Genomic DNA, 40,557 nt, shown 5'->3' on the forward strand with positions numbered 1-40,557 from the left:
CGTCATCGGCGGCCTCGACCTCGAGGTTCTCCTCCCGATCCAGCGCGCCGCTCGCCTCCAGGTCGGCTGGCAGGGCGAGGCTGGTGGCGGTGACCAGGGGTTCGACCGGCGCGTCCGCCGTCGGCCTCGGGTCGGTCGACGGCAGCGGTCGGATGCCGCTCCGGTGCGCGAGCCGGATGTCGACCATGCCGCGCAGCGCAGCTGGGCCGCGCAGGTGCGCCCGGCCCAGCCTGGCGGCCTCGGCGAACGCGACGGAGTCCGCACCGGGCCCGATGCCGGTCAGCTCCACCGCCACCGCGGTGCCCGACTCGACCACGTTGATCATCTGCGCCGCGTCGAGGGACACCGTCTCGGGCAGGCGGTCCTCACCGAGGAAGAACCCGGCGAACGCGTGACCCTCGACGATCCAGACGAGGGGGTGCAGCCCGGCGGCTTCGAGGCATGCCGCGTAGGTGACCGACAGGTCGATGCAGTTGCCCAGCCTGTCCCGCAGTACCGCGGCCGTGGTGCGGATCTTCTGCCCGGTGTCCTCGAAGGACGCCGGGCTGGCGACGTAGTCGATCCGCAGCTCACGCAGCGCCTCGTAGATCGCGGCGCCGATCTCGGCCGTCCGTCGCGGACCGGCCTGGTACCCCTGCAGCGACCCGGACCCGGTCTGGCCGCGCAGCAGCGCCGACGCGGCCCGCAGCACCACGTTCACCGAATCGGTGTTCGGCTGCACGAACGCCGCGATCGAGTCGTAGAGCGCGGGGGAGTTCTGCCACTCGTTGTGCGCGAGCACCCGGGACGGCACGGTGAGACGAGCAGGCCTGGTGCCCGAGGCTGTCACCGTCACCTCGTAGGTGACCGGGAAGGCCTCGTCAGCGTGCACGAGGGTGGTGGCGGCCGGGCTGAAGTCGCCGAACTCGTCCCAGCCGATCTCCCCCTGCCCCGGTATGACGGGCACCTGCCGCCTCCACGGCCCGGCCAACGCCCCGTCCGGCCCGAAGAGTTCCATGCGGACGTCGACGTCCCGGAGGTCGTCGTCGCTCGCGTTCCGGACTCGAAGGTGATGGACGACCGGCACGTTGTTGTGCACGAGCGCGTAGAACATGGCCGGCGGATGAAGGAGTTCGATACGCAGTCGCTCGTCGTCGAACTCGGCCAGGCGGAATGCGGAAGTCGTCATCATGCTCTCAACGGTGTGGTATTCGCGGACCAGTGGTTCACCAGCCGAACCGTCGCCGCGGAGCCGCCCGGTGTTAACAACACCAAGTGGACGTCACCCATCAGGTAACGTGACGCGGTCTGCGATCGATGCGAAAAGGGACCAACCACAAGTCCGACACCGGATGGCTGGAGTCGTTCCTTTCCTCGATCCGCCGTCATTGCCCGGGATGACTTCATGACGGAGACAACATCGACGTCGAGCGAGCCGCGGTTGCAGGCGTGGCACCGGTGGAGTGACTGGCCGCTGACGGTCCTCGCCGGACTGTTTCTCGTTCTGTATGCGGTGCAGGTGCTCTATGTCAGCGCGTCTCAAGCAGTACAGGCACGGGTCGAGGCCGTGGTCTGGGTGATTTGGGCGCTGTTCGCGGTGGATTACCTGGCCAGGTTCTTACTGGTCCGGCAAAAGCTCCGTTTCGTTCTGCGTAACCCGTTCGACCTGCTCGTGGTCGTGTTGCCGATACTCCGACCGATGCGTGTTGTCACGGTCATCACGCTGCTCAACCGCCGTTTCGTCCATACGTTGGAGCAACGCGTCGCATTGTTCGCGTGCGGCGCGACCATGCTGATCGGTCTGAGCGCATCACTCGCTGTGCTCGACGCCGAGCGGGACGCACCAGACGCGACGATCACGACGTTCCCTGACGCCGTCTGGTGGGCGCTGACCACGATCACCACCGTGGGTTATGGCGACCGCTACCCAGTCACCCCCGAAGGCAGGCTGGTCGCCGCCGCGCTCATGGTGGGCGGAATCGCGCTACTTGGTGTGGTTACAGGACTCGTCGCGTCATGGTTCGTACGGATGCTCAAAGGCTCCGAGCAAGCTGCGGCGGAGCGAACCGAGGACGTCCTGCGCCAAGAGCTCACGCAGCTACGCCAGGAGATCCGCGCGCTGACCGATCAGAAGAACACCGGCCGAGGAGCACCCGAAACTCTCACAAAAGACGATCGAGACCCGAACTGAGACGGACGACCCTAAACGATCTTCATCGAAGGCCGTTATCGCTGGTCAAACGGGTGCCCCCGACGCGGCTCGTACAGCATCCACACGGGAACGCGACGAGCAGCGGGGGCAGCGGGGGTCCGGGGGTCGCTCCCCAGAAGATACGACGAGCGATCTGGTTCGCGCTTTCTGCGAACAGAGGTCACCCAGAGCGAGTGCCCCCGGCCAGCTCGTACAGCATCCGCACGAAACCGCATCCGTCGTGAGCTGCTGGTTTCCACCACGGTCGAGATTCCACGCCGCCGTCGTGGCCAGGGCGGTGAGGTCAGGTGACCGCGACGACCGAGTCAACCCGGCCGCTACACGCGAAGGTGACGGCTGAGGAGTGGGTGCGCCGGGCCTGCACACTGGTCGTGGCCGGCGTGGCCGCGTATGCCTCCTACCAGCACCAGCGCAGCTACGCACGGGAAGGCGGTTCCGATTCGGTCGGCGCGGTGTTGTGGCCGCTGTCGGTGGACGGCCTGCTGGTGCTGGCCACGGTCGGCGTGCTCACGTCCAGCCAGCAGACCAGCCGCCGGTATCGGATCGCGGTGCGGGTGTCGTTCTGGGCGGGCATCGCTATGTCGCTGACGGCGAACATCTCCGCCGCGCCCGAGTTGACCTTGCAGCCGATCCTGGTGGCTGGCTGGCCGCCGGTCGCCCTGCTGTTGGCTGTTGAGCTGCTGGCCCACAGTCCCCGCACTCGGCAGCACACCGAGACCGAGCTGGCCACGACCGAGACCGGGCGAGCCGCAGTCGAGACGGTGGAGGCTGGCCCTGAGACTGGGACGGCCACTCCGGTGGGGGTTCGAGTCAGTGAGACGGACACCGAGAGCGTCGACGAGAGTGACGGCGAGACCGCGCAAGTGATCACTCTCGCCGGGGTCTCGCCGCACGACGGGGCAGCGGGCGAACCGACCGCCCAAGAGATCATGTGGGCGCACTTCCAACGCGAGCAAGCGCGCGGGCGGACCCCGACCGGCGCCGAGCTGGACCGGGTAGCGGGCACGAACAACTACGGCCGCACGGTGCTGCGGCAGTGGCGCAACGAGGGTCGCATCCCACCCGCCGACCAGGACCAGCGCGTGCGAGGAGGTGTGGGATGACCGCCCAGCTCCCGCCGATCCCGCCCGGTCCGGCCGACACGACCCACCCGCGACGGGCTCTGGCCCGGCTGGCGCTCTCCACTGCCTACCGGGAGGCCGCCGACTTCGCCGCCGGTGGCGTCCCGACCGTCAGCGACGAGTACGGCGACGGCTACGACAATGTCGACCAGGCCGCCCGCCTGGTCTCGATGGCGCAGGATGTACTGGTTCGGGCGGTGATCTACGCCCGCGAGCGTGGTGGCCGGTGGGACGACATCGCCGAGGCCCTGAACGTCGCTGCCGGGCAGGCACGTGACCAATACACGGCCGCGATCGAGCAGTGGGAAGACGCGCTCAACCGGCCATGGGAACGTTCCGGCCGGTTCCTGGCCAGCCGGATGCCGGACGGCACCACCGAACCGGATGAGACGGCTGCCGACCTCGACCAGTGGTGCCTCCAGCATCTGAAGCAGAATCACGGAGCCCGACACAACGCCCACAACGACGGCCTCGAAGACCACATGGTCTCAGCCAACCTGTCCAAGCACACCCCCGTCACTGAGATCGCTAGCTTGACTCGCACCGCCATCTACCTCGCTCGACGCGGCACTGCGACATCGCCAGCCGAACTGGACGCCTATGAGACCCGAAAGAAGATCTTGCTCGCCAGCTTGGCGCAGGAGGTGACGTAGTCACGCAGTAATCAGTGCGCGTCAGTACCTGCTTGGACGCTGGTGCACAAGGACCTCATACGCGACATCGTTGTGCAGCTATCAGAGCCCTAGCACATGGCCTTCGATGTAGATCCGATTCCCTGCCGCACCTCGGCCAGCTGCAGGTGTGTATGTGTATGTCGCAATCCCTCAAGTCGCGCCTGCCCTGAGACACGCTACACAACATGATCCACTGCAGTCGCTCAACAGAGACCGGACACACTATGATCGAACCTATGTTCGCTTGTTCGCTTGTGGCGAGTCGGGGGGCCGAGCTTCGTTGCCGGCCGTCCTCGCGGGCTTGGCGTGTCTTGCTGGCAGCGACGGTGACCTACCGCGTACTTTGTCGATCATGAGCGGCCGGTATAGAGTTGTTGATCTTTTTGCTGGCTGCGGTGGGCTGTCGGTCGGTTTCCGTCAATCGGGCCTGTTCATGCCGGTCGGCGCTGTGGAGGCGGACGCGTACGCCGCCGCCACCTACGCCGAGAACTTCGGCGCCGATCACATCACGCAAGGTGACATCGCGGCTTGGGTGGATGGTGACCTGCCCGAGGCAGATGTCGTGGTAGGCGGCCCGCCTTGTCAGGGATTCTCCAATCTCGGTTCAAAGAGGGAAGATGACGACCGGAACCATCTGTGGGAGCACTACGTAACCGCATTGGTCAAGATCCAGCCGAAGGTCTTCCTCCTCGAGAACGTCGACGGATTCCTGCACTCTCGGCAGTTCGCGGCGTTACAACGACTGGTGCGATACGGTCGGCTGAGGTCGTACAAGCTGGACTTTGAGGTCGTTCGTGCCACGGACTTCGGGTCGGCGCAGCTGCGTAAGCGTGCGATCATCATCGGAACCCACAAGGACATCGATCAGATCGAAGTCCCTAGGAAGCGTCGGCCCGCCGAGGAGTGGCGCACGCTGAAGGAGGCCCTTGACGGCGTGCCGACGTCGATCCCTGAGGATCACATCGACCTGCCGGAACGAGACATCGTCGAACGCTACGGGCTGCAGATGGCGGGGCCGTACCGTTCAGACGAATTGCATGTGACCAGGTATTACTCGCAACTGTCGAAGGACCGGTTCGATGAGATCCCGTACGGCGGGAGTCGGATGGACCTCCCGGACCACCTCAAGGCCCCGTGCTGGCGCAAGCACACCACGGGATCGCGAGACGTGATGGGTCGGCTTCGGTGGGAACACCCTTCGGTGACCATCCGCTGCGAGTTCTACAAGCCGGAGAAGGGGCGGTACCTGCATCCGGACGAGGATCGTGCGCTGACGCCCTATGAGGCCGCGCTGATTCAGGGCTTCCCCGACGAGTTTCGTTGGTGGGGGCCAAAGTACGAGATTGCTCGGCAAATCGGCAACGCGGTACCCGTCGAACTGGCTGAGGCTCTTGCGCGGCGCATCGGGGAGGGCCTCACGCGGAGCTGAGGGCCAGCTGCCGCGCTCAGCGGCCTCGGTGCTCCCGGCTAAGGTCATGTGACATGGAGCACGAGTTCTTCGAGGTCTTCGCTGAGCACGCGACACGCCACGGGCTAGAGGTCGCGGTGCGGCGGTTCACCGGACGTGTCCCCGACGAGGAGCTGGCGGAGTACGAGCAGGAGTACCGGTCTCGGATAGAGAATGTCCGGGTCGGGTATCCGCCGAAGATCATCTCAGCTCCCGGGATGGCGCCGTGGTACTCGGGCCCGCTCGATCAAGATCGATACTGGCCGCCGTTTCCCGAGTACCTCAAGAGCAAGGCCGATTGGCCGAATGACCGGGTGGAGCAGTTGGACTCGGCCTCTTCCAAGATCATCGCCTACACGCAGAACCCGTCGCAGTCGACGTTCGTGACCAAGGGATTGATCGTCGGATACGTGCAGTCCGGCAAGACCACCAATTTCACGGCGGTCATCGCTAAGGCCGCCGACGTCGGGTATCGGCTGATCATCGTGCTGTCTGGCATCCACAACGGCTTGCGGCTGCAGACGCAAGCTCGCCTGCAGACCCAGTTGCTGGACCTTCGCGAAGACGCCTGGTTCACACTCACCACTTCGGAGCCCCGCGGAGATTTTCGTGCTCAGCCGGTGAATGCGCAGGCGTTCTTTCAACAGCACGGCAGTGGCACCGTGATCTGCGTCGTGAAGAAGAACCAGTTTGTCCTGCGAAAGCTCCGTAACTGGCTGGCGCCGGCGGCGCGGGCCGGCGCGTTCGCTTCGATTCCTGTCCTGGTTGTGGACGATGAGGCTGATCAAGCGAGTGTCGCCACGCCGAGGATCAATCCATCGATTCGTGATCTGCTGGGTTTGTTCCCGAAGCGGTCCTACATCGGCTATACGGCAACGCCTTTCGCGAATGTCCTGATCGACCCGGCGTCGGACGATCTGTACCCGGAGTCGTTCATCCTGAACCTGCCTAAACCGGAAGGCTATTTCGGAACGGAGAAGATATTCGGTCGTGAGGCGGTCGAGGGTGACGTAGAGGGCGCCGATCTCGACGGCTACGACATGGTTCGACATGTCCCGGATGACACAGTCGACCTACTGAGGCCGCGCGGGCGGGCGGCTGCTGCCGGGTTCACGCCTGAGATCACGACCGAGTTGCGCCAGTCCGTTCTGTACTTCTGGATGGCGACGGCCGCGCGTCAGTACCGGGGTGACGAAGGCCACTCCACAATGCTCATCCATACCAGCATGAAGACTGCGGTACACGAGTCGTACAAGACACCGCTCGAACGCCTCCGGGATGAGGTGTTGGCCCGCCTGGCGCGGAACGACGCCGAGCTTCTGGACGAGCTTCGGTCGCAGTGGGAAGACGAGACCGACCTGGTCAGGGCGGCCTGGTTCAACCTGCGTCACGTGCCGTTCGAAAAACTGAGGTTGCAGCTCGGCCCGATCGTCCGACGCACCCGAGTGATTCTCGACAACTTCCGCAGCCGTGATCGCCTGGACTACTCGGCAGAACCCGTGGTGGCGATCGCAGTCGGTGGCAACACTCTCTCTCGCGGGCTGACACTCGAAGGTCTTGTCGTCAGCTTCTTCGTCCGGGCAGCGACCACTTACGACACTCTGCTCCAGATGGGCCGCTGGTTCGGATTCCGGCCGGGATATGAAGATCTTCCTCGCATCTGGATGACCACGCAGCTCGAATCCTGGTTCCGTCACCTGGCGACTGTGGAACATGAGATCAGGCTCGACATCGAACGCTACGAAGAGCAGAACGTGAGCCCTCGTGAGGTCGGCGTACGTATCCGCACCCACCCGGTCCTGAACGTCACGGCCAAGATGGGAGCTGCGCGCATCGCCTACGCATCCTACGGCGGCCGACGTGTGCAGACGCGCTACTTCCGAGAGAGCGACCCGGACTGGCTGACGCGGAACCTGAACGCCGCAAAGGCCCTCGTGTCGGACACCGTCGCCGACGGTGCCACTCGCGAGGATAGAGGCGCAGGGCGCATCCTGCTCCGCCGCGTCGATGTCCGGCATGTGCTCGCGTTCTTGAGGACCTACGAGGTCCATGAGGACTCGCCCGATCTCGACCCGCGACTGGTCACCGAGTACATCGAGAGGGAGAACGTCAGGTCCCAATCGCTACTGAGCTGGACGGTGGCCGTCATGGGCGGCCCCATCGGAGGATCGGGCGATACCCACACGATCGAATTCGCTCCGGGACTCAAGATCGGCACGATCAACAGGTCCAAGCTGAAGACCACCGGCGATACGAAAGCCGACATCAAGACATTGATGAGCAAGGAAGACCGTGTCGTGGACCTCGACATCGACCCCGCCAGGGCGCGCAGGATGTCGGAAGGTGCACTGGTCGATCTCCGTAACGCTGATCCTCTCTACGGCGATCAGGGCTTGGTGCTTCTCTATCCGATCGACCGGCGATCGCAACCGGACCCGGCCAACCGGGAGACCCGCGTGCCGATGGACGCCGGCGCGCACGCGATCGGGATGGCCCTGGTCTTCCCCGGAAACGCGCAGGACACCGTGTTGAACCAATACGTTCAGGTCGACACCAGCAACAAGGAGATCGACGAGTCTGAGTACGAGGATGTCGACAAGGCGCTCACCGCCGATGACTCTGGCGACGACGAGGGGGACGCCTAACAGATGACAGAATCGCCGCAGGGCGACTGGCAGCGGGAACTACGGCACATCTGGCCCGTCCTTCGGCCGACGCATGGCGAGCCCTACGCGCTATATCCGTTGGATCTTCCACTCGACACCGGTCGTCCCATGCTGGCTATCGACCAGCGCAGTGATCACCATCTGCTGGTACCGATCCGGCCAGATCATGAGGTTAGTGAGGATCTCCGCTCCGCCCACGTCAGGCTGACAAGACGAGAACTCGTTGTCGACGGCCGGCTCAGACGCTATGTCGACGTCGTGTGTCACCGCCCCGACCTGAACGTGCTCTTCGACGACGTACTCGCGGCGATGCTTACCGCCTTGGGCACAACACCTGGCCCGCCAGCGACCGTCTGCGGCCGGGTGCTCGCCGAGTGGCGTGAGTTGCTGCGCGGAGGCGGTCATCCCCTGACCGAAGAGGCCGTTCGAGGACTTCTGGCGGAGCTGTTGACTTTGGAACGGATTCTCGCCGTCGACGATGGGATCCCGGTCCGGTCGACATGGACCGGACCGGACCGGATGCCACACGACTTCCACCTCGGCGGTCACGATGTCGAGGTGAAGGCACTGGGGCCGACCGCTACGGAGATCGAGATCCATGGGCTTGATCAGCTGGATGACCTCGGCCGCGGCCTGCATCTCATGCTCATCCGGTTGAAGCCGCATCCCGATGGGGTGGTGCTCCCGCACGTCGTCGAACGAGTTCGTTCGCGGTGTCGCGACGGCGCGGGTCTGAACGATCAGCTGTCGAAGGCCGGCTACAGCGAATCCGATGCCGACGGTTACCGGGTAACGGCATACCGCCTCGAGCAGATACTCGCATTAGACGTCGACGACTCGTTCCCGCGACTGACCCGTCGATCCCTGACGAACTCGCTGCCGGAGCCGATCACCCAGTTGCGCTACCGGCTCGACCTCGTCGAGCAACTACCGAATGCGCGAATGGGAGAAGCGTTGCGGTCCCTGTTTGAAAGGAGCGCGGTCCGGTGAATGCCCCCACCTGGTGGTCCCAGCCGTTCGCGCCGGAGGGATCGGCCGCTTCGGAGGGCATCAAGAAACAACTCGGTGTACCCCGCATGGACCCACTCGCCGTACTCGTCCGCGAATCGGCGCAGAACAGCTGGGACGCCCGACAGCCCCACAAGAGCGTCAGCTTCGGCATCGAGATCACTCGGCCTGGCCGCGCGATGCTTGACCGCTGGGCGGATCTGCTGCTGCCGGAGCCGTCACACCACGGTGCATTCGGTCTGGCTGAGGTCCTTTCCGATGACGACGCGACGATGTTGACGATCAGCGACCGAGGCACGACGGGGCTCGGCGGACCGCTGCGCGCCGATACAGCGGCAATCGAGACGCCCGACTTCGTCAATCTTGTTCGGAACATCGGCGAACCTCGTGACAAGACCTACGGCGGCGGAACGTACGGATTCGGCAAAGGAGTCCTCTTCACGGCGAGCGTCGTGGGTTCGGTGCTCATCAGAACACGGTGCCTCTGGCAGGGCAGACCGCAGACCCGACTCATCGGAGTCGCACTCGGACACAGCTTCGCGGAGGACGGACGCCGCCATACCGGTCGGCACTGGTGGGGTCGGATAGTCGACGACATCCCAGACCCCTTGCTTGACGGCGACGCGGACGACGTAGCCGGACAGCTCGGGTTGCCGTCGATGGCCGAAGGGGAGTTCGGTACAGACATCGTGGTGATCGGTGCTCGCCTGGGGGCAACGGCCGACGACGCAGACCTGGAAGACCAACGCCCTCGGACGGTTCAGGAGGCTGGCGAGTACGTCGCGTCGGCCATGCTCTGGCACCTCTGGCCGTTGCTGCTCCCACGCGACGGCCGGTTCGCCCTTCGTTGCTACGTCCGGGCCGACGGCCGCCAGATCCACGTTCCCGACCCCAGGCAGGTAGTCCGACTCAAGCCGTTCGTCGATGCGTACGTCGACCTCAGCGAGGGCCGAAGTCAAGCGGTGCGGCGCCAGCGGCCGGCAACCCAACTCGGCCTCTTTGCTGCGCGGGCTCACATGGCCCCAACCCGTCGTGCGCCCGAGGACGTGGCCGCCCCCTTCGACGGCAACGGACAGCACTGCGTACTGCTGCGTGAGCCTCGGTTGGTGGTTCGTTATGTCCCCGGTCCGCCTCTTCCTGACGAGATGCTCCACTATGGAGCCGTATTCCTGGCTGATCGAGAGCTGGACGCGATCTTCGCCGCGGCCGAACCGCCCACCCACGACGACTGGGTCCACGACTCGCTGCCGAACCGCGACAATGCCCTGCTGGTTCGATACACGCTGCGACGCGTCATAGAGTTGATCCAGGAGTTCACCGGATCAGCCGGTCCAGCTGACCTGTCCGGCGGCACTCAACCCCCTCTCGGAGCATTGTCGGGAAGACTGGGCGTCCTCCTGCCCACCGCGACCGGAACCGGCGCCGACGGCTCGGGAGGCCCCGGTCGTACGGGATCGGGACCCTCCGAACGGCGGCCGGTGAGGATCGTCGACGGGCCCCGGCTGGTGCGGGCCGGCGACGAGGCACGCATCCTCACGACTCTTGAGGTCGACCCCGTGCCGCATCGCATCGCCGTCCGCGTCAGGCCTCTCGTCGCGCTCGACCAGGGCAGCGAGTCCGATCCTCCGGCAGGCGCTGATGCGCCCGAGGTGATCGAACTGCGATCCGAGGACGGTAGCGTGGCCCGGCCCGGCGATCTGCTGACCGTCGAACCGGATGAGCCGCGTCGATGGCTGGCAGTGATCCGGCCGGTCGTCGACGCGGCGACCCGGGTGCGCCTCGAGATCGAGGAGGGAGGTGTTCGGTGAGTTCCGATGTCATGCCGTTCGTCCGCCCCGCCAGCCCACTGGCTGGCTTCGGCCCATGGCTGCTGGCCGACGAAGACGACTGGCGACCGCTGCCGGCCCATCTCCCCGATTGGGACTACCAAACCGACCTCGTGCTTCAACGGCAGATGCAGGTCGATGTCGACGGCTTGCTGCGCGAATCACAGCTGCCCAGTACGACACCCGTTGCGGTGGTCGTCGAATGGCGGGCCTCAGCGGCACAGCTCAACGGCTTGGCCCTTCGCCGTGTGATCGACTCATCTGTCGGGCCGCTTGAGGTGACGCTCCGAGGATCGGACCTGGCCGGGCGACTGAGTCTGATCACGCGTCTGGTAGTGGCGGAAGACACTTCCACACCGCAGCCGTTCGTGGCGAGTCGCGCTGGCGATGTCCTGGCCGAGGACCAGGCCGAGACCCAGCTTCAGGGGGAGGCGGCACGCTTTCCGATCTACGTGGTGGACTTCGCCGCACACGATCTGGACGCCGACGCCCGATGGCACCTCGATGTCACGTCCGACCCCGCTCACGCGGCTGCGGGCGGCGTCCGACTGTTCCTCAACGCGGATGACAAGGAGATCGTGAACGCGGCGGTTCGAGCCGCGAATCCGACGCCGGTTCAGAGACGGCTCCTGGAGTGGCTCCACACCGACGTGACACGACAACTGATCGATCGTGCCCTGACGCAAGACTGGATCGACGCACTACCGAACTGCATGGACGATCCAGACAGCCTCGGCGCCTCGTTGTCGGCCCTGGTGTCCAACCTCTTCGACGGCGAGCCACTCACCGTGGTCGCCAAACTTCGCGAAACCGATCCAGGCCGGTTCGCCACCCGGCTTCAAGGCGCTCTGATTCGGCTAGGCCGAGGTGTCGTGCAATGACGACGCTGTATCCCCGCCTTCCGGACCACGAAGGCAGGTTGCTCATCCGACAGTTCGATGGACTGCCCCTCGCCGACATCAAGGCTCGCGCACAGCTGAACCACCCGGGCAACACCTATGCGCCGACGGGTGGAGTTCCTGCGAGCACCGAGCACCTCAAGGAATGCGCGGCGGTCATCCGAGACTGCGCCGCGAACCACGGGTACCCATCCACCGCGCCAGGGCTGCGAGCAGGGACGAGTTTCGACCGCGCACTGGCGCCGCTGCTGCACCGGACCATGGATCTCGTGCCGGCCGAAGCGGCGGCTCCCGAGGTGTGGACGTACGTCGCATGTCAACTCGTGCCCGACGTCGTCATGTGGCGATGGAGCATGGGCAACCAAGAACGGTGGCTCGGCCGCGGCTTGGTCCGCCATGCCTTCGGGAGACTGTGGTGGCAGGCCCAGGTCCTCGTCGACGAGGCAGGCGGAGTCCGCGACTACCGACTGATCGGCCGGCTGTCAGAAGCCGACCTCAACCAGGTGTTCGAGAGGCGCACCATCGGTGGCGTCCCGCCATTGGCTCGGGCGCTCGCGCACGAACTGTCCACCCCTGCGGTGGACGCCGCAGACGTTCCACGCCGAGACGTTGTTCGGGACGTCACCAAGCGACTGCGAAGGCTGCTGCCGTACACCTCGTTCCTCGGCATCGACGAGTCCACTGTTCGGCGTAGAGTCGCCGAACTCGTCCACGAGTCCATCCAGCAACTCAGCGTGTCCCACAATGGGAGCCCATGATGGGCAGCACGAGACAATCACGCGGCACGTCGTGGGCATCGAGCGAAGGCGTGCGCCGAAGCATGCAATCGAACAAGGGCCGGGACACGCGTCCGGAACTTGCCCTGAGGCGTGCCGTGCATGCGCTCGGCCTGCGCTACCGCGTCTCCGTTCGACCAGTGCCAACAGTTCGTCGCACAGCCGACATCGTCTTCCCGCGCGCCCGGATAGCCGTATTCCTCGACGGATGCTTCTGGCATGGATGCCCAGATCATCACACGGTCGCTAAGACAAATGCCGACTATTGGGCAGACAAGGTCGAGCAGAACCGCCGGCGCGATCGCGAAACCGACGAGCTCCTGAAACAGGCAGGCTGGCACGTCATACGCGTATGGGAGCACGAGCCGTCGGAAGAATCGGCAATTCGCATCGCGGAAGCCTATCGAACTGCGGTGGCTGGCCACTCAGATAAGTAGGTTTAGCTGAAGTCTCTCCGAAATAGACTTGTCGTCGCCGGGGAGTATTTTCGGCGCCCATATGCGTCAAGATGGTCTTCTATCGACGCGAAAGCCTTTCATTTTCCTCCCGGCTACCCGACCCACTGCGAGCGGTCATGTATGCGGGCGGAGGAAACGTGCATGCCCATCGAGAACACGTCACTCCGGCGGCGTACCTGATCGAGCACGTGGTCGAGGAGGCCAGGCACGTTTCCTCCGCCGAGAACCAGCTGGCGGTCCAGGAGACGGTTGGCCGTCTCGCACGAGGTCTCGCTGACGAGCGCACATCCGTGGCATGCCGAGAGATTGAGCTGCGACGAGCCTTGGCGGTCGCTCTCGATACACACTGGATCATTCGAACAGACATCTGCATCGCCCAGAGCAGCCAACAGCAGCGGGACGATCTTGTCGGGAGCGCCTAGACGAACGAGTCCGCCAAGCGTTCCCTGCGCATCCCCGGCAGCCGTGTAGATCAAGATGCCCGCAGTGCGATCCGGTCGGTCCGAGTGAGCGTAGATGCGTTCCTGAAGAGACGCCGACGAGTAGCCGCTCGCAAACGCGAGCCGGCGGATGAGTAGATGAGCGATCGTGTGCAACGCAATGAAGCGTGGCTCGGGCACGTCCAGGCGGTGTGCCCAAGGACTGGAGTTTCGCAGGTTAACCAAAATGTCGGCCCGTGCGCGAACCTCCGGCAAGCGCTCCCAGTCCGACACCCGTTCCTCGTCGAAACGAAGGAAGATCCCTTCACCGAACATCTCGATGGCCGGGTAGACGGGCTTTCGTCTCCGATCGGGACCGAGGTCCGCTGTGATGAAGGCGGCGCCGGCGTTGTGACGTCGAAATCCGCGGAGCGCTCGAACCTCCCGTACACGTCGCACCTGGCCAACGCCGATCAGTCGATTCGTCAGCTCTGAAGGCCACTTCGAGTCGTCGGGCACTTTCCATCCATCGACGACGAAGTCGCCGCCACTGTGGTCCCTTCCGCCCTCGAGTTTTTTGAGGAAGGCTGCCCATTCGCCGTCTTTCAAGTCAAGCAAGGGAGCATCTGTGGAGTCGTCATCGCCGCTTGCGAGACCGAGGACGTCTTCCGCCGTTACTCCCAGTTCTTCTGCGATCCATCCAGCCACCATCTCGGCCTGCGGACCGCCGTTGTCGGATACCACCTTCTCGAAGTAGACATGGTTCCGGATCCGATCCACCGTCTCTGCCGACCGAGGGCGCTCTTCAGGAATGTCAAGCGCTGACAGGTGGTCGGCGATGTAGTTGCCAGTGGCGCCTCGCTGGACGGCGCTCAGCCGGTGATCGCAGACGTTCCCGGGCTTGGCCTCCTCCCAGGGCTGGGTACCGTCACATCGGATGCCGTCACGATGCAGCGACCCTTTGGTTACCAGTTCAGAGAGCGGGCGGGATCGCTTGCACCCGTTGCAGTGAATACGTAGTGATGCCAGCCCTTCACCGTGCTGAGACGAGCGTATGAACCTTAGTTCCTTGTACGCGCGGCAGAAACGCACGGTCTCGGTGATGCCCGCGTCGACGCCGCGATGCGCCCATTTGAACCAGGGCACGTCTTGAACATGGCTACCACCATCGCAGATGGCGACGTATCGCATCGGCACGAGTCTTCCACTGCACTCACATCTGTTGGACCAGCGGCCCTTGTTCCTGCCGGTGAGTTGGGAGAGTCTCGTGCATCGCTCGCAGAATCGCCAGGCGGGAAAGCGCCAGTAGAGCAGATGTGCGGTCTCCCTGGCTGCACGTCCCGAGTGCGCGGGCGCTTGACGGAGGACCCCGGCACCCAGCCGTGCAACGAGTCGTTCGCAGCTGATCTCGGGAGCGTACTTGCGGTCCCACCAAGAGGTATCGGCCGCGATCAGGGACTCCCCGAGTACATCGACGATGGCCCCGACGCCGAAGGGCGTGATCGTCTCGGACAGACGAAGGTCATGCAGGATTCGTTCCACGGTTGCCTTCTTCCAGCGGCTCACGTACCTGGACGGCGACGTTCGGCTCGACGGACCGCATCGAGTCGGCGACGAGCCATCCTTCGCCACTTTCGCCGAACCGTTTCAGCAGCGCGTCTTCATCCTTTTTATGGCGGTCGTACACCAACGTGGATCCGGCGTCGCGTGCGATCTTCGCGCGGTGGTCCCATTCGCGCAGGAGCCGCCACACCTCCTCCTCGGTCTCCGCGGCTTCGACGCGTTCCGCGCGGCTGACCAGACGGACGAACGTCACGATCAGCCCGTCGATCGCGCTTCGCATGCGGCTGTCGTCGAGATCGAGGCGCAATGCCGAGTCGTTCGTGGCCAGAGTCGGGAGCGAGTGCCGCAGCAACGCGACGAGGGCCCCCGCCAACGAGCGTGCGCGAGAGGATACCGACCACGGAGTGACACTTGTCGGCTCGACGTTGCGATAGAGCGCCTCATGGTACGCGCGAAAGCTTTCGAAGTGCGATCGATCGCGAGCCCGGTTGGACCGGAACAACGTGGTCACGATTCCGTTGTTACGACCGCGACCGACTCGGCTGGTGGCCTGGATGTACTCGGCGGTCGTCTTCGGCTGGCCGACCATCAGCATCAGGGCCAGACGAGGGATGTCGATGCCGACCGACAACATGTTCGAGGAGAGGACGACGTCGACTGCATCTACTGAACGATCGGCGCTTCGACCGAGTTCGCGCAGATCATTGGGTAGCTCGTCCGGTCCTCGGCGGCTGGTGAGCTCCAGAACCTGCTCGGCTCGGACATGACGCAACGGCAGGCCCAACCGATCTGAGCGAGGTTCCAATCGCCCGTTCACGTCGTCAACCACCAGCGTTCCCGTGCGGCCGAGCTCACGGAGGCTGTTGTGGTACATCACGAGGGTCCAATAAGAATCCCTCGTCGCACCCGTGTCGGAGTCCTTGGCCAGTACGTTCGGTATCTCGATCATGGGCGCGGTTGCTGCGACGACCGCGGAAACCTGCGAGAGGGACTGCGGCATCAGTCCGACGTACAGACGACCTTCACCGCTCTTGATCGGGCGGGAGAAGAAGGTCCGATCGCCATCTAGCCCGGCTGGCGGGTATAGCGCGACGGCTCGCCCGTACAGGCCCTGGACTTGTTCGCCCGATGCGCGGATCGTTGCCGTCGATGCAATGATCTTGGGAACGGACCCGCCCGTGCTCAGGAGTATCTGGATGACGGCGTCGAAGACGGCGACCGTCGTACCTAGTGGACCCGACAAAAGGTGCAGCTCATCCTGGATGATCATCGACGGCTGCCGGAACGTCGTGTCGAGACCGAGTAGTCTGCCGGCCTCCGGCTTGAACTGGAGACGTGCGAACTTGTCGACGGTTGCCACCAGTATCGTCGGCGGTTCGTCGTAGAGGACCTCATCAACCACCGCCACAGGGAGCTCGTCCGTGAACCGACAGGTCGGACGGGTGCAGTGGATCACGACATCGTTGCCGACGGCACGGAAGCCATATCGATTCAGGTCGATTGACTTGGCCCCGGGCAGCAGCGCGGCACCACACCAAGGACAGCTCTCGACCTGGAACTGGTTTGCCTCCTCAGGTCTGGCTGCCTTGTGCATGCGCTCGAGTGCCGAACGTGCGTCCCTCCTCGTGGGGGGAGTGACTTCGTTGCCGACCCAGAGACCGATGGAGAACGGGGCCATACCCTTCATCCGCCGATCATTTTTCCGGAGAAGCTCCATCGCGCAGACGAGCGAGGCAGCGCGCTGGAACTGCTGCGACGTCAGCAAGCGGAGTGTGTATCGAGTGATCACAGCGGTTCCGGCGCCTGAGATGCCATGAGCGATGCGGCGACGGAAGATCTCGATGGCGGCCAGCCCAAGATATGCCTCCGTCTTGCCACCGCCTGTGGGGAACCAGATCAGGTCGACGAGCTCCCGGTCGTCGTGCTTCTCGTCAACCGTCGACGACAGAGCCACCAGTAGGAAGCCGAGCTGGAACGGACGCCATTCGGGCTCCTTCGTCGCGGTCGGATCTTCACTGTTCCTGATCGCAGTCTGGCGAATCTGCAGCCGCATCGCGGTCATGCCGAGAGCAAAGGCGGTTCTCAACTGACCTTGTTCGGGGTCGCGCAGTAGATTGACGCCGGCTTTCATGCGGTGCAGGGCCTTGCGTGCGCGATCGGTGATGGATCGCGCGACGGGCGCGTCGACCCCGAAGTCGTCAACGCAATCCTCCTGCTTCGAGACCCAGACGGAGAAAGCATCGACGAACGCGTCCAACATCGACGTGACTTCGCTGGGTTGTGTGTCGAGTCGTGACAGATTGTCGAGTAGTAACGCCTTGGCCTCCGCCGATTCGGGATCGAACCCGGTGGTCTCGATCGCGGGGACGACGAACGCCGGAACGGGGTCGAGGAAGACTCGCGTGCACTTGCCGTCGGTGATGTCCCAGTCCGCCGCCATACCGTGCCCGACTGCATAGACCTTCTTGTCCCGGTATCGGAGTCGCAGTTCCGCGGACTCGGCGTCCAGGTCGAAGGACGTCGATCTGTCATACTCCAAGATCTGGCCGCCGGGTTCAGGCGTCACGTCGAGTGTTACCCCGAAGAGCGTCAGGCCGATGTCACTTCGGTCGTCGCCCGTCGATTTGTGTGACACGCGCGCGTGTACCGTCACGAGATGGACGTCCCCATAGGCGCGCCACCTCGATCCGATCTCGATCGGCACGTTTCCTGCGCTGAGCTGGCGCGGAGGGCCGTTCTGGGCGAGCTTGACGTCCTCGAACCGGAACGGGAGGCGATGCCAGCGTGGAGGGCCGTTGCCCGTGACAAGCTGATAGGTACCTCCCGAGAAGTCGCACGAGACGGTGGGCTGGTCCGTGACGAAAGAGATCGCTACCGATGAGGGACGCCAGTCCTCGGCGAGAGGAACGCCTGCTCCGACCTCCTCGACGTCACCGGAGGGCACGTCGGCTTCGACCTCCGCGTCTCCGTCGGGGTCCTCAGAGGTCGGTGCAGATGAGTCGGAAGGGAACAACATTCCCACGGTGTACTGACGGTCCGGCAGGTTGAGGATGACCTCGTCGTCACTGCGATCGGGTCCTGCGTATGCCGCTCGAAGGTGCTTCAGCGCGACCTGCTGCGCCTTGGTCAGAATCACTTCATCTCCAACCGCTGTCGGACCAGGTGCTGAAGGCGTCGCTTGTCCTCCTTGGAGACGACGAGATGCAACGAGACGCGCGCACGTGTCACGGCGACGTAGAACGCGGCAGTCTCTGTTTCGTCGAACGATGAAGGAAGATCGCAGACGACGACGTGCTCCGCTTCGAGACCTTTGGCATGCCTCGGGCTCGTAACGACGAATCCGCGGATCGACCGGTTGGGTGCCGTGCTCGAGGTCGTACTGATGATCCAGATGTCCTCCCGCCGGGCCCCCTCGGACACCAGCTGCTCCGCCACGGACTCGGCCTCAACGATGTCAGGAGCCTCTTCGACCGTCCGCCACTGGACCTTCTCACCCTGAACGATGCCCGGGTCACCGACGTCCGCTCCTAGGTACTCCTGAACCATGTGCACGATCGCCTGGGTGTTCCGGACGTTGAGACTCAGGTCGACCGAGAGTGCCTCGGAAGCGACGATTTCGAAGACGTCCTCGTCGAAGTGTCCGTCGACATGTGCCTGATTGTTCATGTCGAGGAACATCCGCCACCGTCCGGCACCTCTGCCACCGACGACGACCTCGTCGATACGGTCCATCCCTTCGGCGGTCATCAGATCCTGTGCCTCGTCGACGAACACGACGTCCCAGGTCTTGGCCGGATCCAGTAGATCGAACGGGAGAAGATCGATGTCACGACCAACCACATGCGGGGCGAAGAATCCCAGGAGCCCTGGCGAGCGGAATGTAATCAGGACGGATCTGCCCTGATCCGCCTCCTGCTTCGCCGCCTCTACCAGGACGAGTGACTTGCCTGTACCGGCACCGCCGAACACCTGCACACGAGGGTTGCGTGCCAGCGAGGCAAGCACCCTGGCCTGGCCTGCTGTCGCACGGTTCTGCTCCTCGATGACCGCGCCACGTTGTGCATCGATCACAGGCATGCGTGTGAATTCGCCGAACAGACGCGTTCGCAGGTCATCGGTTCTCGCAAGCCTCCGGCCAGCTGGCGGCTGTCGAGCGCCCGCCGCGATCGCATCGAGTGCGCCGGTCATACCTTCGATGTTCATGGCGCTTCTCGCCAGCCAGTGGGTCGCTCGCCATTCCAGCGAATGCGGCGGAGTGTCGATGTCAGGCGTGATGACGACCGCCTCGTGCGCGAACCAGGCGACACCCTCCTCGCGAAGGATCTCCCTCAGCGCGAACATGGCAGACTGTGATTGTTCCATCGGAGAGGTGTCCAGCTTGTGCCAGTCACCACGTCGGTCGACGCTGTACCAGACGCCGTCGTGCTTGCTGACGCCGCCGCCCTTGACTTCGACGACGATTATGACCTTCTTCCACAGGATGACGAAATCCGCCTCTGCCTGTTGCTTGTAGGCGTGGGATCGCAATTTCACCGAATGGAACGCGACCGCATCGGTGTCGCCTTCGACCCGGCGTAGGACACGGGCGATTCTGCGCTCGGCGTCGCTGGTGGCGTTCCTTTCGATGTCCGTCAGGTCGGGAACGAGAATCACGCGCGCTGCTCCTGCCAGAGGTCCTCGTACTCGCGGTAGCCGAGCAACTCGTTGACGTCTCCGAAATTGTCCGCCATATCCACGATGAGGCACTCCTCTTTACCGCCGTTGGCAGGGCCCCGCAGGCCACGTCCGGCCATCTGGATGTAGGCACTCGGACTGAAGGTTGGGCGAGCGATGTACAGGGCGCGGACGCCCGGGGCGTCGAAACCCTGGATCAGCAGGTCGCAGTTCGCAAGAACGCGAATCTCGCCGTTCTTGAACTTCTCGATGATGTCGCGTCGCTCCTGTCTACCGGTCTGTCCGCTCACCGACGCTGCCTCGACACCGCGATACCGCAGCGTAGCGGCCAGTACCTGAGCTGAAAGCACGTTCGGCGTGAACACCAGCACGGGCCAGTTCTCATCCAACTCCATGATGTGGTCGACGAGGATCGCCATGCGAACCTGATCCCGGCCGATGCGCTCCAGAACACGTGGACTGATCCTGCGCTGTTTCGTAGCCTCAGCGATTTCATCTGGCTGAAGTGCGACATCTATGCCGGGCAGCACCTTGTGCTGGACTCGCGCGAGCACTCCCATATCTGCGAGTTGCTTGTAAGCATTGTTCTCGAAAGCATCGAGCTTTCTATTGCCGAAGCGGCTCGCAAGTGCCGCAGTCGCTGTCTCGGAGGTGCCCTTGAAAGGCGTCGCGGAAAGTCCAATCAGGGGGCGTTTCCAGCCGCGGCCAGCCACCCCGAGCCAACTCAGAATCCGCGTGTACCGCTCCGAACCGCCTGCACGATGTCCCTCGTCGACGATGACCGCCGACGGACGGCTGAGCCAGTCGTACTCGTGACCGTCGAGGACCACGTCGAGCTTGGCGTCCGTTGCGACTATGACGGCGAACTCCGTGTCCGGTTCGTGCACGGTGTTGCTCTCCCACAGTCGTCCGATCGTGAGCGGGCGCTCGTCCCCGAGTCCTCGCCAGACCGTGGCCCAGGTCTGCACGGCCTGTTCGCAGAGCTCCAGCGACTGTGCAATCCACAGTACCGGGCCACGGAGGCTTCCCTCCATGAAGAGCCTGAGGACGGTCTCCGCAGCGACGCGTGTCTTGCCGGCACCGGTCGGGAGTTCCACCATCGCCTTGAGATGTCGACCCTTCGCATCGCGAAGGGTGAGGACGTCTCTGAGCTGCCGACTGATCTTCTTCTGGAACAGGTGAAGGGGGTTGAGCTTCACTGCACCGGGGACGACGAACTCTTGATCCTGGCGCTCGATGCGACGGCCGGCGTACTTGCTCCCGAATCCCATCTTTCGCAACCATGAAATGGTCGCCGGGCCACCCGCCCATGCCGTCGGGACGTCTGTGAGGCCTTCCTGCCGGAACAGATCGGCAAGCATCTTGATCGAGTCGGAACCGTACACCTTGAGGAAGAGATCGGCGACGGAGGTGTCGTCATCGACCAGGCTCTGCACTTCGAGTGCGTGCCAGAGCCCTTTGGGCAAGGCTTCACGCAGGTCGTCCGGACCGAAGTAGACATCAAGCCGATCTGCGTCGGTTGGGGCCGCCTTGGCCTCCTGTCGACGTGCCTGGAGTCGATGGTCGAGGCCTGTCCTGAGGACTTCGTCGAGCTCGGCGTTCGTGAGGCGGAGGTCGAAGGCCTCGTTCACGAAACCGACGAGAAGACGCTCTTCGGCACCGGCGCGTACCACCAGACTCAGCCCGTCGAGGTGCCACTCGAGGGTCTGGTCCTCAACGCCTTCCTCAGTGGTCACCCGCTTGACCACTTGGATCGCGCGCGTGACCGTCGCGTTGGTCAGCTTGTCGGCGGCCGTGGCACGAAGCCCGGTGAAGACGTCGACGATTCGCTCGCTCTCCTCCTCGCCATCGATCACCATCGAGAACATGAAACTGTCTTCGAACCGGCGGCATCCGACCGACGTCATGAGTTCGACTGCCTGATCGCCGGTCACTCGCAGATACGGGCGCTGGCGTGACGAGAGGTACTCTTCCTGCTCATCTGTCGTCGCGAGATACACCGACGTCGGGGAACGTGATTCGATCGCGCGCTTCACCCGGGCTGGAATAGCCGGGGGGTGCGCCCCTGGATAGGCGATGCGCGATACCGTTCCGATGAAGTCGACGAGCACGGCGTCGTCGATGCCCGTTGGGAACAATTCCGCTTCGAGTGCTTCCTTGAGCACGGCAACGGACACCGCTTCCAGTTCGTCCGGAAGCTCCAACGCATCGGCGATCTGCCGCGGTCCGCGGAACAGCGGAAGGAGTTTCTCGTATCTTATGAGAGACGGTGCGACGATGTCGGCGGGTGCGCGCAAACCTCGGTTCGACTGCAGTATGCCGGCGCGTTCCACTGCCCAACGAACGGGTGACCGCACGCGGTGGGTCTTACCCGTATCGAGATCATCGCAGGTCCAGTCCGTGTCACCGGCTTCAAGCAATCCGACGGTCCAGTTCATGCGTGCCTGTGGCGACATTCCGGCGTCACGCAAGATGAAAAGCATGGAAAACGGGCCAGGGCCCTTACCGGGATGAAGCGCGATGCGCTCGATCTGGTGCTCGCCGGGGCCCCGCCTCGAATTGAGAGTCTTCAAGACCCACTCACGATACTGCCCAAGATACCGCTCGTCTTCTGCGGAGTAGTTGCTCACAGGCTTGCGGATGACTCCGAGCTGATAAGCCACATCCGGTAGACAGCGTTTGCGGTCCAGCGTCTTCCCAGTGAGTTCGTCGCCCAAGGACTCGTCGAGATCGAAGACTTGGCGCGGCGATGCCCATCCGCCGTCACACGTCGGGACCTTTACCGTGGCCGAGTGACCGGTCAAGACCTTCACTGCAGTGGGAACGGGCACCTCGAGAACAGCATCCCAGAGTTTGGAGAGTTCTTCGTCGCCCGATGTGCCCGAAAGGCGTGCAAGGCGCGCGTTGAGGATGGCGAGCGGATCCAGGTCACGAAAACCGATTCTCCTGAGGCCGTCGTTCACCCCGGGCTGTGCTAGGAAATCGGGAGCGACGAAGATCGCTTCCTCGATCTCGATACCCTCCTCCTGATGAAGGAAGACGACATCCTTGTCCCGCAGCGTCCGCATGCCATCGGTGGTCGGGATCACCTTGGCCCGATCGATGTCGGGGAGCTTCCTCTCGCCGCAAACGAACTTGAACGCATTCGCGGCGGACACCACATCATCCCCTTCGGCCCACTCCCGCAGCCAGGAGAGAAATCCGCGCTTCGGCAAGATCTCCAGGGCACGCTTCATATCCCTGTCGTCGCTGTCGATGAGGCCGCGGGATACCGCTGCCGCGAACAGTTGTCGCAGACGTGTGACCCGCTGCTTCGACGTGTAACAACGCCAATGTGGAACGTCGTCACCGGTGTTCGGGGACATGATCCATGTGTGATGGACGCTCGCATCGATCCCGATTGTGAGATCTAGAGGGCGCAGCTCGGTGGCGAGTGTCAGAGCTCCCGAGGCGTCGGGAACGAGCTGGAGACTCGCGGACATTCGCGGCACGTGTGCGCAAAGCAGCTCGTCGCCGAACGAGAGCGCCTCCTTGCCTCGTGCGGGCATGTAGTCGAGGTGGGCGGCAGGATCGTCGGGCCCGCTCACCTGCGGAAGCATGTGGACGAACATGTCCGAGAGCGTCCTTAGAATCTCTCGGTTGTAGTCGTTCTTGAGAAGCGTGGTTCTGTCGTCGTTCACACTCCACGGAGCGTTGAACAGCGCGGAGGCCGAGGTCTGGTCCTGGAGAGGGAAATAGGACCAGAACCGCCCGACTCGTTGTCTGGCATGTCGTTTCGGAATCGCGACGGTAACCTTGACCTGCGCACGCGAGACGGCCTCGCCGACCTGCTTTCGCGCTTCCGGAGACGGTGCGTGCATCCGATTCTCGACGATCCACTCCTCGCCTCCGCCGTCAGGCCGTTCGATCTTCAGAACGCCGTCGCCGAAATCGCGGGACACATGACTCGTCTCGAATGCTTCGGTGCCGAGCACCCTGAGCCTGACCTCCCGCACGGTGCCGACAAAGAGGAGGAATTCCGAAGAGAACTCCTCCATCTCTCGGCGAAGCCGCCCGAGGCTGGACGCGCGTGGAAGCTTGACGATTGTAGTGGCCCATTTGCCGAGCTCCGCAAGGATCGGATCTTCAGCAAATGCGGCGATCGGATCGACGACGGTCGCGGCGCGCAGGATAGGATAGCGTTTTGCGGGTGACCCGATCCGGGTGATTTCGGCCCGGCTTGTGTTCGAATTGAACTCGAACGATACCGACCGACTGAAGACCTGCGGCGCGTCCGAAACAGCTAGGACAGACTTGAATCCGAGTCCGAAGCGTCCGATTTCGTCGCCTCGTTTGCTGCTCAGGTGTGCATGTGTGATCGCAGTGAGCCCGTTCAGTGAGAACGGTCTGCCTGCGTTGGCGCAGTAGAGGGTTTGGCCCTCCGTGTCGAGGACGATTTCGACCCGACCAGCGGAGTCTCCTTGATCATCGCTGACTCCCGACATGGCGTCGGCGGCGTTCTGGACGAGCTCAAGAAGTGTCCGGTTGGCATATCCTCCAACCCGGATGGACTCCTCATGATTCGAGTGCTCGGAGATGAGGTGCGGGTTTGCTTGATAGGACGCGATAGCCCTGTCGAACTGATCCCTAACCTCTCGCACAAGGCGCGCGTCTGGCGTCCACGACTGTCGCGTCAGCATCACAGGCGAGCGTCCCGCGCATTCGAGGCCTCCGCGCTGCGTCCATTCGCGCGTCCACCTGGAACAGCTTCAACACCCACAGGACGACGCACTGTTGGTTTTGAGGTCGCCCCATGAGCATGCCACCGAGACTTACCCGACTGTGGAAAGTCGAGGCAGGTGTTGGAGTGGCCAACCACTACACCAGCGGCCAGTCGCCCGAACCTATCCCAATTGTGCAAAACAGACTCCAACGTTGACACTTGTCTGTCAGCCGACCTGCGCAGCTCGGCGTAGCCAAAATTCCGGTTGTGATCCTTGAGGGCTTGAATCCGCAGTCGCGCGGGCATCGGACCGTGTCACCCGACTGGTGGCTGTCGTGCACACCGGTGGGTTCGTGTACTGGTGGGGCTGACGTTGCGTCCGACAGTGAGTGGCCTCGCCGCACCCTGAGCATGGTGACGTGCATGCGCCTCCCCGGCGAGGTCGAACTGGTTGTGACCGCTCCAGCAAAATCGACTACTTGCTGTTGGTATCTTACGGTGGCTACGGTTGTTACACCGGATGGTGGACTTCGCGACCGCAAATGGTCGGCCAGGTGAACCTTGGATGCACCTGATCAAGGGTTGCCGACGCTGTCAGCGCACTGATTTGCGCTCGCAGTCATTGGAGCCCTCGGAGCGGAGGGCTGCTCGTTGGTGCCCGTCACCTGGATGTTTACGGTAGTTGTTGAGCTAACTTCGAGTGGGCACGTCATATCGGTAAGCGATGGGAGTCAACCGCGTCCGTTCAATCGACCACGGGTGCACCACCGATAGCTCTCCAGACGACGCTGTCGGCGGATCTATCTCGCGATCTAACCGGATGGAGCTGACGACGATGAGCATCGTGTGTGGGTGCTCGCGCTCGTGTAGCTCGACCTCTCCTTGCGTCAAGATGACCTCGTTGCCGGTTGACGTCGTACCCTTGACCTCGACAAACAGTTGCTCGTCACGTCGTGTCGCATGCAGGTCGTAGGGTCTGGTCGCGCCCACGTCTTTGACATCGAAACCAATCGAGACGAGGTAGTCGCGTGCGACCTTGACGGCTCTCTTCTCGATGGCTAATCGTTCGCTTACGCTCAGGCGGAAGCCCTGCCCCGATGTTCGACGGTTCGCGGTGGGATCGGCGGCGATCATGACGTCTGCGACTTCGGGTGCGAGTTCGCCGGGTTGAGCAAGGTTCCCATCGACCTCTACGTAGAGTTGGCTGAGGACTGAGACGAGGAAGCTCAGATCCAGTTCTAGAGTCTCTTCTGGCGGGATGGCGTCCCGCTCGTACGCGAGAGCGGCGACAGCGCCCGCTTCGTAGCTGGCGCCGAGCGGTGACCTCCGGGCACCAAGGCGGATCGCCTCGACGAGATCTGATCTCGGCGTGAGATGTGTAGCGAGCAAGTCGCGGGCCCATTCAACGCGCGTACGTAGTTCCTGAGCTGGCCGAGGCTTGTACTCGCCGTTGACCCAGCGTGTCGTACCTTGCATGAGGGTCAAGTAGACGCAGTCTCCGGAAGCGCTGAAAAGGTAAACCAGGTACCAACCCTCAGTCGCTGACCGACTTCGGCTGGCGGAATAGACGCGCACCCACGGGATCTCGCTCTTGAGGCCGGTGGCATCCCGAGCTTCAACCTTCAGATCCTGGATGGTTTCCAGAACCTCCGTCGCGAGCACCGGAAGGCGCGATCGAAGCCATGTAGCGATCTCGCCTCGAATCAGCTGGCCACGTTTCTCCATAGCGGGAGAGTTCCGCGGGTTCCACTCAGGCTGAAGTTGGAGAACCTCCCGTAGCGCCGCTCTCATGTGCGCAATGTAGGGGGCGGCTCTGTCCAGGTAAACCCAAAGTTGTCGGTTCGTGAGCTGCGGCGTGACAGGTTGGGTGCGTATCGATTCGGAGATCGACGTGGCTCGCGCAATCAACGTGAGCCTGCAGCCGTAAGCTTGGTGCGTGACAGAACAGTTGACGGTGGCAGTCGGACGGCGAGCCGCACGGGCGATCTTGATCGACGATCTTGGTCGGCTTGTGTTGATCAAGCGGACCAAGCCGGGGCAGACGCCGTACTGGACTGCGCCGGGGGGCGGTGTGGAGGACACTGACACCTCGGTCGAGGCGGCGCTGTACCGGGAGCTGATGGAGGAGCTTGGTGCCGAGGCTGTGGATGCCGTCCAGGTGTTCCTGTTCAGCTCGCCGTCGGACGCCGGGGTCGCGGTGCAGCACTTCTTTGTGGCGCGGCTGACCAGCCTGGATGAGTCGGCCCGGAACGGCCCTGAGTTCAATGATCCGTCGCGGGGCGGTTACGACCTGGACCGGGTTGAACTGCTCGGGGACGAGCTGGCGTCGATTGACTTGAAGCCGACCGCGCTGAAGGTGTTCATCCTTGCCAACCGGGAAGCGCTGCTGGTCGAGGCAGGTGCAGCCGTCTGATCTGGGGCTAGGTACCCCACCGCAGGTAGACGGGGGTAGCACGGCCGGGCAGTGAACGCAGGGCGACATGATCGATGCCTAGAGTGTCGCGCAGGGCGGCTGTTTCCCCTGGCCATTTGGCGTGGGCGAGTTCGTCGAAGGCCAGCACGCTGCCTTTGGTGACGTACGGCTGGATCGCCTGGAGCGTGTCGCGGGTCGGCTCGTACAGGTCGAGGTCGAAGTAGGCCAGCGCGATGACGGTGTGTGGGTTGTCCGCGAGGTAGTGCGGGAGCGTTTCGCGCACGTCGCCCTGGATGACGAGGGTCCGGCGGATGTGGCCGAGGTGTTCGCCTTGCTCGTGGGAGTCGAGCACTTCGCGCAGGTGACGTGGGTAGTCGTCGGTGAGTGCGAACCGGCCGGTGACGGCGCCTGGACTGGTGGTGTCGATGTCGCTCACATCGGGGAAGCCGGTGAAGGTGTCGAAGCCGACGATTCGGCGATGCGGGTTGTACGGCTCGTATACGCCACGCAGAGCCGTGAGGGAGGCAAGGTGGCGTCCACGGTGCACGCCGAACTCCATGATCACGCCCGGGATGTCGAGGATCATGCGGTAGAGCGCGTCGAGGGAGAGCAGATCGGTGAGTGGCTGTCGGCGCAGGTAGAGCGCCAGGTTGTCGACCAGCTCTTCGGGTGGGATGGGTGTGGTGGCCAGTAGGCGGGCCAGTCGGTGGCGGACGGCTCGCTCGTGGTCCGACTCGTGTGGCAAGGTCCGCTCGTCGGTCTGGTCGTTGGTCACTGGGGCTCCCTGGGTGGTGCCGGCCACAGGTGAGTGGGGCCAAGGTGGAAGCCCTTGGCGTACCGGAAGATTTCGGCGGGGTGCCGGTAGCCCTGACGTAGGGCGGAGACGGCGCCGATGAGCAGGCGGTGGGACACGATCAGCACTGGGCCGTGTTCGGTGGCGAGGTCGTTGGCGACGGTGGTGGCTTCTGCAGCGCGTTCGGCGAAGGCGCGGAGGCTTTCGCCGCCGGGTAGCGCGCTGTCTGTGTCGCGTTCGCGCTGTTCTCGCCAGGTGAGGTAGTCGGGTGGGTACTGGCCGGGAGCGCGGCCGAGGACGCAGTACGGGGCCTGCCACTCGGCAAACGCGTCGATCGGGCCAGCGAGGGAGGCACCGAGTGCGTCGGCGGCGACGACCGCGGTTTGTCTGGCCCGGCGTAGCGGGCTGGACGTGATGAGCGCCGGTTGCCAGCCGTGTTCGCGCAGTTCCCAGGCGGCCAGCTCGGCTTCGACGGTGCCCGTGACGGTGAGCGGGCTGCCGGCGCGGGCGTGGGCTCCGGGACGGCTGAAGCCGTCGTGGCAGGTGCCGTGTCGCATCCAGAGAGCGGCGACGGTCATGCCATGCACCAGCTGCCGTCGACGGTGAGGCACTGGCCAGTGATGAAGCCCGCGTCAGGGCCGGCGAGGAAGCCGACGGCGGCGGCGATGTCGTCCGGCAGGCCGCGGCGTTTGATGCACTGCCGGTCGAGCTGTCGCACGACCATCGCGGCGTGGTCTGGGACAACGGCCTGCTCGGCCGGTACTTCGATGGAGCCCGCGCGAACGCAGTTGATCGTGACGCCGTGCGGGCCGAGTTCTCGGGCCAGGGCGCGGACGAGTCCTTCCAGGCCGCTCTTGGCCGCGATGTAGGCCGCGAGGTCCACGCGGCCGAGTTGGGTGAGCACCGAGGACACGGCGACGATGCGGCCCCGCCCGCGCCGGGTGAGCGCCGGAGTGACGAGCTGGACACAGGCGGCGTGCGTGAGCAGGTTGATCTCGATCTGCTGGCGGAAGGTGTCGAGGTCGAGCGCCTTCCAGGGATACGCGGGTAGGCGCCGGCGTTGGACACGAAGACTTCCAGCCGGTCGGTGGCGTGCTCGAGTTCGTGGGCGAGCGCGTCGATCGTCCGGGGGACGGTGAGGTCACCGGTGACGGTCGTCGTGGCCGCGCCGCGTTGTTCGACCGTGGCGAGCACGTTGTGCAGGTCCGGGTCGTCATGGAGGTGAGTGAGGATCAGGTCGTAGTGGTCGGCGAGGCGCGCGGCGATGGCCGCGCCGATGCCGGAGCCAGCTCCAGTTATGAGGGCGACGGGACGGGGCACGATCAGTTGATCTCCGTTCGGGAGGGTGTGAGCGCGAGGAAGTCCGGCAGCGCCGTGGACGGATCGAGCGCTTGCGCCAGCAGCGCCAGGGACAGCGCCGTGTCACGTGGTTCGAGGTCGGCGAGGTGGTAGACGGCGAGGAGCCGCATCACCAGGTAGGGGGGCAGCCAGTCCATGACGTCGTCGATGCCCAGTTGCCGAGCGATGGGCTGGACGATCTCGTGGAGGTACCGGTGTAGGACGTGCCGGCGGGCCGAGCTGGGGGTGTGCGAGTAGTCGATGGTGAGCGAGGAGCCGGTGTGTTGCATGTGGACGAGCGGCTCGGGGTGGCAGGGGGCGCTGAGCGCGGATGGGTGATCGCGGAACGCGGCTCGGTTGTGGTGCGGGGTGAGCCAGGCGCCGTGGAGGCGTTGGTAGAGCAGGAAACACGCGAATTCGCCGGGTAGTGCGTTGAGTCCGCCGGTGTCGTAGTCGAACCACACCGGACCACCAGCTGGCGACCAGCCGATGTGCCGATCTCGCATCGGACAACAACCCCGGTAATGGTCCCGGCAATAATCCTGGTGACGACCCCGGCAATCATCCCCGCAAAGAGTCCGGTACTGGTTCCGGTCCTGGTCCTGGTAATCGCCGGAATAGTGGCGACGTGGACGATTTTGTTATTCCATCGCCCCGTCCGGCATCGGATGACGACATCGCCAGCCTGCCGGCCAGTCCACCGCAGACCTCTCAGCAGAACCCTTGGGAGAACACGGAGAAGTCGCAGAAGAGGTCGCAGGAAACCGGTTCGGATGACCCGGTGTGGTGGTATGATCAACCGCGCAAACGCGGTGCTGATCGCCGCTACTGGGGAGAAGTTGAATGGATCGGCGGGCCGGAAGCCGACCGATTACGCGACAAGCTGACCGAGATTGTTCGCGATTTGCTCGACTGGGCCCACGGCCCACGGCGAACGACTGAAATCCGAGACGGATTCGGCTACTGATTCTGGTGAGGATGGTGATACCGATGACACACCCTCATGACCCACGCAACCCGCGTGACCCACGGGCTGATCCGCCGCCGCCCGCGTTGCGGCGGGGGCCGTTACCCAGGCCGGCGGTCCCGGAGACGGGTCCGTCGGGGTTGTCCGACTATGCCGTGTCGCCGTTGGGGATGCGCGGTGCGGTGCTGGGTCAGTTGTTGGCTGGCGAGGTGCGGGTGGCGGTGTTGTGCCGCACCTCCACCGAGGACTTACAGGATCCGCGGCAGTCGGTGTTGCGGCAGGTCCACAACGTCAAGGACGCGTTGCCGAAGGCGTGGATGATCGTCGCCTACTTCTACGACGTCGAGTCCGGCCGCATGGAACTGGACCAACGAGGCCGCAAGACCGGCTACGACCGGTTCAACATCCCCATCCCGCGCGATGGCGGGATCGGTGACCTGCTGGCCGAGGCCGCGCAGCCGAAGCGGCGGTTCGACGTGGTCATCTGCGAAAGCATCTCCCGCGTCGCCCGCCGAGCCTTCGAAGGCTTGTCGATCGAGCGGGACCTGGAACGCTCGGACGTGCCGTTGTTCGCCGCGAACGAGCCCATCACCCTGGACGGGTCACAGGCGCAGCGGATCCTGCTGCGGGGGATCAACCGGTCGGTGGCCGAGTACGAGGCGGTCAACACCGGCGAACAGTCCTGGGGCGGGCTCTGCGCGCACACCCGGGACGGGTTCAACATCGGCAAACCCCCGCACGGCTACAAGGCCAAGGTCTACCGGCACCCCAACTCGGTGAAGGCCGCCAAGGGCCACACCAAGTCCCGGCTGGAACCCGACGGGGCGCGGGGGGAGACGGTTACGCAGATCGCGTTGTGGCGCTACCACGAGAACCTCGGCTACGGCACCATCGCCGAACGGCTCAACCAGGACCTCACCAAGTACCCGCCGCCGGTGCCGCCTGGCAAGACGAGGGCGCGGGGTGCGTGGAGCAAGACCAGCGTGTACGAGATCCTGAAGAACCCGAAGTACACCGGCTACATGGTCTACAACAAACGCGCCACACGCTCCCGCAAGGGCAAGGTCAACGACCCGATGCTGTGGGTGTGGTCCGCCGAGCCGGTGCAGGAGCCGTTGATCCCGAAGTGGATGTACGACGAACTCGCCGCCCGCCGCGCAGCCAAGCGTGGTTCCCGGGACGGGAACGCCCCGAACACCCATCCCAAGACCCGCCGCACCTATGTGTTGCGGGGGATGGTGTTCCACTCGTGTGACCGGCGGATGTATGGCAACCACCGCCACGGCAGCCAGTACTACATGTGCAACCCCGCGTCCAACAACCGCGGGAGGCCGGACAAGCACGCCGGGCACGAGAAAGCCGCCTACATCCGAGAGGACGAGATCCTCGGCGCGGTCTCGGCGTTCTACATCGACCGCGCGTTCGGCCCGCACCGGCGAGAGCTGTTCGCGGCCGGTCTCGCCAGCACCGACGACCGCGAGACGAGAGAACGAGAGGCCGAACGAGAGCGGCTCCAACGCACTCTCGCTGACCTCTCTCGCCGGCAGGACAACGTCATGCGCCAAGCCCAGGACTGCGCACCCGACGACCCCTTCGGCCAAGGGCTCCGCGAGACCTACAACACTCTCGAAAATGAACGACGGACCGCTCTCGCAGCAGTCGCCGAGCAAGCCGAACCCACTCGGTCGAGCGCTGAGGACGTCGACCTGCTGGACGCGCTGCCTTACCTGACGCTCAACCTCACCGAGGCGCCCGAGAAGCTCCTCCGGGGCCTGTTCGAGATCACCAACCTCACCGTGCGCTTGCACGAGGACAGCGACGACGCCACCATCACCATCAGGCTCCCCGCAACGGAGCTACCCACCATTGCCGAAGCGGCAGAAAGGATCACCAACACCATGAACACCGCACAAGAAACACCTGCTCAAGCAGCAGACGCATCTCGTGCGGATGCTGTACGTGCCCCCGGCAGGATTCGAACCTGCGACCTGCCGCTTAGGAGGCGGACGCTCTATCCCCTGAGCTACGAGGGCGCTCCAGACAGCCTAGCGGCCGACGCCAGCTGACGTTCACCGTATCCCGGAGAACGCGGCCTGGTGGTCGGTGGCCCACTGCTCGAACGACCGCGCCGGGCGGCCCAGGATGCCGCTGACATGCTCGGTCACGTACGCGGCGCCGCCCGCGCGGGCCCAACCGACGCCGGTCGTGACCTGGGCGATCGCCTCCGTGGACATGCCGGCAGCCGCGAGTTGGGTCGCAGCGTCCACGGTCACCGTCTTGACCGGGCGGTTCAGCACTCGTTCCAGGATTGCCGCCTGGTCGGCGAAGGTGACCAGTTCAGGGCCGGTCAGGTCGTACCGCCGCCCGTTGTGTGCGTCGTCGAGCAGTGCCTCGACCGCGACCGCGGACACGTCGCGCGGGTCGACTACCGCCTGCCTTGCCGGGCCCAGCATGTCGGGGATCGGCTCGTTCGCGTCGATCAGGGGGCGGTAGGCCAGGAAGTTCGACGCGAAGCCGCACGGGCGGAGCATCGTCCACGCGAGGCCGCTGTCCACGATGGCCTGCTCGGCGGCCAGGTGCGCGGCGCCGAGGACCGCTCCTTCGAACTGTTCGCCGGTGCCGATCGCGGACAGTTTCACGATCTTGGTGACGCCTGCCTCGCCGGCCGCGTCGAGTAGTGCGAGGTCGTGGGCCGGCGACGGGGTCGGCGGCGCGGTAACCAGGAAGACCGTGTCGACCTCCGCGAGTGCGGTGGCCAGCGATGCCGGATCGGTGAAGTCCGCCCGGACGGCGTTCGGCAGGTCGACGGGGTTGCGGGACATGGCGCGGAACGGCACGCCGCGCTCGGTGAGCAACTGGACGACGCCGCTGCCGATGGTGCCCGTGGCACCGGTGACGAGGATCATGAAGCGCACTGTTGCAGCGGCACGCCCACGCGCTATAGGAAGTTTCGGCACAGCCGGTTGTCGGTGGGCGCGACTACTGTTTGCCGCATGGGCTCGCTCGTGGTGCCGGACGCACTACGCCCCTGGGTGGCAGGGATCGACGTGACCGCCGCGGTCGGCGCGGCGGTCGTCGACATGCCCGACCACGCGACCACTCTCGTCGTGCGGTCGGACCGCGAGGTCGTCGCGATGGGGCCGCGTACCCGGGCGGCGTACCACCACAGCGAGCCAGGACCGTCGTGCCTGCGCATCCGCCTGCGGCCGGGACGTGCGCGTGACTTGCTCGGCCGCTCGGTACGCGACCTGGCCGACCGTGCCGTGCCGATCCGTGAGCTGCCCGGGTTGGATCTCGGCCGGCTCGCGGACGACCCGGTCGGGGCACTCTCCGCGGCGCTCGCGGGCCGGGCGGTCGGAAACGACCTCGTCGCGGCGGCCGCGGAGTTGCTGGCGGGTGCGACCGTCGCGGGCACGGCGGCGCGATTACACGTCAGCGAACGGCGGCTGCGGACGCTGTTCGCCGACGGCGTAGGCCTCTCGCCCAAGCACTTCGCGCGGATCGGGCGGGTCCGGCGAGTGCTCGCGACCGCTCCCGACCTGCGGTGGGCGGACATCGCCGCGGTCGCCGGGTACTACGACCAGTCGCACATGACGGCCGAGTTCCGGCACCTCATGGGGGTTCCGCCGGCGGCCTACGCGGCAGGCCGGCGGCCGGCGGCCCGGCCCTGCGGCTGACATTTCCCCAGCTCACCGACCCTTCCGACCCCAACTTGACATATTTAACGCAAGCGTTAATATTTATCACTGTGCGAACCGAAGTGGACGAGGTACTGGTGGCACTCGCCGACCCCGTTCGGCGGCAGGTGGTCGACGAGCTACGGCAGGGGCCGAAGCGGGCGGGTGAACTGGCCGACTCCGCGGGAATGAGCTTTCCCGCGATCAGTCGCCACCTTCGGGTGCTACGTGCCTCCAGGCTGGTGGAGGTCCGGGCGCTCGACGAGGACGCGCGAGTGCGCGTCTACCAACTGAGGGCGGAGCCGTTCCTGGCGCTGCGTGCCTGGCTCGACCAGGTCGAGGCGTTCTGGACCGAACAACTCGACGCCTTCTCCGACTACGCGAACAAGAGGAAACAGAATGACCGAGGCCCACGTGACGGTCGAGGTGGAGGTTGATCCCGCCACCGCGTTCGACCTGTTCACCAGGGACATCGCCGCATGGTGGCGGGCGGACCGCTCGCTCTGGGGCGACAGCGAAGGCGAACTGCGCTTCGAGGACGGGCGGCTCATGCAGGGCAGCGCCGAGATCGGGCGGGTGTCGGCGTGGGAACCGGGACCCAGGCTCGCGTTCAGCTACGGCCCACCCGGTGTCGACCCCGCCGAGCGTACCGAGGTCGACGTGCGGTTCGAGGCCATCCGCGGCGGCACCCGCGTCGTCGTGCGGCACGGCGGCTGGGAGAAGGCCAACTGGTCGGGGCTTTTAGCCGGCTTCGCCCGGCACTCACTGGAACGGATGCTGCTGGCCCGGCTGGGGGACTTCCTCGACGCAATCGGAAACGGGGAGGTCGAGTTCTTCGAACGAAACCTGACCGACGAGGCGATGCTGATCTTTCCGGGTGAGCGCAACACGTACACGAAGGCGCAGTGCGTGGCCGCGATGGCCGGGCACCCCGTCTACCACAAGTACGACCTGGCCGATCCGCACATTGTCCATATCGGAGAAGCGACGGCGGTGTTCACGCACCACGCGACGCTGATGCACGAACAAGACGAGCGACCGCGGTCGGTCATGGTGTCGACGGTGCTCGTGCACCGCGACGGCGCCTGGCGCCTGGCGCTCCACCAGTGGACCGAGTAACGAGGAGAACAGCATGTACTACGCAATCCACACACCGGACCTGGCGCGTGCCAGGGCTTTTTACACGTCGGTGTTCGGCTGGACCTACCGTTCCGACGACCACATCGAGGGCAGTTCCCCTGCTGGAGGCCTCGGTGTGGGGCCACCGAGAATCGACCTGTACTTCGAGGTGCCGGACATCGCCGCGACCGTCGCCAGGCTGCGTGAGTTGGGTGGTGTCGCGCCGGACCCGGTGCGGTCGAAGTCGGGGTGGAGCTGTCTGGCCGAAGATGGCGTTCTCGGGCTGTGGCAACCGGCTGACGGGTACGCGGAGAGCAGCCCGAAATGTGCGGAAGGCGACCTCTTCTACTACGTCGTCCCGGTCGCCGACGAGAAGGTCAAGGCGCGGTACGTGGCCGCGTTCGGTTGGGAGTTGTCGGCCGGCTCGCATCCGAACGGATGGAACATCGAGAACTCGGTGCCGCCGGGTGGGTTGTTCGTCGATCACGCGGGGCCGCCTGACCTGTACTTCCGGGTGGCCGACGTCGACGAGGCCGCGGTACGCGTCCGGGAAGCCGGCGGCACCGCGGGTGAGAGGCAACCCAACTCGGCCGGATGGCACGCCGTGTGCACCGATGATCAGGAAGTGAGGTTCAGCATCGGTTCGTTGAGGCAGAACTGACCTGCACTAGGGTTCCTCCTACGTCTGGCATGAGAGGAATCCACGGTGGGCGAGGGGCGACTGGAGATCGATCACATCTCCAAGCGGTACGGCGACGTGGTTGCTCTGCGGGACACCACATTCGATGTACGCGCTGGCGAGCTGTTCGGTTTCGTCGGAAGCAATGGCGCCGGCAAGACGACCACGATGCGCATCGCGCTCGGTGTGTTGGCGGCGGACTCGGGTGAGGTGCGTTGGGACGGTGAGCGGATCACGCTGGAGACCCGTCGGCTCATCGGGTACATGCCGGAGGAACGTGGCCTGTACCCGAAGATGAAGGTCGGCGAACAGCTGATCTATCTGGCGCGCATGCACGGGTTGTCGCCGAGGGATGCCAAGCAGTCGATGGAGGACTGGACCGAACGCCTGGGGGTCGCGCACCGGCAGGGTGACGACGTCCAGAACCTGAGCCTCGGCAACCAGCAGCGGGTCCAGCTCGCGGCCGCGTTGGTGCACCACCCGACCATCCTCGTGCTGGACGAGCCCTTCTCGGGGCTCGACCCGATCGCGGTCGACGTGATGAGCAAGGTGCTGCTCGACAAGGCGGCCGAGGGCATCCCGGTGGTGTTCTCGAGCCACCAGCTCGAGCTTGTCGAGCGGCTCTGCCACCGTGTCGGGATCATCCGGAATGGACAGATGGTCGCGATCGGCGAGGTCGACGAGCTGCGCTCGGGCGGTGCGGTCGAACTGGTCGTGGTGGCGCCGAACGCCGACAACGGCTGGGCCTCCGGCCTGCCCGGGGTGACGGTCCGAGAGCAGGAAGGTAGCCGCACGGTGCTGGAACTCGGTGCCGACGCCGACGACCAGGCGGTACTGCACGCGGCGCTGGCCACCGGTCCGGTGACCGAGTTCAGCAGGCGCCGGCCATCACTGACCGAGCTGTACCGCGAGGTCGTGACGCAGGACACCGACGAGGAGTCCGCATGACCATGGCTCGACCCACGCTGTCGCGTAGGGAGATGAGCACGCGGGGCGTGCCGGGTGGAGTGAGGGCCTTGTGCGCTGAGCGAGGCGGGAAAGGTGGCACGGCATGACCAACGCGGATGTTCGGTTCGGGTCGTGGGAGGCGGTGCGGCTCGTCGCGTCGCGCGAGGTCACCACGAAGATGCGTTCCAAGGCGTTCATCATCACCACGGTGGCGACGCTCGTGCTGCTCGTGGGCTTCGCGCTGGTGATGAAGGTCGTCGGTGGTGGTTCCGACGCGACGATCGGTGTCACGTCGCAGACCGGGGCGCTCGCCGAACCGCTCAAGGCGACCGCCAGCCGGATCGGCCAGAGCGTCGACGTGAAGACCGTCGACGAGAAGGCCGGCAGGGACCAGGTCGCCGACGGTTCGATGGACGCGCTGGTGATCGGTGACGCCACGAACGGCAAGCTCCGGGTTGTCGTCAAGAAGGACCTCGACGACAACCTGCGAAACGCGCTGAACGTGCTCGCCGGGCAGCTCACGCTCAACAAGGAGATCGCGGACCTGGGTGGGGACCCCGCCCAGGTGCAGTCCTCGGTCGCGAGCGCGTCCGTCGACGTGGAGCCGCTGGAGAAGCCGTACCCATACCAGTCGGGGCAGCTGGTGCTCGGCATCGTCGCCGGGATCCTGATCTACATGTCGTTGCTGCTGAACGGGCAGATGGTGGCCCAGGGGGTGGTCGAGGAGAAGTCGAGCCGGGTGGTGGAGCTGCTGCTGTCCACGATCCGGCCCTGGCAGCTCATGGCGGGCAAGGTGCTCGGCATCGGGTTCGTCGGGTTCGTGCAGATGGTGGTGGTCGGCGGGGTCGGCCTCATCGCCGCGCTCGGGTTGGACGTGCTGTCGATCTCGACGTCGGCGGCGGTGGGCACGGTGGTCTGGCTGGTCGTCTGGTACCTGCTCGGCTTCATCATGTACTCGCTGGTGTTCGCCGCGCTGGCGGCGCTGGTGTCCCGCCAGGAGGACGTCGGCGGCGTCATCACGCCCGCGTTGATGTTCGTCATCGTCGGCTACATCATCGGCATCTCGGTGCTGCCGTCCGATCCGGGCAACACGCTGGCCGAGGTCCTGTCGGTGATCCCGGTGTTCGCGCCGACGTTGATGCCGATGCGTCTCGCGATGGGCGGGGTGCCCGTGTGGGAGGCGATCCTCTCGGTCGGGCTCGTGCTGGCGCTGATACCGGCGCTGGTGTGGCTGTCGGGGCGCATCTACGCCAACGCGGTCATGCGCAGTGGAGCCCGGGTCAAGCTGAAGGACGCCCTGAATCTCGCATAACCGCTGGTCACTCACGGCAACGAGGTACGATCTGAACGTCAAGTAGACCCGCCATGACCGCCCACTGTCGGGGAGGCGTTCGTGATAAAGGTGCTGCTCGCGGATGATGAGGACCTCGTCCGCTCAGGACTACGCACAATTCTGACCAGCGCTGGTGACATCGAGGTGGTTGCCGAGTGTGACGACGGCGTCCACGTCGCCGACCTCGCACGGCAGCACCGGCCGCACGTCGTGCTGCTCGACATCCGGATGCGTTCCGCGGACGGCATAGTCGCGCTGCGTAAGCTTCGCGCCCTGCCGGAGCCGCCGGTCGTGGCCATGCTCACCACGTTCGACGTCGACGAGTACGTCCAGGAGGCCTTGCGCATCGGCGCGAGCGGCTTCCTGTTGAAGGACACCGAGCCGGACGTACTGATCAGGGCGGTGCGCGACCTCGCACGCGGTGGGGCGGTGCTCGACCCGAAGGTCGCGGCGCGAGTCCTGCACGCCGTCGCGGACGGTGAGCGTGCCGCCGAGCCGGCACGCCGGCTGCTCGCCTCACTGTCCGATCGGGAACGTGAGGTCGTGGGGCTGATCGGGCAGGGGCTCTCCAACGCGGAGATCGGCGGCGCGCTGCACCTGTCGGAGGCCACGGTCAAGGGTTACGTCTCCGCGGTGCTCGGCAAGATCGGCGCCGTGAACCGGGTGCAGGCGGCGCTCGTGGCCTTCCGCGGCGGCTTGATCGCTTGACCTCCAGCATGCTTGAGGTTCGAGACTGGCCTCATGCGTGCTGTGGAAGTGACGAGGTTCGGCGGTCCTGAGGTTCTGGCACTCCGTGAGCTGCCGGATCCCGTGGCGGGTCCGGGACAACTGGTGGTCGACGTCGCGGCGGTGGACGTGCTGTTCGTCGACGCGCGCCTGCGCGCGGGTTGGGGAAAGGAGTGGTTCACGGTCGAACCGCCGTACGTGCCCGGCAACGGCGTCGCGGGCACGGTCCGTTCGGTGGGGCCCGATGTGGACAGTTCGTGGCTCGGCCGGCGAGTGCTCGCACGCACCGGCAAGAACAACGGGAGGACACCCGTCGGCGGGTACGCCGAGCAGGCAGTGGCAGAAGCCTTCGATGTGGAGCCCGTGCCGGACGGCCTGGGGCTGCCGGAGGCGCTGACTTTGCTGCACGACGGCCCGACCGTCGCACTCGCACTGCACTCCGCGAACGTCCTGCCGGGCGAACGGGTGCTGATCAACGCGGCGAGCGGCAGCCTGGGCACGCTGCTGGTGCCGATGCTGAAGGCCGCGGGCGCCGAGGTGGTCGGCGCCGCACGCGGCGGACACAAGCTCGACTTCATCCGCGAGTGGGGCGCGGACCACGCCGTCGACTACTCGACGCCCGACTGGACGGACGGAGTAGGCGAAGTAGACGTCGTGTTCGACGGCAGCGGTGGCGACATCGGCAGTGCCGCATACCAACTGGTGCGCCCCGGTGGCCGTTTCCTGGCATACGGATCGTCGGCGGGGGAGTTCCCGAAGACCGAGCCACCCCGCAAGGACGTGACGGTCGTCGGCATCCTCGACATGGGCAAGGGCTTGGACAAGCACGCAGCACTGACCGACATGCTGGCGAAGGCAGCGGCCGGTGAGATCACACCGCTCGTGGGACAGACCTTCCCACTCGAACAGGCAAGGGCCGCGCACGAGGCAATAGCGGCACGGCAGACCGTGGGCAAAACGCTACTGCTCCCATAACGGGACGACCTTTGCCGCCATAACGGGACGGCCTCCGACCCCAACCAGCCGAGTGGCGGACGCCGGCAACCCACGACCTCGGACCTGCCCCCGGAATCCGGCCTACGACGGCAACGACAATTCGCGGTCGTTAACCTACGCGAACGGACCGTTTAGTCGGAGATCGCTGGGTGGGGTGAGGGGCGGCCTCCGGCCCCCGGGATCCACGCTAGTGAGGGCCACCGACAATCCACGGTCGTTGGCCTGGACGAAAGGGCTGTTCGCTCGGGAATCGCTGGGAGGGGTGCGGAGGGGCGGCCTCCGGCCCCGGAATCCAGCTTAATGACGGCCTCCGACAATTCACGATCGTCGACCTGCACGAACGGGCCGTTCGATCGGAGATCGCTGGAAGGGGTGACGAGGGCGGCCTCCGGCCCCCCGGAATCCAGCCTAGCGACGGCCACCGACAATTCGCGGCCGTTGACTTACACGGACCGGCGCGGTGGGGGCGGAAGCATGACGCCGGTTGAGGTGGGCCTCAACCGGCGGGTCGTCAGTCGCGGTGGTGGCCCGGGGTCGGGCAGTAGTGCCACTTCGCGAGTGTTGTTGGTGCTTTCCAGCCCTGTCGGTCAGCGTTCCTCGCGGAACTCGACGTGTTGGCGGGCTACCGGGTCGAACTTGCGCAGGACCAGGCGGTCCGGGTCGCTGCGGCGATTCTTCCTGGTCACGTAGGTGTAGCCGGTGCCGGCTGTCGAGCGGAGTTTGACGATCGGGCGGACTTCGGTGCGTGCCATTCGGTCTCCATCTGCGTTCGGTGACCGCCGACTCGGTGCGTGTCGGGCGATCACGTACATCGTTGACAACGGTTTTCATGTCGGTTTATTCCATCAAGGTGAGGTGGAAGGGGAGGGCTTCCGGTCCGTCGAGCACTGGCGGGAGGCGCACGCCAGCTACTGGCGAGGCGCGGGTATGCCCCGGACGACGACACCACCGTCGTCTGCCTGTGGTTCCGGCTCCTACAGCTGCTTCGTCCCGTCCGGAGAGTCGCGCCACTGGGCGAACGGCTCGTTCAGGCGCCAGGCTCGGCCGTCGTGGTCCAGCACCCGGATCGCGCAGTGGGACGGGTTGGACAGGGACTCGAACAGGTCGATGCTCCACGAGAACATGCGCCGGCACAGCAACCGCA

At 65.0% G+C, this 40,557-nt stretch carries 31 protein-coding genes, 1 tRNA gene and 3 pseudogenes; 21 read left to right on the forward strand and 14 right to left on the reverse strand.

Going from position 1 to position 40,557, the window contains the following annotated elements; genetic code table 11:
• A pseudogene (locus tag ACJ73U_RS25530) lies at positions 1–1,168 on the reverse strand (hypothetical protein); the annotation flags it as partial.
• Positions 1,169–1,384: 216 nt separating this feature from the next.
• On the opposite strand from ACJ73U_RS25530, the gene ACJ73U_RS25535 reads away from it, so the two are divergent.
• From ACJ73U_RS25535 to ACJ73U_RS25580, 10 genes are all read left to right on the forward strand, one after another.
• Positions 1,385–2,170 (forward strand): potassium channel family protein, encoded by a 786-nt coding sequence (locus ACJ73U_RS25535; protein WP_407780241.1) that lies wholly within the window; start codon positions 1,385–1,387, stop codon positions 2,168–2,170.
• 308 nt (positions 2,171–2,478) lie between these two features.
• Positions 2,479–3,294: a DUF2637 domain-containing protein gene (locus ACJ73U_RS25540; protein WP_407780242.1), complete on the forward strand. Its 816-nt coding sequence runs from the start codon at positions 2,479–2,481 to the stop codon at positions 3,292–3,294.
• Positions 3,291–3,965, forward strand: a complete 675-nt coding sequence (locus tag ACJ73U_RS25545; RefSeq protein ID WP_407780243.1) for a hypothetical protein — start codon at positions 3,291–3,293, stop codon at positions 3,963–3,965. Before ACJ73U_RS25540 ends, ACJ73U_RS25545 begins: the two co-directional genes overlap by 4 nt.
• A 373-nt stretch (positions 3,966–4,338) precedes the next feature.
• Positions 4,339–5,415, forward strand: coding sequence for a DNA cytosine methyltransferase (locus tag ACJ73U_RS25550; protein WP_407780244.1), 1,077 nt, complete (start codon positions 4,339–4,341; stop codon positions 5,413–5,415).
• A 53-nt stretch (positions 5,416–5,468) separates the two neighbouring features.
• Positions 5,469–8,078, forward strand: coding sequence for a Z1 domain-containing protein (locus ACJ73U_RS25555; protein ID WP_407780245.1), 2,610 nt, complete (start codon positions 5,469–5,471; stop codon positions 8,076–8,078).
• Positions 8,079–8,207: 129 nt separating this feature from the next.
• Positions 8,208–9,089 carry a PD-(D/E)XK motif protein gene (locus tag ACJ73U_RS25560; RefSeq protein ID WP_407780246.1) on the forward strand — a complete coding sequence of 294 codons (882 nt, stop codon included), beginning with the start codon at positions 8,208–8,210 and terminating at the stop codon, positions 9,087–9,089.
• Positions 9,086–10,915 carry a hypothetical protein gene (locus ACJ73U_RS25565; RefSeq protein ID WP_407780247.1) on the forward strand — a complete coding sequence of 610 codons (1,830 nt, stop codon included), beginning with the start codon at positions 9,086–9,088 and terminating at the stop codon, positions 10,913–10,915. The genes ACJ73U_RS25560 and ACJ73U_RS25565 overlap by 4 nt, the downstream gene beginning before the upstream one ends.
• A complete protein-coding gene (locus tag ACJ73U_RS25570) occupies positions 10,912–11,814 on the forward strand; it encodes a hypothetical protein (protein ID WP_407780248.1) in 903 nt (300 codons plus the stop codon). The genes ACJ73U_RS25565 and ACJ73U_RS25570 overlap by 4 nt, the downstream gene beginning before the upstream one ends.
• A complete protein-coding gene (locus tag ACJ73U_RS25575) occupies positions 11,811–12,590 on the forward strand; it encodes a DUF6339 family protein (RefSeq protein WP_407780249.1) in 780 nt (259 codons plus the stop codon). Before ACJ73U_RS25570 ends, ACJ73U_RS25575 begins: the two co-directional genes overlap by 4 nt.
• Positions 12,587–13,045: a very short patch repair endonuclease gene (locus ACJ73U_RS25580; RefSeq protein ID WP_407780250.1), complete on the forward strand. Its 459-nt coding sequence runs from the start codon at positions 12,587–12,589 to the stop codon at positions 13,043–13,045. The genes ACJ73U_RS25575 and ACJ73U_RS25580 overlap by 4 nt, the downstream gene beginning before the upstream one ends.
• A 113-nt stretch (positions 13,046–13,158) precedes the next feature.
• Here ACJ73U_RS25580 and drmB read toward each other — a convergent pair whose 3' ends face one another.
• The 5 genes from drmB to ACJ73U_RS25605 form a co-directional block, all read right to left on the reverse strand.
• Positions 13,159–15,027: a DrmB family protein gene (drmB, locus tag ACJ73U_RS25585; protein ID WP_407780251.1), complete on the reverse strand. Its 1,869-nt coding sequence runs from the start codon at positions 15,025–15,027 to the stop codon at positions 13,159–13,161.
• Entirely contained in the window at positions 15,008–18,184 is a 3,177-nt protein-coding gene (locus ACJ73U_RS25590; RefSeq protein WP_407780252.1) for a helicase-related protein, read from the reverse strand. The genes drmB and ACJ73U_RS25590 overlap by 20 nt, the downstream gene beginning before the upstream one ends.
• A complete protein-coding gene (locus ACJ73U_RS25595) occupies positions 18,181–19,701 on the reverse strand; it encodes an NERD domain-containing protein (protein WP_407780253.1) in 1,521 nt (506 codons plus the stop codon). The genes ACJ73U_RS25590 and ACJ73U_RS25595 overlap by 4 nt, the downstream gene beginning before the upstream one ends.
• A complete protein-coding gene (locus ACJ73U_RS25600) occupies positions 19,698–24,401 on the reverse strand; it encodes a sacsin N-terminal ATP-binding-like domain-containing protein (protein WP_407780254.1) in 4,704 nt (1,567 codons plus the stop codon). Before ACJ73U_RS25600 ends, ACJ73U_RS25595 begins: the two co-directional genes overlap by 4 nt.
• A 713-nt stretch (positions 24,402–25,114) precedes the next feature.
• A complete protein-coding gene (locus ACJ73U_RS25605; protein WP_407780255.1) occupies positions 25,115–26,149 on the reverse strand; it encodes an MrcB family domain-containing protein in 1,035 nt (344 codons plus the stop codon).
• Positions 26,150–26,360: 211 nt separating this feature from the next.
• Between ACJ73U_RS25605 and ACJ73U_RS25610 the strand changes: the two genes are divergently transcribed.
• Positions 26,361–26,837, forward strand: coding sequence for an NUDIX domain-containing protein (locus tag ACJ73U_RS25610; RefSeq protein WP_407780256.1), 477 nt, complete (start codon positions 26,361–26,363; stop codon positions 26,835–26,837).
• Between the two features lie 7 nt (positions 26,838–26,844).
• Here the strand turns inward: ACJ73U_RS25610 and ACJ73U_RS25615 are convergent, their stop codons facing one another.
• The 5 genes and pseudogenes from ACJ73U_RS25615 to ACJ73U_RS25635 all read right to left on the reverse strand — a co-directional run bounded on the left by ACJ73U_RS25615 (position 26,845) and on the right by ACJ73U_RS25635 (position 29,474).
• Entirely contained in the window at positions 26,845–27,612 is a 768-nt protein-coding gene (locus ACJ73U_RS25615; protein ID WP_407780270.1) for a TylF/MycF/NovP-related O-methyltransferase, read from the reverse strand.
• Positions 27,609–28,208, reverse strand: coding sequence for a histidine phosphatase family protein (locus ACJ73U_RS25620; RefSeq protein WP_407780257.1), 600 nt, complete (start codon positions 28,206–28,208; stop codon positions 27,609–27,611). The genes ACJ73U_RS25615 and ACJ73U_RS25620 overlap by 4 nt, the downstream gene beginning before the upstream one ends.
• A complete protein-coding gene (locus ACJ73U_RS25625) occupies positions 28,205–28,630 on the reverse strand; it encodes an SDR family NAD(P)-dependent oxidoreductase (RefSeq protein ID WP_407780271.1) in 426 nt (141 codons plus the stop codon). The genes ACJ73U_RS25620 and ACJ73U_RS25625 overlap by 4 nt, the downstream gene beginning before the upstream one ends.
• Before the next feature lie 95 nt (positions 28,631–28,725).
• A pseudogene (locus ACJ73U_RS25630) lies at positions 28,726–28,950 on the reverse strand (SDR family NAD(P)-dependent oxidoreductase); the annotation flags it as partial.
• A gap of 2 nt (positions 28,951–28,952) precedes the next feature.
• Positions 28,953–29,474, reverse strand: a complete 522-nt coding sequence (locus ACJ73U_RS25635) for a hypothetical protein (protein WP_407780258.1) — start codon at positions 29,472–29,474, stop codon at positions 28,953–28,955.
• Positions 29,475–29,596: 122 nt separating this feature from the next.
• On the opposite strand from ACJ73U_RS25635, the gene ACJ73U_RS25640 reads away from it, so the two are divergent.
• Complete coding sequence (locus ACJ73U_RS25640; protein ID WP_407780259.1) at positions 29,597–29,935, forward strand: hypothetical protein; 339 nt, start codon at positions 29,597–29,599, stop codon at positions 29,933–29,935.
• A 356-nt stretch (positions 29,936–30,291) separates the two neighbouring features.
• Positions 30,292–31,083: pseudogene (locus ACJ73U_RS25645) on the forward strand (recombinase family protein); the annotation flags it as partial.
• 812 nt (positions 31,084–31,895) lie between these two features.
• Here ACJ73U_RS25645 and ACJ73U_RS25650 read toward each other — a convergent pair.
• Positions 31,896–31,968: transfer RNA gene (locus ACJ73U_RS25650), tRNA-Arg, on the reverse strand.
• 36 nt (positions 31,969–32,004) lie between these two features.
• The gene (locus ACJ73U_RS25655) at positions 32,005–32,841 is read right to left on the reverse strand and encodes an NAD(P)H-binding protein (protein WP_407780260.1); all 837 of its coding nucleotides are present in this window, start codon (positions 32,839–32,841) and stop codon (positions 32,005–32,007) included.
• Positions 32,842–32,928: 87 nt separating this feature from the next.
• Here ACJ73U_RS25655 and ACJ73U_RS25660 point away from each other — a divergent pair, with 87 nt between their 5' ends.
• From ACJ73U_RS25660 to ACJ73U_RS25695, 8 genes are all read left to right on the forward strand, one after another.
• On the forward strand, positions 32,929–33,612 hold the full coding sequence (locus ACJ73U_RS25660; RefSeq protein ID WP_407780261.1) for a helix-turn-helix domain-containing protein: 684 nt from the start codon (positions 32,929–32,931) through the stop codon (positions 33,610–33,612).
• A gap of 71 nt (positions 33,613–33,683) precedes the next feature.
• Positions 33,684–34,049, forward strand: coding sequence for an ArsR/SmtB family transcription factor (locus tag ACJ73U_RS25665; protein WP_407780262.1), 366 nt, complete (start codon positions 33,684–33,686; stop codon positions 34,047–34,049).
• Positions 34,012–34,731, forward strand: a complete 720-nt coding sequence (locus ACJ73U_RS25670; protein WP_407780263.1) for a DUF4440 domain-containing protein — start codon at positions 34,012–34,014, stop codon at positions 34,729–34,731. The genes ACJ73U_RS25665 and ACJ73U_RS25670 overlap by 38 nt, the downstream gene beginning before the upstream one ends.
• 13 nt (positions 34,732–34,744) lie before the next feature.
• A complete protein-coding gene (locus ACJ73U_RS25675; protein ID WP_407780264.1) occupies positions 34,745–35,392 on the forward strand; it encodes a VOC family protein in 648 nt (215 codons plus the stop codon).
• 45 nt (positions 35,393–35,437) lie between these two features.
• The gene (locus tag ACJ73U_RS25680; protein ID WP_407780265.1) at positions 35,438–36,358 is read left to right on the forward strand and encodes an ABC transporter ATP-binding protein; all 921 of its coding nucleotides are present in this window, start codon (positions 35,438–35,440) and stop codon (positions 36,356–36,358) included.
• Positions 36,359–36,461: 103 nt separating this feature from the next.
• Positions 36,462–37,670 (forward strand): ABC transporter permease, encoded by a 1,209-nt coding sequence (locus ACJ73U_RS25685; RefSeq protein ID WP_407780266.1) that lies wholly within the window; start codon positions 36,462–36,464, stop codon positions 37,668–37,670.
• A gap of 81 nt (positions 37,671–37,751) precedes the next feature.
• Positions 37,752–38,399, forward strand: a complete 648-nt coding sequence (locus ACJ73U_RS25690) for a response regulator (protein WP_407780267.1) — start codon at positions 37,752–37,754, stop codon at positions 38,397–38,399.
• Between the two features lie 33 nt (positions 38,400–38,432).
• A complete protein-coding gene (locus ACJ73U_RS25695; RefSeq protein ID WP_407780268.1) occupies positions 38,433–39,392 on the forward strand; it encodes a zinc-binding dehydrogenase in 960 nt (319 codons plus the stop codon).
• Between the two features lie 608 nt (positions 39,393–40,000).
• On the opposite strand, the gene rpmG is transcribed toward ACJ73U_RS25695, so the two are convergent.
• Entirely contained in the window at positions 40,001–40,165 is a 165-nt protein-coding gene (rpmG, locus tag ACJ73U_RS25700) for a 50S ribosomal protein L33 (RefSeq protein ID WP_407780269.1), read from the reverse strand.
• Between the last annotated feature and the right edge of the window lie 392 nt (positions 40,166–40,557).

This window comes from Actinophytocola sp., from assembly GCF_045807065.1.
In the GTDB taxonomy this organism is placed as follows: Bacteria; Actinomycetota; Actinomycetes; order Mycobacteriales; family Pseudonocardiaceae; genus Actinophytocola.

Coding starts and splice junctions, on each gene's coding strand:
- rpmG (WP_407780269.1), bottom strand. CDS start 40,165: ATGGCACGCACCGAAGTCCGCCCGATCGTCAAACTCCGCTCGACAGCC.
- ACJ73U_RS25560 (WP_407780246.1), top strand. CDS start 8,208: ATGCTGGCTATCGACCAGCGCAGTGATCACCATCTGCTGGTACCGATC.
- ACJ73U_RS25545 (WP_407780243.1), top strand. CDS start 3,291: ATGACCGCCCAGCTCCCGCCGATCCCGCCCGGTCCGGCCGACACGACC.
- ACJ73U_RS25620 (WP_407780257.1), bottom strand. CDS start 28,208: ATGACCGTCGCCGCTCTCTGGATGCGACACGGCACCTGCCACGACGGC.
- ACJ73U_RS25635 (WP_407780258.1), bottom strand. CDS start 29,474: ATGCGAGATCGGCACATCGGCTGGTCGCCAGCTGGTGGTCCGGTGTGG.
- ACJ73U_RS25580 (WP_407780250.1), top strand. CDS start 12,587: ATGATGGGCAGCACGAGACAATCACGCGGCACGTCGTGGGCATCGAGC.
- ACJ73U_RS25535 (WP_407780241.1), top strand. CDS start 1,385: ATGACGGAGACAACATCGACGTCGAGCGAGCCGCGGTTGCAGGCGTGG.
- ACJ73U_RS25550 (WP_407780244.1), top strand. CDS start 4,339: ATGAGCGGCCGGTATAGAGTTGTTGATCTTTTTGCTGGCTGCGGTGGG.
- ACJ73U_RS25575 (WP_407780249.1), top strand. CDS start 11,811: ATGACGACGCTGTATCCCCGCCTTCCGGACCACGAAGGCAGGTTGCTC.
- ACJ73U_RS25670 (WP_407780263.1), top strand. CDS start 34,012: ATGACCGAGGCCCACGTGACGGTCGAGGTGGAGGTTGATCCCGCCACC.
- ACJ73U_RS25555 (WP_407780245.1), top strand. CDS start 5,469: ATGGAGCACGAGTTCTTCGAGGTCTTCGCTGAGCACGCGACACGCCAC.
- ACJ73U_RS25660 (WP_407780261.1), top strand. CDS start 32,929: ATGGGCTCGCTCGTGGTGCCGGACGCACTACGCCCCTGGGTGGCAGGG.
- ACJ73U_RS25695 (WP_407780268.1), top strand. CDS start 38,433: ATGCGTGCTGTGGAAGTGACGAGGTTCGGCGGTCCTGAGGTTCTGGCA.
- ACJ73U_RS25600 (WP_407780254.1), bottom strand. CDS start 24,401: ATGCTGACGCGACAGTCGTGGACGCCAGACGCGCGCCTTGTGCGAGAG.
- ACJ73U_RS25675 (WP_407780264.1), top strand. CDS start 34,745: ATGTACTACGCAATCCACACACCGGACCTGGCGCGTGCCAGGGCTTTT.
- ACJ73U_RS25605 (WP_407780255.1), bottom strand. CDS start 26,149: ATGGAGAAACGTGGCCAGCTGATTCGAGGCGAGATCGCTACATGGCTT.
- ACJ73U_RS25655 (WP_407780260.1), bottom strand. CDS start 32,841: ATGATCCTCGTCACCGGTGCCACGGGCACCATCGGCAGCGGCGTCGTC.
- ACJ73U_RS25685 (WP_407780266.1), top strand. CDS start 36,462: ATGACCAACGCGGATGTTCGGTTCGGGTCGTGGGAGGCGGTGCGGCTC.